The following is a 56,726-nucleotide window of genomic DNA, read 5'->3' as shown; positions in this document are numbered from 1 at the left end:
GGCCCGCGCGGTCTCCGGCTTCTACACCGCGGCCGTGGTCGACGCCGACCCGCGCGCCGCCGTGCCCTGGCTGGCCACCGCCTACGTCCCCGCGCCCTCGCTCGAAGAGATAGTGAACGAGTGCGGACCGCTCCCGGCCCAGGCCGTGCGCTGGCTCGCGGCCGGGGTGGCGGAGGCCCTCCAGTCCATCCACGGCGCCGGGCTGGTCCACCGCGACCTCAAGCCGTCCAACGTGCTCGTGGTCGAGGACGGCCCCCGGGTGATCGACTTCGGTATCGCCTCCGGAGTGTCGAACACCCGTCTGACGATGACGAACGTCGCCGTCGGCACCCCCGCCTACATGTCCCCGGAGCAGGCCAAGGACTCCCGCAGCGTCACCGGCGCCAGCGACGTCTTCTCGCTCGGCTCCATGCTGGTCTTCGCGGCCACCGGCCACCCGCCCTTCCACGGCGCCAACCCGGTCGAGACCGTGTTCATGCTGCTCCGGGAGGGCCCGGACCTCACCGGCCTGCCGGACGAGCTGCGCCCGCTCATCGAGGTCTGCATGCAGATGGAGGCCACCGCCCGCCCCACCCCGGCCGACCTCCAGGCCCAGCTCGCCCCGCACCTCTTCGGCTCCGGCTCCGACGACAGCGGCACCGCCTCCGCCTGGCTGCCGGAGAAGGCGGTCGCCCTCATCGAGTCCCGCCGCGGCGGACGCCCCGCCGTCAAGCCCGCCCCGGCCCCGGCCGGCGGCCCGCGCAGCGGCGGCCGGCAGGCCGTGCCCCCGCCCCCGCCGTACGACCCGCCGGTCCCGGCGCCCGCGAGCGCCGCGGTCCCCGTCCCGGCCGGCGCCCCCGACACCGGCCCGGTCCGGCTGGCCGGCGCCGCGGTGCCCATCGGCCCCGGCCCCCGGGTCGCCGACGCCCGCGCCGCCGCCGTCAAGGCGCCCCCGCCCGAGGCCGGCCTGGTGGCCGGCTGGTCCCGGCCCCGCCCCGGTGTGGCGGGCGCCGACCCCGCCGTACCGCCCGTGCCGCCGCAGCCCCCGGAGACGGCGGCGGGCTGGCGCCCCTGGCGGTTCCGCATGTCCAACGACGTGTGGGGCACCCCCTCCGTCGACGGGGACCTCGTCTACGTCACCTCCTTCGAGGTGCACGCCCTGGACGTGGCCACCGGCCGCCGCCGCTTCAAGACCCGGGACGTCGCCTGGTCCATGGCGGTCGCGGACGGCCGCATCCACGCCTCCGACGGCCCCACCCTGTTCGCCCTGGACGCCCGCGAGGGCACCGACCTGTGGCGGCTGTCCACGGACGCCTGGGTGTACTCCCTCAAGGCCGACCGCGGCACCGTCGTCACCGGCACCCGCGGCGGCGGCGTCCAGGCGTGGGAGGCGACGAGCGGGCAGAAGCTGTGGGAGATCACCGGCTGCCAGACCGACTTCGAGTCCCCGGAGGCGGGCGCGGTCGTGCACGACGGCACGGTCTACGTCTGGCAGGACGCCCGGCTGCGCGCCCTGGAGGCCCGCACCGGCGAGGAGCGCTGGTCGTACCCCATCGGTGACGCGGCCTCCTGCGGTGGCGTCCCGGTGCGGCTGACCCCGGCCCCCGACGGCTGCGTCTACGTCTCCGCGGGCACCCGCGTCCTCGCCGTCGAGGCGGTGAGCGGCCTGGTCCGCTGGCACTTCGAGGCCCCGGCGGTCTTCCTCAGCCCGCCGGCCTTCGCCCCCGGCCCGGCCGTCACCGGCGGCGGCGTCTACCTCGCCGACTACCTCGGCACGGTCTACGCCCTCGACGCCGCCGACGGCCGCGACCGCTGGCGCATCGCCACCGAGGCCCGCTCCTCCGTCGAGCCGGTCCTGGTGGCGGCGGGGCACGTGCACGTCGGCAGCGGCAAGGGCCTGTACACCCTGGACGCGGTCACCGGCACCCCCAAGTGGCGCTTCCAGGCGGGCGGCGACGTCGTGGGCGCGCCCGCGGTGGCGGAGGGCCGTATCCACTTCGGCTCCACCGACCACCTCCTCTACACCCTGAAGGCCGACGACGGACGCCTGCGCTGGAAGCTCGCGACCGGCGGCGAGATCACCGGCTCCCCGGTGGTCAAGGACGGCGTGGTGTACGCGTGCAGCAAGGACCGGTGCGTGTACGCGCTGGACGCGGAGAAGGGCACGGGCACCGCGCGGACCGCGTGAGCCGCGCGACGGCCGTCGTACCGGGTCTGCACGGAAGGGCTCCGGACGGCGGCCGCCCACGCCGACGCTACCTCCGGCGCCCGGCGGCCGCCATGCGGTGCGACCGGCGGCTAATCTGCTGGCATGCACATGCCTTCACGGACGCGCGCGCTCAGGTTCACGGCCGTACTGACCCTGGTGGTGCTCAGCCTGACCGGTTTCTCGTCCGGCCGGCACCACGGCAGCCGGGGGCACGGAGGCGGCGGGGGCGGGTGCAGCAGCTCGCACCAGGACCACGACGCTTCGTCGTCCACCTCGGGCGGCGGATCGTACGGCTCGGACGACGACGGCTACGGCCGCACGGGCGGCGGTTCCTACCGGCGCACCCACCGCCCCACCTCCACGCCGTCCGGCAGCGGCGGCAGCAGCACCCCGCTGAAGGACGGGACGGCCAGGCTGGTCGCCTGCGCGAGCGCCGGGAAGCCGTACGCCACGGTCGAGGTCGCCAACCCCAACGGCCGCAAGGCGACCTTCGCGGTCGAGGTGCTCTTCCTGCCGGAGACCCCGCCCGCCATCGACTCGGGCCGCGCGAAGGTCTCCGTACCCGCCCGCGGCACCAGGACGGTCCGGGTTCCGTTCACGCGGAAGGCCCACCTCGACCTGCTCGACCACTGCGAGGTGGACGGGACGGCGCGTCTCGCGCCCTGACCACTGCCGCGGTAGGCGTACGGGTGCGGTCAGCCCTTCAGGGAGCCGAGGAAGGCACTCCAGGCGAGGGGACGGAAGAGGAGTACGGGGCCGTCCTGGGGCTTCTTGGAGTCGCGGACGGGCACGAGGCCGGGGTGTGCGTCGGCCACTTCGACGCAATCGCCGCCGCTGCCGTTGCTGTAGCTGCTCTTGCGCCACACGGCGGCGCTCAGGTCAGTCCCGGTGCTTGCCATCTCGATAGTCCTCCGCCGCTCGTTCGACCATGGCCAGGGACGCCTCTGGCGGTAGTGCCGTGGCCCTGAGCAGATCGTACGACCTGCGGTAGTCCTTCACGAGCGCCGGATAGTCGATGAGTTGGCCATTGTGGAGCCCCTCGGTGTAGGCCACCGGCGGGGCGTCCGGGAAGGTCATCACCTTCATCATGCCCATCATGAACGGGTGGGCCTGCGCCGTTTCCGGGAGGATCTGCAGAACGCCCTGCGTGGAGCGGATCACCTGGGCGATGTGCTCCAACTGCTCCGCCATCTCCGCCGGGGGCAGCAGGGGCTTGCGGACGAGGGACTCGTGCAGCACCGCCCAGAACGACGGCCGCTCCTCCCGGTCCCAGATCTTCGCGCGCTCCAGCCGGGCCCGTACCTGCTTGTCGACGGTCGGCGGCGGCAGCCAGGGCAGCGACGTGTGGACGACGGCCTCCGCGTAGGCCTGCGTCTGCAGCAGGCCCGGCACGAGCATCGGAGCCCATTCCTCGATCGTCTCCGCATGCTGCTCCATCTCCGCGACATCCGCGAAGTACTCGGCATGCCCCGACTGCCGTGCCCGGCGCGCGTCTTCACACCGCCGCTCGAAGAACCCGTCCGTCCCCAGCACCTTGTCGACGTGCCGGGCCAGATCCACCGGCATCCGCCGCTCCCCCCGCTCGATCTGGCTCAGGAACGGCACGCCCCGGAAGCTTCCCTCCGCCAACTGCTCCAAGGTGAGCCCCGCCAGCTCACGTCGATAACGCAACTCGGCGCCGTAGAAGGAGGGGACGTTCGCCGATGCGTCCGGGTCTTTGCGTGGGGGCATAACTCGTCACCGCCGTTTGCCAGATGTGCTTGCGCAGCCGAAACCTCTTCAAAAGGTACCGGTGTGGGCATCACTCTGTGACTGCTTCATCACAGTACGCACAGGAAGGTCCGCGCAATCGTGTCGTCCTCGAATCCCCCCTCCGCCCGGCGCGTCAACTCCGTCTACGACACCACCCTCTGCGTGGACGACCTGCGCGAGGCGCTGTCCGCACGCGGCATCACCCTGCCCTCACTGCGGGTGGACCTGCCGAGCTTCGCGGGCACGTACCAGCCCCCGGCCGGCCTGGTCGCGCTCGGCAACTGCAACACGGCGACGGCACGCAAACTGGCGCGGGCGCTGCGGGGTGAGGAACGCGCGCCGAACCGGCCGCCGCTGGACGTCGAGGTGGTCGCCGTACCGAAGGCACTGCAAGGGCTGCGCCGTACCGTTCACCGCTACCTGGACGCGCCCTGCGCCGACGTCCAGCTCTGCGTCACCGAACTCGTCGGGAACGTCATCCGGCATGTGGGGGAGGGGGTGTGTGTCCGCGTACGGGTGGCCCGGACGGACGGCGGGCGCATCCGCGTCGAGGTCACCGACCCGGAGGCGGAAGCCGTGCCCGTGCTCCTGGCCGCCACGGACGACGACGAGGCGGGTCGCGGTCTCGCCCTGATCGACGCGGTGACCCTCCGGTGGGGTGTGGAGCAGGGGGTGGAGAAGACCGTGTGGTGTGAGCTGGCGGAGGGAGAGTGACCGGTCCGCCCGGCGGGGCACACGGCAAGGGGCCGAGCATCCGCCCGGCCCCTCGGAGGTGTGCTGCCGTGTCACGGCATCTGGCTGGATCTTGCCCCCACACACCTCGGCCGCGGCGGCTCCCCCTCCGCGCCGCCGCGGCCGATCCCCGTCGGGATGGAGGTCTTCGGGACTTACTTGCCGTCCAGCCCCAGGGCGGGCGGGACGGGCGAGTGGTTGTCCATGGTGGTGATCGCGTCGTCGATCGGCGGGACAGGCGAGTGGTTGTCCATGGTGGTGATCGCGTCGTCGATCGCCGGGACCGGCGAGTGGTTGTCCAGCGCGATGATGTCCTCGGACTTCTTCTTGGCCTCGGCCATGTGCACGGCTCCCCTGAAGATGATTTGGATCTGAGCGGTCCCTGCCCGGCAACTCCCCCGAGTGCTCCCGAGCAGGGACCTGACAGGACTCTCGCATACCTGGTGAGTCCCTCGGCCCGCCTGCCCCCCGACGCGACGGGCCGATGGGTTGAGCATGCCAGCGAGGCATAAACAATCGATGAACGCTGCCGCCGCTCGTCAGGCTGTGGAGACCGGTGACAGCAGCGCCCGGACGGCGTCGGCCTCCGGAGAGCCGGACTGCTCATAGAGAGGCAGCGCCTCGAGCCAGCAGACCCGTGCGCGGTCGACCTGGCCCAGACCGGACAACGACCGCCCCAGGGTGGTGAGGACGCCGGCACGCACGCGGTCACCGCCGATGCAGCCGATGGCCAGTGCTTGTTCTGCGTGTTTGGCGGACAACGTGTGCTGCCGCCCCACGAGGTGAGCCTGCGCGATACGGAAGTGAGTCGTCCCCTCCCACAGACGCTGCCGGTTCGTCTGGAACGTGCCCAGGGCGTCCGCGAGCTGGTCGAGGGCCTCGGACGGACGCCCGGCCTCGGTCAGCGCGAGCCCCAGGGCGTACCGGGCGTTCGCCAGACGGACGGTGGCTCCCAGGCGGTCGTACAGGTCGATCCCCTGCTGGGCGAGCGTTATCGCGTGACCGGTGCGTCCCATGGCCAGGTGAACGCGCGACAAGTTGCACAGAGCGCTCGCTTCGCCTGCGAGGTTGCCGTCCTGACGCGATGCCTCGATGGCGCGCATGAGGTGTCGTTCGGCGTCCGCGTAACGGCCCTGATTGAGGCCGATGATTCCCCGGTCGTTGCTCGTCCAGAAGACCGGCGTGGGATCTCCGGCCGTGTCCGCGAGCAGGCCGCCCAGTCGGGCTTCCTCGTCGGCCTCGCTGTAACGACCCGCCACGAGGTGGACGTTCGTCAGCACGGTACGCGCGCGGCCTTCAGCGTGCGCGTCGCCCGCAGCCTGGGCGGCGTCCGTGGCGGTGAGCGCGACAGACTCGTACTGCTTGGAGTTGGCCCCTGACTCCCCCAGGTCCTTGGCGGCCCACAGAAGGTCCACGCCCCGGCGGATTCTGAGGCCCCCCAGGGCCTGACGAGCCGATGCCAACAAGCAGTTGGCTTCGGAGTACAGCCAGTCCAGTGCCTCTTGGCGATGGGTGAAGCCCAACCCCGGATACTCGGTCGGTTGCAGGTGCTCCACCAACCGGTCCCCCGGCCGCTCCATCGCATAAACCCGGGCCGCCGTGGCCAGATAGAAGTCCAGCACCCGCGACATCGCCGCCTCCCGCTCCCGCGGTGGCCACTCGTCCCTCTCCGCGCAGGCTCGCGCGTACAGGCGGACCAGGTCGTGGAAGCGGTAGCGGCCAGGGGCCGCCGATTCCAGCAACGACGTGTCCACCAGGGACTCCAGGAGGTCCTCCGTGTCCTCCGGGGGGAGGTCCAGGACCGCTGCCGCCGCGGCGAGGGAGATGTCCGGGCCGTCGGCGAGGCCCAGCAGGCGGAACGCGCGGGCCTGGGGCGGTTCCAGCTGGCCGTAGCCCAGTTCGAAGGTGGCCTTCACCGCGAGGTCGCCGGCCTGGAGCTCGTCCAGCCGGCGGCGTTCGTCCGCCAGCTTGGCCGCCAGGACGGACACCGTCCAGGTGCGGCGGGCCGCCAGCCGGGACGCCGCGATGCGGATCGCCAGCGGGAGGAAGCCGCAGGCCGCGACCACGTCCAGCGCGGCCTCGCGTTCCGCCGCCACCCGTTCCTCGCCCACGATCTTCGTGAAGAGGGCCAGCGCCTCGTCGGGGGACATGACGTCGAGGTCGACCAGGTGGGCGCCGGCGAGGTCGAGCATGCGGACGCGGGAGGTGACCAGGGCCGCGCAGCCCTCGGTGCCGGGGAGCAGGGGCCGTACCTGGGCCGCGTCCTTCGCGTTGTCCAGCAGCACCAAAACCCGGCGGCCGTCCAGGACCGAGCGGTACAGCGCCGAGCGTTCCTCCAGGGAGTCGGGGATCGCGGTGTCGGGCGTGCCCAGGGCCCGCAGGAAGGAGCCCAGGACCGTCTCCGGTTCCGCCGAGCGGGGGCCCGCGCCCTGGAGGTCCACGTACAGCTGGCCGTCGGGGAAGGCCGGGCGGGCCCGGTGCGCCACGTGGACCGCGAGGGTCGTCTTCCCCACGCCGCCGATGCCGGCCAGGGCCGAGACCGCCATCACCCGGCCCTCCGCCTCGGACGCCGAGGACAGCACCTCGGTCAGTTCCGACACGAAGGAGGAGCGGCCGGTGAAGTCGGGTACGGAGGCGGGCAGCTGGGCCGGGCGCACCGGGGTCGCCGTCGGCTCCGTCACGGGGGCGGACGGCTCCGCGAGGGCCGGGTCCGCCTGGAGGATGCGCTGCTGGAGTTCGCTGAGGCCGGGGCGGGGATCGACGCCGAGCTCCTCGGCGAGCAGGCGGCGGGTGTCGGCGTAGACCGCGAGGGCCTCCGCCTGGCGGCCGCTGCGGTACAGCGCCAGCATCAGCAGTTCGCGCAGGCGCTCCCGGAGCGGATGCGCCGCCGTCAGCGCCGTCAGTTCCGAGACCGCCTCCGCGTGGCAGCCCTGTTCCAGGTCCAGGTCCAGGCGGGTCTCCAGCAGGCCGAGCCGCCACTCCTCCAGGCGGGCCCGCTGCGCCTCGGCGTACGGACCGGGGACGCCGGCCAGGACTTCGCCGTCCCACAGGTCGAGGGCCTGGTTCAGCAGGGCCCGCGCCCGGCCCAGCTCGGCGGTGCCCCGCGCCTTCTCCGCCTCCGCCGCCAGGTCCTGCGCGACCGCGAGGTCCAGGGCGCCCTCGCGCAGGCCCCGGATCGCGTACCCGCCGGACTCGCTGATCAGGACGCCGGGGCTCAGCACCTTGCGCAGCCGGGAGGCGTACGTGCGGACCGCCGCCAGCGCCTGGGACGGCGGCTCGGGCCCCCACAGGGCGTCGATCAGCTCCGCCGCCGTGGCCGTACGGCCCTCGCGCAGCAGCAGGGCGGCCAGCAGGGCGCGCTGCTGGGGGGAGCCCGTGCTGAGCGCGTCCTCGCCGTGCCAGGCCCGCACCGGACCGAGCACGCCGAAGCGCAGCGGGCCGGGCTCCGCGACGGGCGCGGAGCCGGCACGCCGCTGCTCGGGTACTCGCGGCCCACCGTCCATGCGTTCGTCCCCCTCGGCATCACGAACAACCCCGTCAGTTTGCCTTGTTCCGGGCGGTTGCGTCAGCCGTGGGAGACGCCGATCACAGCGGGCCGCACCTGGGTGCACAGAGCCCTCACAACCTCTCCGCATGCCGGCGGCCCGGCACCGGGAGTCACGGACGCTCAGTCGGCCAGGTCCACCCGTACGGTCAGCAGGTCCGTGCCGAACGCCCGTACCGCCGTGCTGTTCAGGCGGGGCAGGGTGCGCAGCCGGGCCACCGGGTCGTCGTCGGGGAGCAGGTGGGCGGTGCCGTGGTGCCAGCGGCCTGCGATACGGACCCGGACGCGGGAGTCGGCCTGGATGTTGCGCACGTACTGCGACTTCAGGCCGAACTCGGAGACCAGCCAGAAGGAGTCGCCGACCCGGCGCCCGCCGACCGGGGTCCGCCGGGGCAGGCCGGACGTCCGGCCGGTGGTCTCCAGCAGGGTCTGGAACGGCAGGCGCCGGTTGAGCGGGTTGGCGACGTACCGCTGGAGGCGGGTCACGAGGCGGTGCTTGCGGTCTGCGCGGCCTGACACGGTTCCGGCTCCCCTGCTCTCTCCCGGCACGAGGATGCCAGCCTCCACCGGCTGGGGGCCCGAACGCAACGGGGGCACGGACCGGCACACCTCAGGTTCCCAGGAAGACCGGGTTGGTGAGGGCGGCCATCGCTCCCGGCACCGGGCCGAACGCCGTCTCGTGGCGTAGCTCGGCGCGCACATAGGCCGCGCGGTCCGGGGTCGTGCGCCACTCCAGGGTGCCCGTGCCGGACACCGGCAGCGGTCCGCCGCTGCACAGCACGCCCTGGTCGGTGACGAACCGCACCGAGCAGCGCGGCGCCCCGGACACCTCCAGCCGCACGGTCACCGGGGTGTCGTGCCCGACCGCCAGCCGCTCCCCGATCCCGGCCCGTTCACCCCCCTCGGCCGTCACGGAGAAGGCCAGCGAGACGTGCCGCGACTCGGCCACGTACGACCGTCCCGCCCGCAGCCCCTCCTGGATCGCCTCCCGGGTCAGGCCGTCGGCGAGGACGACCGTCTGGGGCAGCCCGACGACGTCCGGGGCGCGGTGGGCGTCGCTGTTGCCCATCGCCGGCAGCCACGCCCGCCCGCCCCGCGCCGACGCCACCAGCCCCGCGTCCCAGGCCGCCAGCGCCAGCTCGTCGTCGGGTGTCCAGGGCCCGTTCCACACCTCCACGGCGTCCGCGTGCGCGCACCCGAACTTCCAGGCGCAGCCCACGCAGTCGGCGTGCGGATGGGCCGGGACGACCAGGCCGCCGGCCCGCCGGATCTCCCGCGCGAACCGCGCCCAGTGGCCGTCCCTGGCCCGGTAGCGCCAGTCGACGAAGGTGCCCGGCTCGGTGCCGATCGCCAGCACGTGCCCGTTCCTGGTGGTGACCTCCTCGCCGAGCAGCACCAGAAGGTCGTCGCCGGCCGCGTCGGCCCAGTGGGCGTGCGAGGCGTGCGTGTTGTGGTCGGAGCTGTTGACGAAGTCCAGCCCGGCCGCGCGCGCCAGGTCCGCGATCCCGGCCGGGGTGCGCCGCCCGTCGGAGTGCCAGGAGTGCAGGTGGCAGTCGCCCCGGTACCAGTCCCGGCCCCGCCCCCGGGCCCGGTCCGGCGGGTACACCGGCTCGGGCGCCTTCCCGGCCGCGCCCTCCGTCAGCGTGACGGTCACCTCGTACGGCAGCCCCTGCGGCGCCACGGTGTACGGCCCGAGCGCGACGTACCAGGTCCCGGGCGTCAGCGGCCCCGGAAGGTACCCCGGCGTGGCCTCGTCGGCCCGTACGAAGAACTCGCTCCGCGCACCCCCCGACCATCCCCGGAACCCCCGCCCGCCCAGCTCGGTTCCGCGCGGGTCGAACAGCCCGATGTCGAGGGCGTTGCCGGGGGCGCCGGGCGGGACGGGGGGTGTGCCGTAGGTGTAGGCGACCTTCACCTCACGGGTCCCGGGCGGCACTTCGAACGGCAGGTACACATAGTCCGGTGAGCCCGGTGCCAAGGTGCCGCGCAAGGTCGTCACGGGGCCCACGGTAACCACGAACGGCCCACGGTAACCACGAACGGCCCGCGGTGGCCACGAACGGTCCGCGGTGGCCACGAACGGTCCGCGCGCGCCCCCCTGACGGGCGACCGACCAGTCGGTACGATGCCCCATGCGCATCTCCGTCACGATCTTCCTCACCGACGAGACCATCACCCCCGTCCGGCTGGCGCAGGAGCTGGAAGCGCGCCGCTTCTCCGGCCTCTACCTCCCGGAACACACCCACATCCCGGTCGACCGCACCACCCCGTACCCCGCCGGCGGCGACCTCCCCCGCGAGTACGGCCGCACCCTCGACCCCTTCGTCGCCCTGGCCCAGGCCGCGGCCGTGACCCGGCGGCTGGCGCTCGGTACCGGCATCACGCTCGTCGCCCAGCACGACCCCATCGACCTCGCCAAGCAGATCGCCTCGCTCGACCACCTGTCCGGCGGCCGTTTCACCCTCGGCCTCGGCTACGGCTGGAACGTGGAGGAGGCCGCCGACCACGGCGTGACCTGGCGGACCCGCCGGGCCCTCGTCCGGGACCGGATGGCGCTGATGCGCGCACTGTGGAGCGAGGAGCCGACCGCGTACGAGGGGGAGTTCGGCGCCGTACGGGCCAGCCTCGCCCACCCCAAGCCCGTGCAGAAGCCGCGCGGCCCGGTCGTCGGCCCCCGCACGCTCGTCGGCGGGGCCGCCGGGCCCAGGCTGTTCGCGCACATCGCCGAGTACGCCGACGGCTGGCTGCCGATCGGCGGGCGCGGGCTGTCCGAGTCGCTGCCCGTGCTGCGCTCGGTGTGGGCGGACGCGGGCCGCGACCCGGACGCCCTCCAGGTCGTCCCCTACGCCGTCCGGCCCACCCCCGGCAAACTCGCCCACTACGCCGAACTGGGCATCGAGGAGGTCGTGGTGCAGTTGCCGCCCGCCCGGGAGGCGGAGGTGCTGCGGGCACTCGACGCGCACGGCTCCCTCCTGCCGGACAGTGCCCCGCAACAGTGATCAAACGCGAACGTATGCTCAAGGAATGACGACTTCCGCGACCTCCGGAACCGGCCCCACCGAGAACTCCATGCGTCGCGCCCTCAAACGCGCCCGGGACGGCGTCGCCCTCGACGTCGCCGAGACGGCGGTGCTGCTCCAGGCACGGGGTGAGGACCTGACCGCCCTCGCCGCCTCCGCCGCCCGGGTGCGGGACGCGGGCCTGGAGGCGGCGGGCAGGCCCGGCGTCATCACGTACTCGAAGAGCGTCTTCATCCCCCTCACCCGGCTGTGCCGGGACAAGTGCCACTACTGCACGTTCGTCACCGTGCCCGGCAAGCTGCGCCGCGCCGGGCACGGCATGTTCATGTCCCCCGACGAGGTGCTGGACATCGCCCGCAAGGGCGCCGCCCTCGGCTGCAAGGAAGCCCTGATCACCCTCGGCGACAAGCCCGAGGACCGCTGGCCGGAAGCGCGCGAGTGGCTCGACGCGCACGGCTACGACGACACCATCGCCTACGTCCGCGCCGTCTCCATCCGCATCCTGGAGGAGACGGGACTGCTTCCCCACCTCAACCCGGGCGTGCTGACGTGGACCGACTTCCAGCGGCTGAAGCCCGTCGCGCCCAGCATGGGCATGATGCTGGAGACCACCGCGACCCGCCTGTGGTCCGAGCCGGGCGGCCCGCACCACGGCTCCCCGGACAAGGAACCGGCCGTCCGCCTCCGCGTTCTGGAGGACGCCGGCCGCTCCTCCGTCCCCTTCACCTCCGGCCTGCTCATCGGCATCGGCGAGACCTACGAGGAGCGCGCGGAGTCCCTGTTCGCGCTCCGGAAGGTCTCCCGGGCCTACCACGGCATCCAGGAACTGATCATCCAGAACTTCCGCGCCAAGCCGGACACGGCCATGCGCGGCATGCCGGACGCCGAACTGGACGACCTGGTCGCCACGGTGGCCGTCGCCCGGCACATCATGGGCCCCTCGGCCAACCTCCAGGCCCCGCCGAACCTGGTCGACGCCGAGTACGAGCGGCTGATCGGCGCCGGCATCGACGACTGGGGCGGGGTCTCCCCGCTGACCATCGACCACGTCAACCCCGAGCGGCCCTGGCCGCAGATCGAGGAACTCACCGAACGCTCCCGCGCGGCCGGCTTCGAGCTGCGCGAACGCCTCTGCGTCTACCCGGAGTTCGTCCGCCGCGGCGAACCCTGGCTGGACCCGCGGCTGCGCCCGCACGTGTCCGCCCTCGCCGACCCGGAGACGGGCCTCGCCCTGCCGGACGCGCCGGTCACGGGCCGGCCCTGGCAGGAGCCGGAGGAGGTGTTCACCGCCACCGGCCGCACCGACCTGCACTCCTCCATCGACACCGAGGGGCGCACCGGCGACCGGCGCGCCGACTTCGACGAGGTGTACGGCGACTGGGAGGCCCTGCGGGAGGCGGCCGCCCCCGGCATGGCTCCCGAGCGCATCGACGCCGACGTCCGCGAGGCGCTGCGCACGGCGGCCGACGACCCCACCCGGCTGACCGACGCCGAGGCCCTCGCCCTGCTGCACGCGGACGGCCCGGCGCTGGACGCGCTGTGCCGGGTCGCGGACGACGTGCGCAGGTCGGCGGTCGGCGACGACGTCACCTACATCGTCACCCGCAACATCAACTTCACCAACGTCTGCTACACCGGCTGCCGGTTCTGCGCCTTCGCGCAGCGCCGCACGGACGCGGACGCGTACACGCTCTCGCTGGAGCAGGTCGCCGACCGCGCCCAGCAGGCGTGGGAGGTGGGCGCGGTCGAGGTGTGCATGCAGGGCGGCATCCACCCGGACCTGCCGGGCACCGCGTACTTCGACATCGCGAAGGCGGTGAAGGAGCGCGTCCCGGGCATGCACGTGCACGCCTTCTCCCCGATGGAGGTGGTCAACGGCGCGACCCGGACGGGCCTGTCGGTCCGCGAGTGGCTCACCGCCGCCAAGGAGGCGGGCCTGGACTCCATCCCGGGTACCGCGGCGGAGATCCTGGACGACGAGGTCCGCTGGGTGCTGACCAAGGGCAAGCTGCCCACGGCCACCTGGATCGAGGTCGTCACGACCGCGCACGAGCTGGGCATCCGCTCGTCGTCCACGATGATGTACGGGCACGTGGACCAGCCCCGGCACTGGCTCGGCCACCTGCGCACGCTGGCCGGGATCCAGCGCGAGACCGGCGGCTTCACGGAGTTCGTCACGCTCCCGTTCATCCACACCAACGCGCCGGTGTACCTGGCCGGCATCGCCCGCCCCGGCCCGACGCTGCGGGACAACCGGGCAGTGACGGCGATGGCCCGCCTGCTGCTGCACCCCTGGATCCCCAACATCCAGACGAGCTGGGTCAAACTGGGCACCGAGGGGGCGGCGGAGATGCTCCGCTCCGGCGCGAACGACCTCGGCGGGACGCTGATGGAGGAGACGATCTCCCGCATGGCGGGTTCCTCGTACGGCTCGTACAAGTCCGTCCGCGACCTGGTCGCGGTGGCGGAGGCGGCCGGCCGGCCCGCGAAGCCGCGCACCACCCTCTACGGCGAGGTGCCGGAGGAACGCCGGCGGGCGGCCGAGGCGTCCGACGGCCACCTGCCGGAGCTGCTCCCGGTCCTGGACTGAGCGGCCTCCCGGCCGATCCCCCTCCGCGGACTGAGTACGATGATCCGACCCCTGTGCCGAGAAGGGGACCCGTAGCGGAGGAGATGCGTCCCGTGGCTGCCCGACTGCCCTCGTGGGCCTGGGTCACCGGTCTGACGGCGGGGGCGACCGCGGCCGTCGTCGCCCTCGCCGTCCAGGCGGACCACGGGCCGCATCCCACGGCCGCGGTGACCAGGCCCAGCGCGTCGGCGACGGCGAGCCCCCACGCGACGCTGACACCGAGGACACCGTCCGCCCCCGCCCTGCCGGACGAGTCCGGCGAGGGCCGCCGGATCGTGTACTCGCTCGGTGAGAAGCGGCTCTGGCTGGTCGACGCGACCGGCAAGGCGTCCCGCACGTTCACGGTGTGGCCGGGCACGGTGAGCCCGCAGCCCGGCCGCTACTCGATCACCCTGCGCACCCAGTCCCTCAAGGGCTCGGACGGCGTCCAGATCGAGCACGTCATGTACTTCACCAAGGTGTCCGGCGTGAACGTCGCCTTCTCCAACGCCCTCGACGGCTCCTCGCCCCCGCCCGCGAACGGCCAGAAACTGGGCGGCATCCGCCTCCACAAGGACGACGGGGCCGCCCTGTGGGCCTTCGGCGACCAGGGCACCCGGGTCGCGGTGGTCAAGTAGCGTCCCGGCCGCCCGGGGGCAGCTGGTTGACGATCAGCGCGACGCCGCTGAGCAGGAACACGCGGGTCGCCGCGTCCAGGCCGTTCCACGTCTTCGACTGCCACATCGCGAACCACTCACCGCCGATCGCGATGAACCCGGCGCCGAAGAGCAGCAGGAGCATCAGCAGACCGTAGGTGGACCAGCGCCGGGCGAGGTCGTCCCTGCGCCGCGCCCACAGGTACGTCCCCCGGACCAGCAGCAGGGCCGCCACGGTCTCCCACACGATGACGAGGACGTACGCGGTGTCCTGAAGTGCCGTACTGGTGACGGCCCGCCACATCAGATCGTCGTCCTTGAACGTCGTGTCCATCGCCAGTACGTGCCGCACGAACTGCTGGTTGGTCCCGAAGTCGGTGATGTTCCCGAGCGCGACCAGGGCGATGTAGAGGGCGAGTATGCCGGTGAGCACACCGGCGGCGAGTCTGAGGCCGGTGTGACGGGTGGGGGTGGTGGTCATGGCTGGATTCTTCCCGGTGGCCGCCCCGGTCCGCCGTACGCATTGCGCCAGAATCCGGCCGGGCGGCACTCAACGGACCGTTCCCGGTCGATTACAGTGCTGGGCGTCGTACAGGCGGACGGTGCCAGGGGAGGTCTGGTGGGGGCGACAGCCGGTGCCGTCTGGGGGCGTGCCGAACAGCAGGACTTCCGGAGCCGGGTGCGGGGCACGCTGCTCGGGACCGCGGTGGGCGACGCGCTGGGCGGGCCCGCCGACCCCCTGTCCCTGGCGGAGATCCGGGCCGCGTACGGCGGTGAGGGGCTGCTCGACCTGGCCTTCGGGCACGGGCGGCGCGGCACGGTCACCCACCACACCCAGCTGACCCTGTTCACCGTGGACGGGCTGATACGCGCCCAGGTGCGCCGCGACACCGGCGCCTGGCACCCGCCGACCGATCTGCACCGGGCCTATCTGCGCTGGGCGGCCACCCAGCGGGACTGGGGTCCCGACGAGCGCCGCAAGGACGACGGCTGGCTGGCCCGCGAGGAGTGGCTGTACGCCCGCCGGGACCCCTCCCGCGCGCTGCTGATCGGGTTCGGCGACGACACCATGGGCACGCTGGAGTCCCCGAAGAACCCGGGGGAGCTGGGGCCGGAGGCGGTCGCCCGCTCGGCGCCCTTCGGCCTGCTCGTCGGCTGGGAACCCCAACTGGTCGTCCAGCTGGCCGTGGAGTGCGCGGCCCAGACCCACGGCCACCCCATCGCCTACCTGTCGGCGGGCGCGTACGCCGTGATCGTGCACGCGCTCGCCCGGGGCGACAGCCTGGACGGCGCCGTGCAGCGGGCCCTGGCCCTGCTCGCCGTCCGCCCCGGCCACCAGCCGGTCTCCGACGCCCTCCAGCACGCCCTCGGGGCGGTGCGGCAGGGCATGCCGGCCCCGGCCCGGGTCGAGGAACTGGCCGGCGACGGCACGGCGGACGGGCTGCTGGCCGCCTCCGTGTACTGCGCGCTGGTGGGGGAGGACGTACGGCACGGGCTGTGCCTGGCGGTGAACCAGAGCGGCCCCTCCGCCGCCGCGGGCGCCCTCACCGGCGGCCTCCTCGGCGCCCTGCACGGCGAGACGGCCCTCCCGCCGGCCTGGCTGGCCGAGCTGGAGGGCCGCCCCACGATCCTGGAACTGGCCGACGACTTCGCGATGGAGATGACCCAGGGCCCGGCGCTGCACGGCCCGGCCGGTTCGTCACCGGGGTGGCTGGCGAGGTACCCGCGGGCGTGAGCGCGGTTCCGGAGGGTGGCCCCTACGGCGCCCCGACCACGTCGTCGCCCGCCGTGGCCGGCACCGGTACCGCCGCCACCGCGTCGCCGTCCGTGTTGACCTTCTCGATGACGGCCAGCCGGGCCGGGGTGTCCTCCGGCTTTAGGTAGCCGATGAGGACGTAGAGGACCAGGGAGACCGCGAGCGGGATGGAGACCTGGTACTGGAGCGGGACGCCGCCGTCGACTTCCCAGTTGATGGGGTAGTTGACCAGCCAGAAGGCCAGCAGGCCCGCCGCCCAGCTGGTGAGCGCCGCCGTCGGGCCGGAGCGGCGGAAGGCGCGGAGCAGGCCGAGCATCATCGGGATCGCGATCGGGCCCATCAGACCGGCCACCCACTTGATGACGACGGTGATGATGTCCTTGAAGGCGGGGGAGTTGACCTGGGTCGCGACCGCCATGGACAGGCCGAGGAAGACGACCGTCGTGACGCGGGCCGCGATCAGTCCCGACCGCTCGCCCCAGCCCCGTGCCCTGGCCGACAGCACCGGCGCCACGTCCCGGGTGAACACGGCGGAGATGGCGTTGGCGTCGGAGGAGCACATCGCCATGGTGTGGGAGAAGAACCCGACGATGACGAGGCCCAGCAGGCCGTGCGGCAGCAGCTGTTCGGTCATCAGGGCGTAGGAGTCGGAGCCGTCCGGCTTCTGCGCGTGGACCAGCAGCGGCGACATCCACATCGGGAAGAACAGCACCACCGGCCAGACCAGCCACAGCACCGCCGACAGCCGGGCCGAGCGCTCGGCCTCGTAGGCGCTGCCGGTGGCCATGTAGCGCTGGGCCTGGTTGAGCATGCCGCCGTTGTACTCGAAGAGCTTGATGAAGAGGAACGCCAGGAGGAACACCGTGCCGTAGGGGCCGACCAGCGGCTTGCCGTGGCCGTGCAGGGCCGGCTCGTCCCAGGCGCCGAGGAAGCCGATGTGCTTGTCGTTCAGCTTCAGCACGACCGCCACGAACATCGCGACACCGGCGAGTAACTGGATGACGAACTGGCCGAGTTCGGTCAGCGCGTCCGCCCACAGGCCGCCGATCGTGCAGTACACCGCGGTGATCGCGCCGGTGATGAGGATGCCCTGGTTCAGCGAGACGCCGGTGAAGACGGACAGCAGGGTGGCGATGGCCGCCCACTTGGCGCCCACGTCCACGATCTTCAGGAGCATGCCGGACCAGGCGAGTGCCTGCTGGGTGTGCAGGTTGTAGCGGTTCTTCAGGTACTCCAGCGGGGAGGCCACGTGGAGCCGGGAACGCAGTCGGTTGATGCGGGGCGCGAACAGCTTCGACCCGATGGCGATGCCGAGCGCGATGGGGAAGGACCAGGTGATGAAGGAGGTGACGCCGTAGGTGTAGGCGATGCCGGCGTATCCGGTGAACATCACGGCGCTGTAGCCCGACATGTGGTGCGAGATGCCGGAGAGCCACCAGGGCATCTTGCCGCCGGCCGTGAAGAAGTCGGAAACGTTGTCCACGCGCTTGTGCGACCAGACGCCGATCGCGACCATCACACCGAAGTAGCCGATGAGCACGGCCCAGTCGAGACTGTTCATGTGCCCGATCGTGGGTCCGCCCACATGAACACGACAAGCAAGCGTAAGGTCAAGTCAGAGTAAAATTGTTCGCCTTGCTGATCCCTGTTCATCAGTGTGAACACTCAGAAGTCGTCGAGGAGTCGGGTCAGCGCCTCCTTCGAGGGGTTACCGGAGGAAGCCGGCCGTCAGGGCTTCCTCAGCTCGTCGGGGCACGGCGTACCCCGCGGGAGCTGGTACGGCGCGGCCAGCCGGTACGTGCCCGGCTTCGGCGCGACCAGCGTGGTCCACTTGTCCCCGTCGACGTCCTCCGGCGTGGCCATCAGGCACGCCCTGGCCTTCTCGTAGGGCTGGCTCTTGCCGTGCTCGTCGACGATGCTCAGCCACGGCGAGTAAGGGATCCGGATCAGGATCCGCCCGGCCTTGCTCACCCGCAGCGTCATCTCGCCCTGCTCGGCCCGGTCCACCACCGCGTTCGGCTCGGCGAGCGGCGCCGGATCGGTCACCTTGAACAGCTGCCAGTTGGTGTCGCCCCAGACCTGCTTCAGGTACGGCATCCCGCGCCGCAGCAGCTGCCGCTCGCGCTGGCCGCCGTCACCGTCCGGGTTGTCCTTGGGCAGCACCACGTAGTGCACGGCCCACCGCTGGAGCCACTCGTGGTAGTTCGCCGAGTTGAGCGTGTCGTCGTAGAAGAGCGGGTTGCGCTCCATGTCGGCCTGCCGGTTCCAGCCGCGGGCCAGGTTGACGTACGGCGCGAGCGCGGACGCCTCGCGGTGCGAGCGGGCCGGGACCACCTCCACCCGGCCCTTCTCGGCGCCGGCCTTCTGGAGCTCGTTGACCAGCGGGGCGAGTTCCCGCGCCCAGGAGGCGGCCGGGGTGGTGTGGAGGATGTCGTCCACCGACTTGAAGCCGATCCAGCCGACGAAGCCGAGGAAGGCCAGCACGGTCACGTACCACTTGCGGGACTTCGGCACGGTGTACGGCAGGGCCGCGATCAGGGTCGCGCCCGCGAACAGCATCGGCAGCCGCGAGATGTTGGACCCGATCTGCGAGCTGATCAGCCACACCAGGACGACGGCGACGCTGTAGACGGCGGCCGTCAGCCGGACCGTCACCCACTCCTTCGGCACCAGGAACAGGCACAGCAGGCCGTACGACAGCGGCATGATCACCGAGCCGAACCCCATGGGCTGGGTGCCGGAGAACGGGAACAGCCAGGCCGACACCGCGACCACCGCCGCCGGCGCGAGCCCCAGCGCCCACGCGCCCGGCCGCCGCTTCTGCAGGAACAGGGCGACCGCGACCAGGCCCACGAACAGCCCCGCGACCGGCGAGGCCATCGTGGCGAGCGCCGCCAGCGGGGCGGCGACCAGGGCCTTCGCCCAGCGTTTGAACCGCCACCGGTACGGCCAGCAGAACACCGCCGCGACCGAGCCGAGCGCGAACGCCGTGCCGAGCCCGAAGGTCACCCGGCCGGAGATCGCGTTGCACAGGAACGCGAAGACCCCGGCGAGCGAGGCCCACAGCGGGTTCCGCACCGCCCGGCTGCGGATCAGCACCGTCGTCAGCAGACCGGCCGAGACCGTCCCGGCGATCATCATCGTCGTCCGCACACCGAGGACCGACATCAGATACGGCGACACCACGCTGTACGACACCGGGTGCATACCGCCGTACCAGGCGAGGTTGTACGCCGAGTCCGGGTGCCGGCCGACGAACTCCGCCCACGCGTCCTGCGCCGCGAGATCGCCGCCGCTGTTCGCGAACGTGAAGAACCAGATGATGTGCAGGACACCCGAGAGCGCCGTCATCGACAGCGCGGGGTGGCGTAGCAGCCGCTGCCGCAGCGGTTCCAGGGCGGCCAGCAGACGGGCGCGCCGGCCGGGGCGCACCCCGGCGCCGGGCTCGGCCGCGCGCCGGTCCGGATCAGTCGCGGACGGACGTATTCGCGGGCCGGACCCCGGGCCCGGATCCGCGTCGTCGGCGTGTGTCGGCTCCGCTGTGGCCACCTGAAGGCACTCCCCGTGTCCCGTCTTGTTCCCGGCCGCTTCCCTCGGAGTACCCGGCCGCGTTCCGTCCAGTTCGCGGCCCTGTCCCGGGACCGGCGACCTGCCCCGTTTCGTGACGCTAGCACGCACCCCGCCACAGGGCTCCCGGGTGGGGGCTCCATGACGGGGTGCGCGGGGGTCCGGGCGCGGGACGGGCCGGGGTCCTGCGGCCCGCCCGCCGGTCAGCCCAGCCGGGTCAGCTTGGCGCCGATACCGGGCTCGGCCAGGTCCTTCTGGAGGGCCACCGGGACCTTCACCGCACCGGCCGTACCGTCACCCACGGTGAGCGTTCCGACCCGGGTGCCGGCCTTCGCGGTGTGCGGCACGGTGCCGGACGCGAAGGACAGCTTCACCTTCATCCCGGCCCAGCCGGCCGCCGTGACGTCCTTCGTCACCACCACCGGGGTACGGCCGCCGAGCCGGTCGTCCACGTACCCGACGACGTCCCCCTTCTTCACGATCTTCGCCGAGGTCAGCGCGGACTGGGCGGCGAGCAGCGCCGTCTTGCTGACCGCGTTGACCGTCTCGAGGATCTTCGGCTTGTGCTGGCCGAGGATCGCGCCGACGATCGTCACCGTCTGCCCGCCGACCTGCTTGCGGGAGGCGAACAGCAGGTTGCCGCCGGCCGCGGTGGTGCTGCCGGTCTTGATGCCGATCGCGCCGATGCGGTACGGCAGCTCGTTGTAGTTGGGCCAGAACTTCCCGGACGGGTCCGTCCAGCTCGCCGCGCTGCTGATCGCGACCAGGGCCGGGACCTTCACGAACGCGCGGCCCAGCTTCACCTGGTCCTCGGCCGTGGAGACGGTGGTCTCCTTCAGCCCCGAGGGGTCCGTGTACGTCGTGCGGGTCATCCCCAGCTCCTTGGCGGTGGCGTTCATCTTCTTCACGAACGCCGCCTCCGAGCCCGCGTCCCAGCGCGCGAGCAGCCGCGCGATGTTGTTGGCGGAGGGGATCAGGACGGCCGACAGGGCCTGCTTCTCGGTGAGGGGGTCACCGGCCTTGACGGTGTCGAGCGTCGACTCGCCGGCCTTGTTGTAGCCGCCCTCCTTCTCCGCCGTCGCGTCCACCTTGATCTTCGGGCCCTCCTGGCCCGGCTTCAGCGGGTGGTCCCTGAGGATGATGTACGCCGTCATGGTCTTGGCGACCGAACCGATGGCCACGGGGGTCTGCTTGCCGAAGTGCCCCATCGTGCCGACGCCGTCCACGTCCATCCAGCCCTGGCCCTCGCCGGGCCAGGGCAGCTGCGTGCGGTCCCCGGCGAAGGTGTAGCTGTCCTTGCCGGTGAGAGCGAGGGTGGGCGCCGGCAGCGGGCGCACGGCCTGTACGACCGCAAAGATGATCGCCAGGAGCAGGACCAGGGGGGTCCAGATCTTGATCCGGCGCACGAGCGTGCGGACCGGGGTCTCCGGGGGCGGGGGCGTGTTCGTCAGCTCCGCCAGCAGGTCCAGCGGGGGCTTGGGCGGCAGCGGCTGCTGGGTGGTGCGCTCGGGGCCGACCTGGGGGACGGGGGTGGTGGCGTCCGGCGCCTTGGCCTGGGCGGCCGGCTTGCGCAGGTCGTCCTTCAGCGCGACGAACTTGCTGGTGCGCTCGGGGTCGGCCTCGGGGGTCCGGGGCTTGGCTCCCGGCTTGTCCTCGGGCTTGCCCTCCGGCTTGCCGCCGAGCTTGAGCATGGTGGTCGGCTGGTCGACGGGGGGTGCCCCGGGGCGGACGGCCTTGAAGACGGTGGTGGGCTGGTCGACGCCGGCGTCCTTGGCAGCGGGGTCCGTGCGGGGCCCGTCACCATCCGCACCGGGTGCCTGCGACGGCTGGGGGCGCGGGTCCGCCTCGGCTTCGCCTTCGCCGTCCTCGTTCCCACCCGCACCACCCGTGCGGGTCTCGTCGTCGGCCGCGGGTGGCCCCTGTGGGGCGTCCTCGCCATCGGCGGCCTCCGCCTCGTCCTCGGTGGCCGTCTTGGCGTCTGCCGTGGTCTCCGCGCCCGAGTCCGCGTCAGCGACCACGTCGGTGTCCGCGTCCGCGTCGGCCTCGCCCTTCGCGTCCGCGTCGGCCTTCGCGTCCGCGTCGGCCTTCGCGTCAGCCTCGCCCTTCGCGTCAGCCTCGCCCTTCGCGTCAGCCTCGCCCTTCGCGTCCGCGTCGGCCTTCGCGTCGGCGTCGCCCTTGGCGTCCGCGTCAGCGTCCTCGTCCCCGGGCGGCTCGGTGTCGGCGGTGTCCTTCGTCTCCGCCTTCGGGCGGGAGTCGGACGGGGCGTCAGCCTCGGCCTTCACGTCAGCGGCATCCTCCGCCTCGGTCTCCCCCTCCGCGCCCGCGCCCGCGTCCCCGTCCCCGTCGGACGGCTCCTCAAGCTCGGCCTTCGCGGGAGACGAGGCGTCAGCCCCCGTCTTCGGGGCCTCCTCGGCGCTGTCGTCGGCGTTCGCGGACGCGTCCGGGCTCGGCTCCCGCACCCAGGCCGACACCGCCGCCTGGAGGTCGGTGTCCTCGGAGTCGGCCGACTGCTCCCGGGCGGCCGGGGTTTCGGGCCGTACCGTCAGGACCTTCGTCGCCGTGTCGCGGCCCGAGGACTTCCGTTCGCGGGACACCGCGAGACGCGGATCACGCGCCTCGGGAACCGAACCCGCACTCCCCGACGTCGGTTCCGCCGACGACTCGCGCTGCTTCGACCTGTCGGGGGACTCGCCCGCCACCGATGCCTCCTCCATGCGCCGCACGCCTGGGCGCGCGCCCTGTCCGAACCATGTACCAGTGTCCTGTGTGAGGGCTTGGCCCCTGCGGTAGACGAGAACGACATACCTACCGGTTCCCTCACGAACCGGTCACGCGCCCTCGACAGACCAATGTGAGAGGGGTCACCCTGTCATTCATCCACGCGGGGAGGCATGGATGGGCAGGAGCCGCAGAACACTTCCGGAGGAGCTTCTGTTGCTCGCACTGGACCCGGCCACGGGTACCACTGCGCAGCCGCAGTCGCTCGACCTCGGTCTGGCCGGTGCACAGCTAGTGGAGCTGGCGCTGGCCGGACGGATAGCCCCAGACGGGGATCGTATCGCCGTGGTGGTGCCACGGCCGACAGGAGATCCGACTCTGGACTGCGCGTTGGAGTTGCTGCGAAGGCGTGGCGCTCCCGTGCGTGCCGTCCACTGGATCGGCGGGCCCCGGCTGGGGCTCAGGCAGACCTACCTCTCGCATCTGGAGCGGTGCGGCATGGTCGCCGCCGTGGCCGGTCAGATGTGCGGGGTGCTGCCGACCACGCGTTACCAGGCGACGGACACCGCCATCAGCCGGGAGATCCGTTCCCGGCTGGACTCCGCGATCCGCACCGGCGTGCCGCCGGACCCGCGGACCGCGGCGCTCGCCGCCCTGGCGCACGCCGTCGGGCTCGGCAAGCACCTGTACCCGGGGAACGAGGGCCGCTCGTCCCGGTCCCGGTTGCGGGATCTGATCCGGCACGACCCCATGGGCGGGCTCGTCGCCCACGCCGTCATGGACGTGCAGAACGGCGCGGTCGCACAGCCGCGCCGCGGTCAGGCCCCGGCCGGCCGGCAGCCCGCGCCCGGCGCCAGGCCCGCGCCGGAACCCGCCCGCGGGGTGCCGATGCAGCCGCGACGCGGGTCCATGGCGCGCGCCGTGGCCCACTGAGCCGTAACCCCGGTCCCCACAGACCCGGTTCGGGAGCCGCAGGTCCGAGCGGGGCGGTGAGATCTCTGGTCTCGCCGCCCCGCTCGGACGCGTCCCCGGCCGCATATCCACGGTTTCCCAGCGGTGGAAAGCGCCTTGGTGGCAATCTGCTCAACAGCAGATACACAAAGTGTCAAGCAACAGGCAGGCAGCCGGAGGTGCGCGTCCCGTGGCGTCCAATGTCAATCCCACCGTCAGGCGGCGCCGGCTGGGCCAGGAGCTGCGCAGGCTCCGTGAGCTCAAGGGCATGACGGCCGAAGAGGTGGCGGAGCGGCTGCTGGTGTCGCAGTCGAAGATCAGCAGGCTGGAGAACGGCCGTAGAAGCATCAGCCAGCGCGATGTGCGCGATCTGTGCGGGGTGTACGAGGTCGAGGACCAGCGGATCGTCGACTCGCTGATGGAGATGGCCCGGGATTCCCGGCAGCAGGGCTGGTGGCACACCTTCGGTGACATCCCGTACAGCGTGTACATCGGTCTGGAGACGGACGCCGAGTCGCTGCGGGTCTACGAACCCCAGCTGGTGACCGGGCTGTTGCAGACCCGGGCCTACGCCGAGGCGCTGGTGCAGGGCGCGTTGCCGGAGACGTCGACCGCGGAGATCGAGAAGCGTGTCCAGGTGCGGATGCGCCGACAGGAACGTATCACCGCCCAGGCCAACCCGCTCCGGCTGTGGGTGGTGCTGGACGAGGCCGCGCTGAAACGGGTCGTGGGCAGCCGCCTGGTGATGCGGGAACAGCTGGAGCACCTGATCGAGATGTCGCAGCTGCCGCACGTCACCGTGCAGGTGCTGCCGTTCGACGTGGGCGCGCACCCGGGGCTCAACGGCCAGTACGCGATCCTGGAGTTCGCCGACGCGGCCGACTCCAGCGTGGTGTACCTGGAGGGCGTGACCAGCGACCTGTACCTGGAGAAGGCGCAGGACGTGCAGAAGTACGCCGTGATGTACGAGCACCTGCGGGCGCAGTCCCTCAATGTGGAGGCGTCCCGGAAATTCATCGCGGACGTGGCGAAGCAGTACGCCGACTGATGCGGGACCGCCCAGGGCGCGGGATCGTACACCGGAGGTCCACTCCAATGGAAGGCTCACCTGGAATATGCCATCCGGTTGAGTGAACGACTCCTCCGGGGGCCGCAGTTGCCCGGTAGCGTCGATCACGCCAGTCAGACCACATGGTTGGCGCGAACCGCACTACCGCAACTCGCAACTCGCAACTCGCAACTCGCAACAGGAGTGGACATGGCACTGATTCAGGGCGCTTCGGAGACGTGGATGAAGTCTTCCTATTCCGCGGGCAACGGCGCTTGCGTCGAGGTCAAGTCGCCCACCGCCGCCGAACTCGCCGTACGCGACTCCAAGACGCCCGAGGGGCCGATCCTGGCCTTCCCCGCCGACGCCTGGAACGCGTTCGTGTCCTCGGTCAAGGCGTGAGGGGTTCTCCCTGACCCTGGTCCGGACGACAACTGCATACGCACCGCCAGGAGAGCCCTCTCGACCAGTCGCCGTCCTTGCCGAGAGGGCTCACCGCGTTCCACCGGGCCACCCGGGAGGCCCGGGCCGCGCTCAGCCGAGCTGGGCCTCGATCGCGGAGACGACCTCGGCCGACTCCGGCTCCGTCTGCGGCGAGAACCGCGCGACGACCCGACCGTCCCGGCCGATCAGGAACTTCTCGAAGTTCCAGCGGATGTCCCCGCTGTGCCCCTCCGCGTCGGCGAAGCCCACCAGCCGCTCGTACAGCGGGTGCCGGCCCGTGCCGTTCACCTCCACCTTCTCCGTCAGCGGGAAGGTCACGCCGTAGGTCGCCGAGCAGAACTCCGTGATCTCCTCGGCGGTGCCGGGCTCCTGCCCGAGGAACTGGTTGCAGGGCACGCCCAGCACGGTGAAGCCCCGCTCGGCGTACCGCTCCTGGAGCTTCTCCAGCCCGGTGTACTGCGGGGTCAGCCCGCACTTGGAGGCCACGTTCACGATGAGGACGGCCTGGCCCGCGAACCGTGACAGATCAGCGGAGCCACCCTGGAGGGCCCCGATCTCGACGTCCAGCGGGGAGCCGTTGTGCTCGGTAGTCGTCATGCCCGGATGCTAGCCCCGCCGGATCCCGCACCCCTGCCCGGCCTCGCCCGGAGGCCCTCGCCCGGCCTCGCCAGGACGCGACCGGCCCCCTGTGTCATCGGCCGCCTCCCCCCGCCTCGACCAGGACGTCGCCCGCCGCCGTCCGTACGTACAGCACCGACCGCCCGGCCCGGCGCCGCGTCACCAGCCCCGCCTCCCGGAGCACCCTCAGGTGCCGGCCCACCGAGCCCAGCCCCTGCCCGGTCACGGCGGTCAGCTGGGTGGTGCTCAGCGGGGAGCCGAGGAGCACCAGCACCGCGGCCCGGCCCGGTCCGAGCAGCGCGCTCAGCCCGGCGGGCGCCACCCGGTCGGCGTCCCCGGCCAGGACACCGGCACAGGGGTAGACCACGGCGTACCGCGCATGGTCCTCCCAGGCGACCCAGCCCGTGCGCTGCGCCGTCACCGGCACGAACAGCAGCTCGGCGCCGGAGATCTCGCGCGGCGGATACTCGTGCAGATTGATCTGGAACCGGTTGTCCCCGAGCCACCGCGTGCCGCCCGGCCGCAGGGAGTCCAGCACGCTCGCCCAGCCGCCCCGGCTCGCCTGCGCGGTCCGTGCCACCACATCCGCCTCCAGCACCCGCCGGCGCCGCCCCCAGTACGGTCGTACCGTCTCCTCCCACACCCACTCCAGCAGTACGGCCGCCCGCTCGGGCAGGTCGTCCCGGTCCAGCCCGGCGGGCAGCGGTCCGGCGAGGGAGAGCCGCAGGTGCGCGCGGGCGTCCGTCGGCCGGGTGGCGCGGACCCGGGCGATCGCGTCCCGGAAGCTCTCGCCGTCGCGGGGCGTGGGCGTGAGGAAGTCGGCGATCCACTCCCGCCCCAGCCCCGCCAGCACCAGCCGGGCCGTCACCGGGTCGGCCGCGAGCCTGTCCCGGTAGGCGGGCAGGTGGGTGCCCAGCCAGGAGTGCTCACCGGGATGCGCCCCCTGCCCGGCGTGCAGCAGCTTCAGCCCGGCGAAGGTCTCGGCGAACGGCGAGATCACGAAGCGGCTCCGTGCCAGGGTGTCCGCGTTGAGCTGCCACCACCCCACGAGCGCCTCCTCGTACGGACCTTTCGCACGGACCTTCGACCTTTCGCACGGACCTTTTGCACGACGGCGAAACAGTAACGAGTCCGCCGCGGCCGGCCCGAGACTCCGGAACATGCCCAGCTACCGATCCCTGTTCCGCACCCCCGAGTTCACCCCCCTCTTCCTCGGCGCCGCCGCCCAGACCGCCGCCGGGACCGCCGGCGGCCTCGCCCTCGGCACACTCGTGTACCGGACGACCGGCTCGCCCCTGCTGTCGGCGCTGAGCATGTTCGGCCCGTCCCTCGCCCAGGTGCTCGGCGCGACCCTCCTGCTGTCCGGCGCCGACCGGCTGCCCCCGCGTACGACCCTCACCGCCATCTCGCTGGCCTTCGCCGCGGGTACGGCGGTACAGGCGCTGCCCGGCCTGCCGCTCGGCGCGCTGTTCACCGTCGTCCTGGTCCTGGGTCTGGTCGCCTCCCTCGGGGGCGGGGTCCGCTGGGGCCTGCTGAACGAGATCCTCGCCGAGGACGGCTATCTGCCCGGGCGTTCGCTGTTCAACATGATGAGCGGGCTCATGCAGATCGCCGGGTTCGCCGCCGGCGGCGCCCTGCTCGCCGCCCTCTCCCCGCGGGCCTGTCTGCTGCTGGCCGTGGCCCTGTACCTGACGGCCGCGCTCGTCCTGCGCCTCGGACTGACCGCCCGCCCGCCCCGGGCCACGGGCCGCCCCTCGCCGTCGGCGACCTGGCGCGCCAACGCAGAGCTGTGGTCGTCCCGCCCGCGCCGCCTCACCTACCTGGGCCTGTGGCTGCCCAACGGCCTGATCGTCGGCTGCGAGTCCCTGTACGTGTCGTACGCCCCGCACGCGGCCGGCACCCTGTTCGCGTGTGCCGCGCTCGGCATGTTCGCCGGGGACGCGACGGTGGGCCGTCTGCTGCCGCCCGCGACCCGGCGCCGGCTGGCCACCCCGCTCCTGCTGTTGCTGGCGGCGCCGTACCTGCTCTTCTCCGCGCACCCGCCGGTGCCGGTGGCAGCGGTGTGCGTGACCGTGGCCTCCGCCGGTTTCGGCGCGAGCCTGGTCCAGCAGGAGCGGCTGATGAGCCTGACCCCCGGCGACCTGGCCGGCCAGGCGCTGGGACTGCACTCGGCCGGCATGCTGACCTTCCAGGGCGTGAGCGCGGCGCTGGCCGGTGCGGTGGCCCAGTTCACGTCGCCGGCGACGGCGATGACAGTGATGGCCACGGGTTCGCTCTGCGTCACGCTGGCGCTGACCACGGCCGCTCGCCGGACCCCGGCCCGCCGTTCCGCCGAGCCCGCGCGGGAGGGGGCTCCGTCCTGACGCCGACGCGGCCGACCGGGCCCCACGCACGGGCGCCCGCCGGCCCCGCCGCCACCTCCGGCAGCCACGGCGTCGGCCACCGTCCGGCAGGCGCCGACGGGCGCGTGCGCGCTCGGCACCGAGGTGCGGGGCTACGGCGTCAGGCACCTCGTCCGAGGTTGCGAGCGTGTCGAGACGGTTTGCCGGGAACACCCTTGCTAACGTCCGCTCCGCGTAAATCGTCCATGAAGGACCGATTTGCACCTATGGGTGGGTGAGAGGACAGGGACCATGAACGACTTCTCCCGTCGCGGACTGCTCAAGACGACGGCCGTCGCAGGTGCCGGCGCGGTCGTCGCGCCGGCCGTCGCGGCGATCGAAGCGCCCGGTGCGAGTGCGGTGACCGAGGCCGCCGTGAGCGAGGGCTACGGGGCACGGTGCGCGCCGGCGAAGCTGACCGGCCGCATCGTCCGCCCCCACGACCCCGGGTACACGGACGCGCGCCTCGGCTGGGATCAGCTCTTCTCCCACTATCCGCTGGTCATCGTCTTCGCTCAGAACACCCAGGACGTGGTCAACGCCCTGACGTGGGCGCGGCAGAACGACGTCGCGCTGCGCGTGAGGAGCGGCCGCCACAGCCTCGAAGGCTGGTCGAACGTCGACAACGGCCTCGTGATCGACATCAGCGAGCTGAAGTCGGTCCACATCGACGCCGGCGCCCGTGTCGCGACGGTCGGCGCCGGACTCAACCAGCTCGAAGCGGTGACCACGCTCGCGAAGCGGAACTTCGCGGTGACGACCGGTACCGAAGGCAGCGTGGGCCTGGCCGGCGCGACGCTCGGCGGCGGCTTGGGCTTCCTCACTCGCTGGATCGGCATGGCCTGCGACAGCCTGATCGGCGCCGAGATCGTCGTGGCGGACGGCGACGAGTGCGCCAAGGTGCTCAAGGTCGACCTGCATCACCACTCCGACCTGCTCTGGGCGCTGCGCGGAGCGGGCAACGGCAACTTCGGGATCGTCACCTCGCTCACCTACAAGCTGGCCCCGCTGAAGAGCGTCACCTATCTGACGGCCACGTGGGACGGAATCGGCGACCTGCGCAGGGTCTTCAAGGCCTACCAGCGCACGATGCCGTTCACCGACCACCGCCTCGGCACCCAGCTCGAAGTTCACCCGAACCAGATCCTGCTGTTCGCGGTCCTCGCCGAAGGCACGCCCGCGGAGGCGAAGAAACTGCTGGCCCCGCTCCTGTCGATCGACAGCCCCAAGGTGACGACGGAGGTGGGGAACTGGGGCGACGTCTACGCGGGATTCCAGACTCCCGTCACGACCGAACCCGCGAACTGGAAGTTCCACTCGCAGTTCGCCAAGAAGCCGTTCCCGACCAAGGCGATCGACGTGATCGCCTCGTTCATCAAGAAAGCCCCCACGGACGACAGCAACTACTTCGTCCAGGCGTTCGGGGGCGAGGTCAGGAAGAGCCCCCGCGGCGGCACGGCGTTCCCGCACCGCGACGCCCTCTTCTACGCCGAGCCCGGCGCCGGCTGGGGCGAGCGCAGTGACCAGCCGGGCGTCTGCGACCCGCTCACCCCGAAGGCCCAGGCCTGGATCGCCGAATTCAGCCAGGCCCTGCGGCCCTACGTGGACGGCGCCTACGTCAACGTGCCGAACATCGGCATGCAGGAATGGGAGACCGCCTACTGGGGGTCCAACTACAACCGCCTGCGCCGCATCAAGGCGGAGTACGACCCCCGCAACGTCTTCCAGTACGAACAGAGCATCCCGCCCGCGTCCCACTGACCGAGCACGACCTGAGCCCCCTCCTGCCTGGCAGCGCGGAGGGGGCTCAGTCATGACCTGCCCGTCGTGCACGTGTGGCCCGCCAGAGAGGTCGAATGCCCCGGACCAAGATTGCTTTGGAGCCTTTTCCCTTGTGCCCCGGCAGAATTCGAACCTGCGGGACCCGGTTTAGGAGTGCGGTCTGTGCCCGCTCCGGCTCCGGCTACGGTCGTCGGCTGGTGCGCGAGTCGGACGGAGACGCTGGTGTACGTCCCCGTCCGGCGTCGTTGGTGTCAAGCGTAGATGTCAGCAGCCCTCGTCCTGACTGTCTCGCAGGTCGATCGGTGTACCGGGACAGATGGACAGAAGTGAAGGGCTGGTCCACCCTTCACTTCTATGACCGCCCCTCATCGTGAGGCTGCCACGCGATCGCGGCTGCCTGAAGCCATTTGTGTCGTAGCCGAGGAGATAGCCAGGTTGCTCCGGTCGTGTACAGATGCCACGGTGCCCATACCTGGTGCTGAGTGGACGGTTGGAGAATCTGCGGCGCACCTGGTCCTGGCCAACGAGTTGATGGCTGCCCTTGCCGCAGGGCATGAGCAGGTATATGGCGACGGCACACCAGGGGGACTTGCGGCGGCCAACGCCGCCTCGCTGGTTTCCTTCCCCGAACGCGACACCTCCGTCCTGGCGGACGGCATCGTCCGGCATGCGCGGGCATTCACCGAGGCGGCCGGCCTGCGGTCGGCGGACACACCGACGGTGACACCGCTGGGGCCCATGGACTTGGGAACCCTTAGCTCCTACCTGCTGACCCACATGCTTGGGCACGGCTATGACATCGCAGCGGCACTTGGCCAACCACACATGATCGACCGTGACAGGGTCGATTTGGCGATGCCGTTTCTGATCACTGCGATGCCCCGTGTCGTCGATGTACGAGCGGCTGACGGGCACAGTGCCTGTTACGAGCTAAGGGTGCGCGGCCTCTCTCGGCTCACAGTGACGTTCACCAACGGCACGGTGGCCGTGCACGCCAAGCCCCCGCGCCGTCCCGACTGCACGATCATGATCGAACCGATCACGTTCTTCCTGCTCGCACTGGGCAGGCGCAGTGCCACCGGTGCCATCGCCCGCGGCAAGGTCCTCGCCTGGGGGCGCAAGCCCTGGCTCGCGCCGAGTTTCCCCGCATTGTTCACCGCACCATGACGGACGCTTGCCTGCTCCCGCCCAGAAAGCACATTGAGCTTCCTCGAGATGCGAACAGCGATGCTGGCGCCGCGCATTTACACGCTGGACCCGATGGCGCGATGATCGAGCGCGACGGCCTGTAGTTCAGCTCGCCAAATCCGGCTTGCGGCGCTTCCCGACGATCTGCCCCCTCCTCGGGGTGAGGCAAATTCCCCGTGGTTCCCCGCCCTGTCTGGTGCGGCTGTGGTGCACGGGTGTTGTCAGTGGCTGCCCGCACGCTGCGGAACAGTGGGTCGGTCTACTGTCTCGGTAAGAAGAGCGCGCGACCAAGAGGGGTAGCTCAGAAGAGATCCCCGAGCCATGTCGGTCCGGGAGCTCGTGAAGCTTCGACATCACCCCCCTCTGAATATCTGGCAGGGCTGTGGCACGGCACTAAATGGCACCTATTGCGGCAATCTGCCCGTGGGCCGCTATTCGGTAGTGATCCACTTGATTGCGTGGGAGGACGAACCGGGCAGCGTCAACGCCGACGGCACCTCGTCCGAGACTGCTCTCTCCGACTTCGTCGTCCTCATCAACGCCGCCGTGTCGGAACAGGACACCTTTCGCTCCGCAGTGGAGACCTTCGACCCGATGGAACACTGACTGCCGGGCGGCGCTGTCCTCCGCCTGCCGCGAAGAACTGATCACGCGCAACGTTGCCAAGCTGGTCGCCTCCGTTGGTCGGACGTCGACTTGGACAGCCGCGTCCTCTACGTCCGCCACCAGGTCCACCGTCGCCGTGGGGTCCTGTACGACGACGACCCGAAGAGCCGCCGTCGCCGTGCCATCCCGCTGCCCGCCCTCTGCATTGCGCCCCTGCGCTGGCACCGGATGCGGCAGGAAGCTGCGCGCGCCAAGGCGGGGGAGGGGTGGCACGATTCGGACTACGTCTTCGCCACCCGGACCGGGCGGCCCGTCGAGCCGCGCAACCTCTACGGCTCCTTCACCCGCGTCGCCCAGTCCGCCGGCCTCCGCGTCATCCGGCTGCACGACGCCCGGCACGGGTGCGCCACGCTGCTCACCGCTGCCGGGGTTGCTCCTCGCGTCGTGATGGAGATCCTGGGGCACAGCCAGATCAGCATCACTATGGACGTGTACACGCACGTCGTGCAGGACACTCAGCGGGAGGCCATCAGCCACATGGATCGGCTGCTCAAGAGGCGGCCGGCCGTGAGTGACCGCCCTCGTTGATGTCAGCAGTGGATGTCACTCACCTAGGAACGTTCCTAGGTGAGTGACGAAGGCCAGCTAGGAGCATGCTCCTAGCTGGCCTTTTCCCATGTGCCCCCGGCAGGATTCGAACCTGCGACACCCGCTTTAGGAGAGCGGTGCTCTATCCCCTGAGCTACGAAGGCGTGGGTGGGCGTCCTGGTGGGCGCTTGGTCCACAGGGTACCGGATCAGGACGGGGGGACGTGGGTGAAGCGGGATGCGGTGTGGAGGTCCTGCTGGATGTGGGCCGCCGTCGCGTGCAGGGCGGGCAGGAGATCGGCGACGACGTCCCGCAGGGTGCGGCGGGCCGCGTGGGTGGAGACGTTCAGGGCGGCCACCGTCCGGCCCGTGCGGTCCCGTACCGGCACGGCGATGGACCGCAGGCCCGATTCCAGTTCCTCGTCGACCAGGGCGTAGCCCTGCGAGCGGACTTCGGTGAGCGTGGAGGACAGGGGGTCGGCGGTGTCCGCCAGGAGGACGCGGCCCAGGGAGGTCGCGGGCGCCGGCAGCCGTGTGCCCACGGTGATCCGTACGGTCAGGACACGGCTCGTGCCCGCCCCGGCCGTGTACTGGATCTCCTTGCCGTCGTTCGTCAGTACCGCCAGTGCCGTCGGTTCCCGTACCGCGTCCGCCAGGGCCCGCAGGTGCGGTTCGGCCAGGCGGGGCAGTGTCGTCCGGGACAGGGCCGGGAAGCCGAGGTCCAGGACGCGCGGGGTGAGGGTGAACGTGCGGTCGGGGTGTGCGGCCACCAGGCCCAGGTGCTCGTGGGTGAGCAGGGCCCGGCGTGCGGTGGCCCGGGACAGGCCGGTCGCGCGGGCCACCTCCGTCAGGGACAGCGCCGAGCGGCCCTCGCCGAACGCCGTCAGCACCGTCAGGCCCCGGGCCAGCGACTCCACGAAGTCCCGGCCGAGTTCGTGCTTGGACGCCGTGGTCCAGGTCGCCAGGCCGGCCGGTGCCGGACCCGGCTCTGGTGCGGGCGCGCCGCGCAGGTCCGTCTCCATCGCCGTCACCGCCGTACGCAGCCGGGGCAGCAGGCTGGTGCGCAGGTCGGCCGCGGAGTGCCGGCTGGTGTGGCTGACCACGCTCGCCACGCAGGCCACCCGGCCGGTGCCGGGGTCCCGTACCGGTACGGACACCGCGACCAGGCCCGGCTCGATCAGCTGGTCGTCCACGGCCCAGCCGTCCCGGCGCGCCCCCTCCACCCGCTCCGCGAAGGAGTCCGAGGAGGGGTCCGAGGAGGAGTCCGAGGAGGGAGGTGGGGGGGAGGGGGCGGCCGTAAGGTCCGCCCTGGGCGGTACCGCGGGGAAGGACGCGTCCCGTGTGTCCTCCGCCCGGCGTTCCCGCCAGCGGGTCCAGTCCGCTTCGGTCCACTCGGTCGCGAACAGCGCGCCCGGCGCGGTCCGTTCGGCCGGCAGCAGGTCGCCGATGCGGAAGCTCACGGACAGCGCGCGGCGGCGGGTGGCCTGGTGGATGAAGCGGATGCCGTCGAGGTCGGGGACCGCGAGCGACACCGACTCGTCCAGTTCGTCGGCGAGGGCGTCGGCGCGCGCGTCGAGCAGGGCGGGCAGGCGCAGGGCGGCCAGGTAGGCGTTGCCCAGCTCCATCACGCGGGGGGTGAGGACGACGTCCCGGCCGTCGAGGCGGACGTAGCCCATGCGGCCGAGGGTGCCGGTGATCCGGTCCACCGTGGAGCGGGCGAGGCCGGTGGCCCGTTCCAGCGCGCTCGGGCTCAGCGTGCCGCCCGCCTCGGTGAGCCGTCGTAGCACCGTGACGCCCCGCAGCAGCGGTCCCACCGCTTCCGCCGGCGTCCCGGTCCCGGCGCGGGCGTCGGCATCCACTGCGGTCATCGCGGGCATCGTCTCTCCGGTACGGCATCCCATCGGGGCACGCCTACGGTAAACCCCTGCCGGCCGGCCGTGAGCCGGTCCCGTGGCCGCCCGGCGTCAGCCGCCTCGCGGCCTGCCTGGGAGGCAGCGATGCCTGGGACGCATCGATCGTCAGCCCCCGGCCGTCCCCTCATGCCCCAGCCCCGGCCGTCCCCTACGCCCCGACCCCCGCCCCCGCCCCCCTCGTGATCCGTATTCGGTAGTTGGCCTCCTTGTCCGTGCTCAGGACCTGGACGGTGATGCCGTGGCCGGGGTCCTTGAACGTCTCGCCGGGGGTGAACGGCGCGTCGGAGAGTTCGGCCTGGACGTTGGGGCTGCGGGTGCAGCCGCCGCTCTGGCGGTGGCTGTCGTAGACGGTGACCGGGCCGCGGCCGGTGTCGACGGCGCCGTCGACCTTGTAGATGAGCACTCCCGGGCAGCACACCGCCTCGTCGTTGCCGCCCTGCGCGCGCACCTCCAGCGCATAGGTGCTGCGCGCGGTGACCGGCACCAGGACGAGCTTTCCGCCGCCCGGCCTGTACAACGGGGACAGGGTGTACTCGGTGCTGCCCCGGGCCGCCGCGCAGCCGACCTGGTCGCCGTCCAGCCAGCCCAGCTTCCACTTGTGCCAGCCGAGCAGGTCGTTGTTGGCGCCCCAGTCCTCGCTCATGATGTCCCAGTGCCCGACCGCGCCCCCGCCCTCCTGGGTGTACAGGTCGGGCAGGCCGAAGGTGTGGCCGTTCTCGTGCGGCAGCACCCGGTAGCCGGTGCGGGAGTAGGAGCCGGAGCCGTCGTCCTGGCGGGAGTAGACGAAGGAGGCGTTGGAGATGCGGACGCCGTCGGCGACCGGGGCGTCGTCGTTCCCGGCGAAGGTCACGGACAGCACGGTGTCCAGGGCGGAGGGGCCGGCGTTCGGGGTGATGAGCACGTTCAGCAGGTCGTAGTCGCGGAAGTCCACGGCCGGGTCGGCGGCGGTCACGATGTCCTGGACCAGGTTGCGGTAGCCGGGGTCGAAGGGCGCGCCGCGCTCTATGCCGTACGCCTGGAAGGTTTTCGGCATGCGCAGCCAGGTGGTGACGGGGGTCTCGGCGCGGTAGTCGAGACGGCCGTACGACGCGGTGCGGAACCACTCCTGGGTCTGCGGGAAGAACTCGTGGAAGCGGTCCATCGCGCTGCCCGGTCCGGTGGCGTCGGGGAAGTCGACCATCAGGGTCAGGGCGCGGACGGTGCCGGTGGCGCGGGAGTAGCCGGACGGAGTGGGCAGGCCCTCGGTCATCTGCACGTCCAGGCCGCCACGGATCATGCAGGGAACGAGCGCGGAGTTGCGGGCCAGGTTGTCGGGCCCGGCGGCGGAGGGGGGCGCCGTGAGGTTCCCGGTCCCGGCCGAGGTGCTGACCGCGAGGGTCAGTGCGGTCACCATCGACAGGGCGGCAACCCGGCGCGGGCGTATGCGGGGGCGGGGCTGCGGCTGCGGCTGCATGCAGGGACCTTTCGCGCCACGGCAGCCGCCGGTCTCCGGCTGCACCCTTGCGCTCACCCTGTGGCGGCGGGGCGGCGGGCGCGCGCTGGAGGAGACCGATCGTGGGAAAGCGGGGCGGCGGCGGGGTGAATCCCGGCGCGTGGTGATTGTGTCTCAGGTCACATCACTTCTTTCGGCGGGCGGGAAATAACCGGGGATGGTTTCCCCGTTTAGCCCTGTGCCCGACGGAAACGGGGACCGGCTCCCCGGATCCCGCCGGACGCGCGAACGCTCAGCGTCGAGCGGCCGCCGCCGAGTCACCGAGCCACCGGATGCGCCACGGCGCACCACCGCTCAACATCACGACCGACCCGAGGAGTTCACCGTGCACGCCACGACCGCCCCCTCCGTGCGCAAGGCGCCCCGGCCGCGCGCCGACGCCCTGCGCAACCGGGAGCGGATCATCACCGCCGCCCGGGAGATGTTCGTCGAGCACGGCCCGGACGTGCCGCTGGACGAGATCGCCCGCCGGGCCGGCGTCGGCAACGCCACGGTGTACCGCAACTTCCCCGACCGCGACGCCCTCGTCCGCGAGGTCGTCTGCTCCGTCATGGACCGGACGGCCGAGGCGGCCGAGCTGGCCCTCGCGGAGACCGGGGACGCCTTCGCCGCCCTGGAGCGCTTCGTGCACACCGCCGCCGACGAGCGGATCAGTGCGCTGTGTCCCATGGTGTCCAGCACCTTCGACCAGCACCACCCCGACCTGGAGGCCTCCCGCGAGCGCGTCGAGCAGCTGGTCGAGGAGGTCATGGGCCGGGCCAAGGCGGCCGGGCAGCTCCGGGCGGACGTCGGCGTCGGCGATCTGATGATCGTCGTGGCCCAGCTGAGCCGGCCCCCGGCCGGCACGGACTGCATGCGCGGCGACCGCTTCGTCCACCGCCACCTTCAGCTGTTCCTCGACGGTCTGCGGGCCCCCGCCCGCTCCGCCCTGCCGGGCCGGGCCGTGAACATCAAGGAGCTGCGCGACTGCTGACCGACGACTGACCGATCAGTTCAGCTCCCGCACCCGGTCCACCCTCCGTGGAACGGCCGGTCCGCCTTCCCCCAGTCCGCCTTCCCTCCTCTCGTCCTTCCCTCCTCTCGTCCTTCCGTCCTTTCGTCCTTCTGCAGCACGGCCCTTCAGAAGCACGGCCTCTTCATCTTTCCGTCGTACTCCGTTTTCTCGTCATTTTTCCGTCACGCCTTTCGTCACCGTCTCCTTCACGAAGATCCGGTCCTCTCCGTCACGAAGGCCCGGTCTTCTCCGTCACGAAGTCCCGAAGTGGGTATCTCCATGTCCGAAGCAGCCCTCAAGGCTCCCGGCGCCGCCGCTGCGAGCGGTGACGCCAACCGCTGGAAAGCGCTCGTGTTCATCGCGCTCGCCCAGCTGATGGTCGTCCTCGACGCCACCATCGTGAACATCGCCCTTCCCTCCGCCCAGACCGACCTCGGCATATCCGACGGCAACCGGCAGTGGGTCGTCACGGCCTACGCCCTCGCCTTCGGTGGCCTGCTGCTCTTCGGCGGCCGCATCGCCGACCTGTGGGGCCGCAAGCGCGCCTTCGTGCTCGGCCTCGCCGGTTTCGCCGCCGCCTCCGCGCTCGGCGGTGCCGCCACCACCGGCTCGATGATGTTCGGCGCCCGCGCCCTCCAGGGCGTCTTCGGCGCGCTGCTCGCCCCGGCCGCGCTGTCCCTGCTCGCGGTGATGTTCACTGACGCCAAGGAGCGCGCCAAGGCGTTCGGCATCTACGGCGCCATCGCGGGCGGTGGCGGTGCCGTCGGCCTGATCCTCGGCGGCTTCCTCACCGAGTACCTGGACTGGCGCTGGACCTTCTTCGTGAACGTCCCGTTCGCCGTGGTCGCCGCGGCCGGCGCCTACTTCGTCATCCGTGAGCCGGAGGGCGGCCGCAACCGCAACCCGCTCGACATCCCGGGCGTCCTGCTGTCCACCCTCGGCCTGGTCGCGCTCGTCTACGGCTTCACCCGCGCCGAGTCCGACGGCTGGGGCGACGCGGTGACCGTGTCGATGTTCGTCGCGTCCGTGGTGCTGCTGGTCGCGTTCGCGCTCGTGGAGTCCAGGGTCAAGGCCCCGCTGCTGCCGCTGCGCGTGGTGACCGACCGCAACCGCGGCGGCATCTACCTGTCCCTCGGCCTGGCGATCATCGGCATGTTCGGCCTGTTCCTCTTCCTGACCTACTACCTCCAGGTCGTGAAGGGCTACTCGCCGGTCAAGACCGGCTTCGCCTTCCTGCCGATGGTGGCCGGCATGATCACCGGCTCCACCCAGATCGGCACCCGGCTGATGACCCGCGTCCCGGCCCGCCTGCTGATGGGCCCGGGCTTCCTGGTCGCCGCGATCGGCATGCTGCTGCTGACCCAGCTGGAGATCGACTCCTCCTACGCCGCCCTGCTGCTGCCCGCGATGGTGCTGCTGGGCCTCGGCATGGGTACGGCCTTCATGCCGGCGATGTCCCTGGCCACCCAGGGCGTCGAGCCCCGGGACGCGGGTGTCGCCTCCGCGATGGTCAACACCTCGCAGCAGGTGGGCGGCGCGATCGGCACCGCCCTGCTGAACACCATCGCCGCCTCGGCGACCGCCTCGTACATCAAGGACCACATCGCCGGTGCCGCCTCCAGGCCGCAGCAGCAGCTGGTGGCGCTCCAGGGCCAGGTGCACGGCTACAGCACCGCGATCTGGTTCGCCGTCGGCATCCTGGCCGCCGCCGCGCTGATCGCCTTCACCTTCGTCAACGCCGGCCGTCCCGGTTCCACCCCGGTGGCCTCGGGCGAGGGCGTCGAGGACGAGCTCCCGGTGCCGGTGGTGGCCCACTGACCGGCCGTACGGCCCGGCCCGCCCGGCACTGACCGACTAGCGGAGCCAGGGCAGGTCCGCACCCGCTTCGTTGGGCTGGAGGCCCTCGGCGACGATCTCCATGATCTCGCCGAGGGCCTTCTGCTGTTCCGGGCTCAGCCGGTCGAACAGCGCCTGGCGTACGGCGGTGACGTGGCCGGGCGCGGTGCGCCGCAGTACCTCGTGGCCCGCGTCGGTGAGGACGGCGAACTGACCGCGCTTGTCGCTGGGGCAGTCCTCGCGGCGTACCCAGCCGTTCTTCTCCAGCCGTGCGACGGCGTGCGACAGCCGGGAGCGGGTGATCTTGGCCTTCATCGCCAGCTCGGTCATCCGCAGCCGGCGGCGCGGCGCCTCGGCGAGGCTGACGAGGAGGCCGTAGTAGATGTGCGGCATGCCCGCGTCGCGCTGGAGCTGCCGGTCGAGGTGGTCCTCCAGCAGGGTGGTGGCGTGCAGGTAGGCGCGCCAGATGCGCTGTTCCTCGTCGGTGAGCCAGCGGTGCCGCGCGGCGGCGGGGTCCGGTGCCGTGTTCATATCCCCCACTGTACGAGGCAGCTCCTTGAAACTTGAACAAGTCGGGCGTAGAGTTGCTGAGAACTTGAGACTTAAAGCAACTGGATCACCGGAGCCGCCGCGATGTCCGCCACCGCCCAGGAGCGCATGCCCGCCCTGTACCTCAGCCACGGCGCCCCGCCGCTCGCCGACGACCCCGTCTGGCCCGGCCAGCTCGCCGCCTGGTCCGCCTCCCTGCCCCGGCCCAAGGCGATCCTCATGGTCTCCGCGCACTGGGAGGAGGCCCCGCTCGCCCTAGGCGCGGTCGAGACCGTGCCGCTCGTCTACGACTTCTGGGGCTTCCCCGAGCACTACTACCGGGTCCGGTACGCCGCCCCCGGCGCCCCCGCGCTCGCCGAGTCCGTCCGCAAGCTGCTGCGCGCCCCCGGCATCCCCGTCCAGGACATCCCCGGCCGGGGCCTGGACCACGGTGCGTACGTCCCCCTCGTCGAGATGTTCCCGGACGCCGACATCCCCGTCCTGCAGATCTCCCTGCCCACCCTCGACCCGGTGCGCCTGATGGACATCGGCCGCAAGCTCGCCCCCCTGCGCGACGAGGGCGTGCTGATCGTCGGCTCCGGCTTCTTCACCCACAACCTCGCCGCCCTGCGGTACGCCGGCCCGGGCGTGCCGAGCTGGTCGTCCGAGTTCGACGACTGGGGGCGGCGGGCCCTGGAGACCCGCGACTGGGACGCGCTGCTCGACTTCCTGGACAAGGCCCCGGCCGGCCGCTACGCCCATCCGCGCACCGAGCACTTCGCCCCGCTGTTCGTGACCATGGGCGCGGCGGAGGCGGGCGGCGAGCTGGACGCGCAGAAGTCCGTCATCGACGGGTTCTGGATGGGAATGGCCAAGCGGTCGGTGCAGTTCGGATGAGGTGAGGAGTCCGGGCGGGCCACGGCGGTCCGGCCGGGCCGACGGTCCGGCGGGTCTAGAGGGACTTTTCGTACCAGGCGACGTCCCAGTAGCGGCCGAACTTGCGCCCCACCTCGCGGTACGTGCCGACGTGCGTGAAGCCGAAGCGCTCGTGGAGGCGCGTGGAGGCCTCGTTCGGCTGGGCGATGCCCGCGTAGGCGCGGTGCACGTCCTCCCCGGCCAAGGCGTCGAACAGGGCGCGGTAGAGCAGCGTGCCGATCCCGCGGCGGCCGCCGGCGCCCCCTCTCGCGCAGTCCGGGGCGACGTACACCGAGGTCTCCACGGACGTCGCGTACGCCGGCTTCGGCCGGTAAGGGCTGGATGTGGCGTACCCCAGAATCTCCTGTGAGCGCGCGTCCGTGGCAACCATCAGCCGGTGCGGGCCGTCTTCCGGGTGGGAGAGCAGCCAAGGGCGGCGCTCTTCCGGAGCGAAGATCGCGGTATCGAATGTGACGGCCGTCTCACGCACATAGTGGTTGTAGATCGCCGTGAGGGCTTCGAGGTCCGCCTCGACTCCCGGTCTGACCTGCGCCTCAGTAGGTTCCGTCGGCATCTCGCCTCCCAGCGTGGCGGACAGGGTACTGCATGATCAGAAAAATCGGAGGGCGGGTTGGGAATTCTGTCCGGATTCCAGTCGTTGTTTCCTTCGGATGCAGGGCACTCGGAGAGAGTCTCGGAGCGAGAGCGAGTGAGCGAGTCCAGGTGACTCCCCCGTCAGTGCCGAGCGTTCGCCAGGACCACCCGCCAGCCCACCATCGCAAGGGAGCACGCATGGCAACCCGTGCCGTCGCCCGTCGTCAGTCCGCCACCGGCGAGACGGCCGACTCGGCAAGCAGTGTTCGCGCTCATGGCGGCGAGATCGCAGACCGCGACCTGGTCGGCATGTACCTCGACGAGATCGCGCGTACGCCGCTGCTCGACGCCGCCAAGGAGGTCGAGCTGTCCCAGACCATCGAGGCGGGTGTCTTCGCGCGGCAGGTCCTCGACGGCGAGGAGGAGTCCACGACGGACGCCACCCGCGAGGAGCTGGAGGCCCTGGCCGCCGCCGGCGAGCGGGCCAAGGACGTCTTCATCCGCTCCAACCTCCGTCTGGTCGTCGCGGTCGCCCGGCGCTACCCGCGCAGCGGTCTGCCGCTGCTCGACCTGATCCAGGAGGGCAACGCCGGCCTGGTGCGCGCCGTCGAGAAGTTCGACTACCGCAAGGGCTTCAAGTTCTCGACGTACGCCACCTGGTGGATCCGGCAGGCCATCACCCGCTCCATCGCCGACCAGTCCCGCACGATCCGGCTCCCCGTCCACCTGGTGGAGGAGCTGGGCCGCATCCGCCGCGTGCAGCGCGAGTTCAACCGCGAGCACGGCCGCGAGCCGGAGCCGGCCGAGATCGCCGCGGAGCTGGGTTCGACGCCGGAGCGCGTCACGGACGTCCTCGACTGGTCCCGCGACCCGGTGTCGCTGAACATGTCGGTGGACGACGAGGGCGAGACCCAGTTCGGCGACCTGCTGGAGGACACCTCGGCGGTCTCCCCCGAGCAGTCCGTCATGACCCTGCTGCGCAGCGAGGAACTGGACGACCTGATCGGCCGCCTGGACCAGCGCACGGCCTCCATCATCAAGATGCGGTACGGCATCGAGGACGGCCGCGAGCGCACCCTGACCGAGGTCGGCAAGGAGCACGGGCTCACTCGCGAGCGGATTCGGCAGATCGAGAAGCACGCGCTGCTGGAGCTGAAGAAGCTGGCCCGCCAGACCGGTTTCGACGCTGCCGCGTGACGCAGGGGGCGCACGGGGCGCACGCCCGGTGGCGAAAGACGGCGCAAACACGGCGCTGCCGCCTCGCTTCAACCGCTGGGCCCGAGGGAACAACCCTTCCGGGCCCAGGAGCGGGCCCCGGGAACCGCACTCCCCACGCACCGCACAACCCGGCCGACCCCACACGGCCGGCCCACGTGAACCACGTGTCCCGTCGCAATCCCCCCGGCGCCGGGACCTTCCCGAGCCGGACTTCGGCGCCCATCCCCCCCGGGCGCCGGAGTCCGGCTTCTTCTCGTGAGGGGGCGCGGGGTCAGGGGAGCCGCAGGGTCAGGCGGCCACCGGGCGTGCCGGGCGCCGACCCGGCCCGACCTGCTGGAAGACGGCCCACCCCGTACCTGAACCCCGGGGTGGACCGCCGGATGGCAGATTGTGCCACACCGGCATAGCCTGCCGGGATGAGCACCACCCCCGGCCCCGCCCACCAGCCGTTTTCCGCCTCCGCACCGGTGTCCCTCACCGAACGCAGGAAGGCAGAGACCCGGATGGAGATCGCCCGGGCGGCGGCGGCCCTCTTCGTCCAGCGCGGTCTGCGGGCCACCCGCGCCGAGGACATCGCCCAGGCCGCGGGCGTCGCACCGCGCACCTTCTACCGCTATTTCGCCACCAAGGAAGAAGCGGTGTCCCCCCTCTACGCGGCCGGCGCCCAGCGCTGGACCGAGGCGGTCCGTACGGCCCCGGCGCACCTGACCCTCCCCGAGGCGCTGGAGCACGCCGTCCACCACACCCTCACCCCCGGCCTCGGCGTCTCGGCCGCCTCCTGGGAATGGCTCCGCGCCCTGGTCCGCCTCGCCGACACCAGCCCGGCCCTGCGCAAGGTGTGGGCGGAGGTGTGCCAGATGGCGGAGGGCGCGCTGGCGGAGATCCTGGTGAGGCGGGCCGAGGCGACGGGCGGACCGGCCCCGCTCACCCCGCACCTGCGATTCGCCGCGGCCGTGGCCGGTGCCGCCGTGCGCGTGGCCGTGGAGTCCTGGGCCGCCTCGACGACCCCGCCCACCGGCCCGGACGGCCCGGCGGCCCTGGCCCTCGACCACCTGCGCGCCCTCCGGTCCTTCGACTGGGGCGAGAGCCGGAGTCCGGGCGGGGCAGGGTGAAAGGCCCCGGCGGGACCGGTGGAGCCGGTGGGGCGGGCGGACCCGCGGCTCCCCGGCACCAGCGAGGCCCCGCACCGGCGCGAGACGGCCCTACGCCCTACGCCCTGCCGCCGACGCCGGCCGCCCGGCTCAACCGCCCCCCCAATTCCCGCACGCACTCCACCAGTTCCCCGGGCCCGCGCACCGCGAACTCGCAGCCTGCCATCACCAGCCGCACCGCGAGCCACTCCAGGGGATCGCCGGTGGTGCCCCGCAGGACGCAGCCGCCCGCGCCGTCGTCCTCGGGCACCCCGAGCCACGCCGGCAGGCGCTCGGACACCCGGTGGGCCGGTGCGGCGAACCGCACCTCGAACGCGTACGTCTCCTGCCGCCCGTGGAGCGACTGCCGCAGGAACTCGGCGGCGCTCCCCGTCGGCAACTCCCGGGCCGCGAACCGGACCCCGGTCGCGAACGGCTCGCTCACCCGGTCGACCCGGAAGGTGCGCCAGTCCGCCCGGTCGAGGTCGTACGCGACCAGGTACCAGCGCCGGCCCGTGGACACCAGCCGGTGCGGCTCGGTCAGCCGCCGGGAGGCGCTGCCGTCCTTGTCGCGGTAGGCGAACCGCAGCCGCTCCCGTCCGGCCACGGTCGACGCCATCACGGTCAGCGTCTCCGGGGCGATGCTCGGCCCGTCCCCGTGGGTCAGCGCCGTGGTCGCGGCCTGGAGCGTGGACACCCGGTGGCGCAGCCGGGAGGGCAGCACCTGTTCCAGCTTGGCCAGGGCCCGTACGGACGCCTCGTCCACTCCTTCCACGGCGTGCCCGGCGCCGGCCCGCAGACCCACCGCGATGGCGACCGCCTCCTCGTCGTCCAGCACCAGCGGCGGCATCGCCTTGCCCGCCACCAGCCGGTACCCGCCGTCCGCGCCCTTCGTCGCCTGCACCGGATACCCCAGCTCCCGCAGCCGGTCGACGTCCCGCCGCACGGTCCGCCGGGACACCCCGAGCCGCTCGGCCAGCTCACCGCCGGGCCACTCACGGGGCGTCTGGAGGAGCGAGAGGAGTTGCAGCAGCCGGGCCGGAGTATCGGTCGTCATGCGTCCGAGCATGCCGGAGAAGTAGGACACGATCTGTCCTAGTGCGGCCCTACGGTCGCTCCATGACCCCGAACGACAGCACCACCGCACACACCACCGCACAGGGGCGCGGAGAACTGCGCGCACCGACCGCCGACCGCAGCCGCTGGCTCGCTCTGGCCATCGTCATGACCGCGGCCTTCATGGACCTGGTGGACGTGACGATCGTCAACATCGCCATCCCGTCCATCCAGCGCAGCGCGGGCGCTTCGGTCAGCCAGATCCAGTGGATAACCGCCGGCTACGCCCTCGCCTTCGCCGCAGGTCTGATCACCGGCGGGCGGCTCGGCGACATCCACGGCCGCAAGCGGCTCTTCCTGGTCGGTATCGGCGGCTTCACGCTCGCCTCGGCCCTGTGCGGCTTCGCCGCCAACCCGGAGATGCTGGTCGCCTCCCGCATCCTCCAGGGCGGTATGGCGGCGCTGATGGTGCCGCAGGTGCTGTCGATCGTGCACGCCACCTTCCCGGCCCACGAACGCGGCAAGGTCTTCGGTCTGTTCGGCGCGATCGTCGGCCTCGGCGCCGTCTCCGGCCCGCTGCTCGGCGCACTGCTGACGGAGTGGGACCTGTTCGGCCTCGAATGGCGGCCCATCTTCCTCATCAACCTCCCTGTCGGCGTCCTGGCCTGGCTGCTGGGCCGCCGTTTCATCACCGAGTCCAAGGCCCCCAAGGCGCTGAAGCTGGATCTCGTCGGCGTCGCCCTGGTCACGCTGGGCCTGCTGATGCTGCTCTATCCGCTCACCCGCGGACGCGAGCTGGGCTGGCCGCTGTGGGGGTACCTCTGCATGGCCGGCGCGCTCGCCGTCTTCGCGGCGCTGGTGTCGTACGAGAAACGCAAGGCCGCCACGGACGGTTCCCCGCTCGTCGAACTGTCCCTCTTCCGGGTGAAGAGCTTCGCCGCGGGCATCGCCGTGCAGACCGTCTTCGGGGTCGCGCTCGGCATCTTCTTCCTGGTCTGGACGCTGTACATGCAGATCGGCCTGGGCTGGAGCCCGCTGCGGGCCGGGCTGACCGGCGTTCCGTTCTCCATCGCCGTCTCCACTGCGGCCGGCCTGTCGGTGCAGCAACTGGTCCCGCGGTTCGGGCGGAAGGTGCTCCAGGCGGGCGCGCTGGTCATGGGCGCGGGCGTGCTGCTGTACCTGGCGGAGGCCCGCCACTACGGCCTCGCCATCGCCTCCTGGCAGATGGCCCTGCCGCTGGTCGTGATGGGCACCGGCATGGGCCTGATCGTCGCCCCGCTGACCGACGCGGTCCTCTCGGAGGTTCCGCGCGAGCACGCCGGCTCCGCCTCCGGGCTCATCAACACCGTGCAGCAGATGGGCAACGCGCTGGGGCTGGGGCTGGTGTCGGTGGTCTTCTTCGGGCGGATCGGCGACCGGCTGACCCCGGCCCAGGTCGGCCCGGCCTTCACACACGCCTTCCAGTACGCCCTGTGGTGGGTCGCCGGGATCATGGGCGTGATCTTCCTGCTGATGTCCGCCCTGCCGAAGCGTCCGGCCCAGCACGTGGAGGGCGGGGCCGAGGAGGCGCCGGCGGTGGAGGGGGAACCCGCGCTGGCGCACTGACCAGGCAGGACGAGGGGCCCGGTACCGGTTCGGTACCGGGCCCTTGCGCTGCCTGAAGCCGTCTTAGGCCGTCCGGAGACCGTCCGGGGGCGTTTGGAAGTCCGATCATGCCCGGCCTGGGCCCGAATCTGTTTACTTTCCGGAAATCCGGGCGTAGCCTCCCAGTGAAACCACACGTTCGGGCATGGACCCGGAAGAGACCGGACATCGGTCGGACCCTGAGGCGGAGGCGACGGACATGTACGCACCGGAACGGCAGCAGGAGATCCTCCGGCTCGCCCGTGACGGCGGCCGGGTGGACGTGCTGTCGCTGGCCGAGGAGTTCCAGGTCACCGCGGAGACGATCCGCCGCGATCTGAAGGCCCTCGACCGGGCCGGTCTGCTCCGCCGGGTGCACGGCGGCGCCATCCCGGCCGGGCGCCTCGACTTCGAGCCGGACCTGGCCGAGCGCGAGACCACCGCGGCCGACGAGAAGGACCGCATCGCCAAGGCCGCTCTGTCCGAGCTGCCGGCCGAGGGCACGATGATCCTCGACGCCGGTACGACAGTGGCCCGCGTCGCCGCCGCCCTCCCGCTGGAGGCGCGGCTCACGGTCGTCACCCACTCCCTGCCGATCGCCGCCCGGCTCGCCGACCACCCGGGCATCCAGCTCCATCTGATCGGGGGGCGCGTACGGCACCGCACGCGCGCCGCCGTGGACGCGTGGGCCCTCCGCGCGTACGGCGAGATCCGCGCCGACGTGCTGTTCGTCGCCGCCAACGGCTTCTCCGCCGAGCACGGACTGACCACCCCCGACCTCGCCGAGGCCGCGGTCAAGCGGGCCGCCGTCGCCGCCGCCCGGCGTGTCGTGCTGCTGGCCGACTCCTCCAAGCACGGCCAGGAGCACTTCGCCCGCTTCGGCGACCTGAGCGACGTGGACCTGCTGATCACCGACAGCGGGCTGAGCCCCGAAGACACCGCCGCGATCGAGCGCGGCGGCACGGAAGTAGTGCGCGCATGATCCTCACCGTCACCCCCAACCCGTCCCTCGACCGCACCTACGAGGTCCAGGCCCTCAAGCGCGGCGAGGTCATCCGCGCCGAGACCGAGCGCATGGACCCCGGTGGCAAGGGCGTGAACGTCTCGCGCGCGGTCGCCGCCGCCGGCCGGCGCACGGTCGCGGTTCTGCCCCTGGGCGGTGCGCCGGGGGCGCTCGTCGCCGAACTGCTCCACGCGCAGGGCATCGAGGTCGCGCCGGTCCCGGTCGTCGGGGCCACCCGCTCCAACATCGCGCTCGCGGAGGCCGACGGCGTCCTCACGAAGATCAACGCGCCGGGCCCGGAGCTGTCGGGGTCCGAGCAGGAACTCCTCCTGGACACCGTCCGGTCGCAGTCCCACGACGCCGACTGGATCGCCTGCTGCGGCAGCCTGCCCCGGGGGCTCGCGCCCTCCTGGTACGCCGATGTCGTCACGCGGGCGCACGCAGGGGGCGCCCGGATCGCACTGGACACCTCGGGGCGTGCGCTCCTGGAGGCGCTGCGCGCGCGGCCCGACGTCGTCAAGCCGAACGCCGAGGAGCTGGCGGAAGCCGTCGGGCGGCCCCTGACGACCGTGGGCGACGCGCTCAAGGCGGCGGAGGAGGTGCGCTCGATGGGCGCCCGCGTCGTGCTGGCGAGCCTGGGCGCCGACGGCCAGCTGCTGGTGTCGGACGCCGGTGCCTGGTTCGGCAGCGCGCGCGTGTCCGCGGTCCGCAGCAACGTCGGCGCCGGTGACGCCTCCCTGGCCGGTTTCCTCATCGCCGGCGGCACCGGCCCCGACGCCCTCGCCTCCGCCGTCGCCCACGGCGCCGCCGCCGTCCAGCTGCCCGGCAGCGTGATGCCGACCCCGGCCGACCTGGACCCGGCGGCGGTGACCGTCACCACCGACGTCCCCGTGGACCGCGAACTGAGGGAGCCGGCGTCATGACCGCCCGGCGGGCGCGTGCCTCGGCCGCCCCGGTGGTGCACGGTGTGCGTGCTCAGGTGGCGGACTCGGCGCCCGGCACCGCGGCCGACCGGGGGCGGCCGGACGCAACGGACGTACCTCGGACCACCGGAGCGGACGTCACCGGGCCGGCGTCCACCACCCGGCCCGAGTCCGCCCCCGCCGGCCGCCGCGGGAGGAGTCTCCCGCGGGCCCCGTACCGCCGCACCGCTCCCCACCTGCCGCCCCCCGCACCCGGTACGACCGCCCCGCCCCGCTCACCTCACCGCGGTGTCCCGTCGGTCCCCGTCCGCCCCACCGCCCCCCACGAGACCCCCGTCCCCACCCCCGCCCACCCCTCCCCCCGGGCGATACGCGAGCAGAGGAGCCCGCGATGAGCGACATGATCACCGCGGACCTGGTCGATCTCGACCTGTCCGTCGACACGAAGGAAGCGGCGGCCCGTGCCCTCGCCGAGCGCATGGTGAGCCAGGGCCGGGTGACCGACCTGGAGGGCTTCCTCGCCGACGTGGCCGCCCGGGAGGCCCAGATGCCCACCGGCCTGGACGGCGGTATCGGCATCCCGCACTGCCGTAGCGCCCATGTCACCGAACCGACCCTCGCGTTCGGCCGCAGCGCCGCCGGGATCGACTTCGGCGCGGCGGACGGCCCGGCCGACCTGATCTTCCTGATCGCGGCGCCCGCCGGTGCCGACGACGCCCACCTGACGATCCTCTCCTCCCTCGCCCGCCAGCTGATGAACGCCGAGTTCACCTCCGCGCTGCGGGCGGTGGGCGACCCGGAGACGGCGGCGGCGCTGATCCAGGGCGACGAGGCACCCTCGGCCCAGAGCGCCGAGGACGCCCCCGAAGACACCGCTGCGGCCCCGGTGGCGGCCTCCACCGGCGCCGCAGCGGCCAGGACGGCCCCCACGCCGGGCGCGGACGCGGGCGCCGGGGGCGCGGGCTCGGCGGGCATCCCCGCCGCGGACACCGCACCACCCGCCGCGGAGCCCGCCGGCTCTGGTGAACGTCCCTTCCGTGTCGTCGCCGTCACCTCCTGTCCGACCGGCATCGCCCACACCTACATGGCGGCCGAGTCCCTGGAGAACGCCGGCCGCGAGGCGGGCTTCGAGGTGGTCGTCGAGACGCAGGGCTCGGCCGGCTTCGACCGGCTGGACCCGGCGGTGATCGCGGCGGCGGACGGCGTGGTCTTCGCGCACGACGTCCCGGTGCGCGACAAGGACCGCTTCGCGGGCAAGCCCACCGTGGACGTCGGCGTGAAGGCGGGCATCAACCGCCCCGCCGAACTCCTCGCGGAGGTCCGCGAGAAGGCGGCGCGCGGCGAGGTGAGCGCCCCCGCGCACGCCGCGTCCGGTACGCCGGTCGAGCGCGCGGGCGACTCCACCGAGGGCTACGGCACCAAGCTCCGCAAGTGGCTGATGTCCGGCGTCAGCTACATGGTCCCGTTCGTCGCCGCGGGCGGTCTCCTCATCGCCCTGGGCTTCGCGATCGGCGGCTGGCAGGTCAACAAGGCCCCCTCGGTCATGGACCACTTCGTGTGGACGCAGACCGGCAGCTGGGGCGCGCTGCTGTTCCAGATCGGCGGCGTGGCCTTCAACTTCCTCGTCCCGGTGCTGGCCGGATACATCGCCTACGGCATGGCCGACCGGCCGGGTCTCGTGCCCGGCTTCGTCGGCGGCGCCATCGCCTTCGACATCAACGCCGGCTTCCTCGGCGGTCTGGCGGCCGGTCTGATCGCCGGTGGCGTGGTGATGGCGATCCAGAAGGTGAGGATCCCGGCGGCGATGCGCGGCATCATGCCGGTGGTGGTGATCCCGCTGATCTCCTCGGCGATCGTCGGGTTCCTGATGTTCGTCGTGATCGGCAAGCCCATCGCCTCCGCGCAGAAGGGCCTGACCGACTGGCTGGGCGGCCTCACCGGCACCAACGCCGTCCTGCTGGGCGCCCTGCTCGGCCTGATGATGTGCTTCGACCTCGGCGGCCCGGTCAACAAGGTCGCCTACACCTTCGCCACCGCCGGCATCGCCGTGGCCAACCCCAGCGACTCCGCCATGGAGATCATGGCCGCGGTGATGGCGGCCGGTATGGTCCCGCCGCTGGCGATGGCCCTGGCGACCACCGTGCGCGGCAGGCTGTTCACGCAGACCGAGCGGGAGAACGGCAAGGCCGCCTGGGTGCTGGGCGCGTCCTTCATCTCCGAGGGCGCGATCCCGTTCGCCGCGGGCGACCCGCTGCGGGTCATCCCGTCCTCGATGGTGGGCGGTGCCCTCACCGGCGCCCTGTCGATGGCCTTCGGCGCCACCCTGCGCGCCCCGCACGGCGGCATCTTCGTGGTCCCGCTGATCGGCAACCCGTTCCTGTACCTGGTGGCCATCGCGGCCGGCGTCTGCGTCACCACGGCCCTGGTGGTCCTCCTGAAGGGGCTGCGCAAGCCGGCCCCCGGGGCCGCGGCCACCGATCCCGCCGCGCCGGCGGCCACCGCGCCGAAGGAGACCAAGCAGCCGATAGCGGCCTGAGCGCCGCACCGCCGTCCACGGCGCCGCGCCGCACCCCTCCTGCCCCCTTGTCCCTTTGGTTCGCTGTGAGTTGTTCACGGCACCTGCGAGATACGTCACGGTCCGGGACCAAAGTCTCGGACCGTGGTGTGTACTGGGAGGCATGCCTGAGCACGCAACGACCCTCCAGTTGATCGGCCTGGCCGTTCTCGGCGCGGCGGCCGTCGTCTGGGCCGTCGTTCTGCTGCGTCTGCTGCGCCGTGCCGGCCGCCGGACCGTCGTCCGGCGCTCCACCGCGCCGCTCCCGGCCCTGCCGAGTCAGACGCGGGTCGGCCCCTCCCGGGAGTCCGTCGAGCTGACCCCCGCCGAACAGGACGCGTTCGCGGGCCTGGTACGGCACCTCGCCAACGGCTGACCCTCAGCCCTGCCGCGCCGCGCGCCGCTCCATCGCGTCCCGGGCCGCGTCCTCCGACAGGTAGACCTCGCACATGTGCCGTCCGTCGGGCGTCGCCGTGTGCTCCACCTCCCACAGGGAGATCTCGGTGCCGTCCGGCAGCAGGAAGGCGTGCTCGTACAGCGCGTAGCTCAGCCCGCTGCGTCCGGCCCGCCCCGGCCGGCCGAACGCCTGGGTGATCTCGTGCGCGGTCGCCGTCGCCAGCAGTGCCGCCGTCCGTTCGCCGGGCCGGTCGGGGTTCTCCGCGCGGCGCAGCAGCCGGCGCGCGTGGTCCGCGGAGTCGTCGGAGGCGAACATGTGCCGGGGCTCGGGCACGGGCCACAGCCGCATCAGCGCGGGCAGCTCGAAGTCCCGTGTGTCCGGGGGCAGACCGAGCCGCGCCGTGGCGGTCTGCACCTCCTCCTCGTCGACGTACACCTCGTGCTCCGGCGCGCTGCCCGGCGTCGGGTTGTACACCAGCTCCCACAGCGTGACCGCCGAGCCGTCGGCGAGCAGCCAGGTGTGCCGGTACGTCTCCCGGTGCAGCCCCGCGCTGTGGTACGCGGAGTGCAGCGAACTGTCGTGCGCCAGCGCGCAGTCGAGCTGCCTTATCACCTCGTCGGGCAACTCGAAGGAGTTCAGGGCACGGCCGAGGAGCCGCGCGAGATGCTCCTCAGGAGACTCGGGCGACTCGGCTGGTTCGTACGCTGCCGTCTCGTACGGAACGCTCAAGGCTTCTCCCGGCGTTGCTGCATGTCACCTTGTGGGTGCATACCGTAGCCCCTCGGTCGGACATCGTGTCCGGGAACCGAGAAAACGTACGCCTGGAAAACGCGCGGGCCGCGCGAAAAGTTCCCGCGCGGCCCGCCGTCCTGTCAAAACCCGCCGCTCAGACGGCGCTTCCCGCGGTCCAGGCGTTCCACGCCATGTTCCAGCCGTTGAGGCCGTTGTCCGGGGCGACCGTCGTGTCGGGGGAGTTCTTCACGATCACCAGGTCACCGACGAGTGAGTTGTCGTAGAACCACTTGGCCGGCGTGGCGCCCTGCGCCCCCTGCACGTCCGCGAGGCCGACGCAGCCGTGGCTGGTGCCCTCCCGCCCGAACGGCGGGTTGCCCTTGCTGTACCAGAAGTTTCCGTGGATGAACGTCCCGGACGACGTCAGCCGCATCGCGTGCGGCACGTCCGGTATGTCGTACTCCCCGCCGAAGCCGACCGTCGAGCCGTTCATCCGGGTCTGCACGAACTTCTCGGAGATCACCATCTGCCCGTTGTACGTGGTGTGCTGCGGGCTGCCCGCCGAGATCGGCACCGTCTTGACGGTCCGGCCGTCCCGCACGACCGTCATGGTCTGCGTGCGGACGTCGACCGTGGAGACCTGCGACCGGCCGACGGTGAAGGAGACGGTCTTCTTCTGCACTCCGTAGACGCCCTGGGCGCCCTGGACCCCGTCCAGGTCGATGTCCATCGTGACCTTGGAGCCGGCCTTCCAGTACTCCTGCGGCCGGAAGTCGAGCCGCCGGTCACCGAACCAGTGCCCGACCACCTGCTGGCCGCTGGTGGTGTTGACCGTGATGTGCGACTGCACGGCCTTCTTGTCGGTGATCGACTTGTCGAAGGTGAACGACACCGGCATGCCCACCCCGACCGTCGCGCCGTCGTCCGGCGTGTAGGTGCCGATGAAGCTGTTCGCCGAGGAGACGGTGGTGAAGACGGAGTTGGCCGCCGCCGTACGCCCCCCGGCGTCCTTCGCGGTCGCGGATATCTGATACTTCGTCCCGCGCTCCAGCCGCTCCTTGGGCTTCCAGCTGCGGCCGTCGTCCGATATCGCCCCCGGCACGGTCTGTCCCGACCCCGCCACGGTCATCTTCACGTCGGTCAGCTTGCCGTCGCTGACCTTCACCCCGGTCGCGTTGATGGACGCCCCCGTCGAACCGTCCTTGGCCGAGATCGCTATCTTCGCCGTCGACGTCTTCGGAGAGTCCTTGCCCCCCTTGCCGTCGCCGTTGTCCGCCTTGGCGTTGCCCCCGCAGGCGGTCAGGGTGAGGGCGCCGACCATCAGGGCGGCACAGGCCCCGAGTACGCGCCGCGCTGCAATGTCCGGCGTTGTCACGGGCTGCTCCCAGTTCGTGTGATGTGCGTGATCCGTTCCAGTGCGTGAAGAAAGAGGGCGCCGACGCCGGGGAAGGTTCCCTCCGCTCCCTTCGAACGCCATCGCGTGACAGAACCGCGACAATCCACCCCGCCCCCGGGGCCGTACCGTTACCCGTCGCCGTACAACTCCCCGTACGACGGCCACACTCCACCCGGCCCGTCGACCGACTCGGCGGCGCGCACGGCCCGGACGATGGCGCGCGTCACCACGTCAGCGCCGGCGGCGAGGAGGCCGTTGAGCGCCAGGGGGTGTGTGTCCAGCGCGTGCGTGCCGGTCGCCAGCGCGAACACCGTGTCCCCGTCGTGCAGGAGGTGCACCGGCCGTACGGCCCGCGCGATCCCGTCGTGCGCCGTGCCCGCCAGCTTCTGCGCCTGCGCCTTGCAGAGGTCCGCGTCCGTCGCGACCACCGCCAGCGTCGTGTTGAGCGGTGCCGGGCCGTTCCCGGCGGCGGCCTCGTCCAGGCGCCGGCACGCGGCCTCGTGCACCCGCTCCGCGGGATACTCCACCCGTCCCTGGAACAACTCCCCGTACAGCACCCCCGTTTCCGGATCCAGCACCGACCCCGCGGCGTTCAGCACCACCAGCGCCCCCACCGTGATCCCCGAGTCGAGCACCGTGCTCGCGGTGCCCACGCCACCCTTGAGCCGCCCGGCGACGGCGCCCGTGCCCGCGCCGACGCACCCCTGCGCCACCCGGGCCCCCGGCACACCGGCCGCCGCGGCCTCCACCGCCGCGCGTCCCGTCCCCGCGTCCGGACGGGCCCGGAAGTCCCCGCCGCGCCCCAGGTCGAAGAGGCACGCGGCGGGCACCACCGGCACGACATGCGCCGGATCCGGCCCCACCCGCACGCCCCGCTCCCGCTCCTCCAGCCAGGCCATCACCCCGGAGGCCGCGTCGAGCCCGTACGCGCTGCCTCCGGTCAGCACGACGGCGTCGATCTTCCGCACCACGGTGCGCGGGTCGAGCGCGTCGGTCTCCTTGGTGCCGGGGCCGCCGCCGCGCACGTCCACGGCCGCGACGGCGCCGCCCACGGGGGCGAGGACGACCGTCGTGCCGGTGAGCCACCCGTCGCCGGTACGGGTGGCGTGCCCCACGCGCATCCCGGCGACGTCCGTCAAAGCGTCAGCTGTCATGGACGTCAGTCTGGCCCAGTGCGGCGCACCGCCCGGAAGGTCAGCCGGCCGCGGCGGTGGCGCGCGCCGCGCGCTCCCGGCCGGCCGCGCGCGCCGTCAGGACCACCCCGGCCGCCACCGAGGCCGCGGACACCAGCCCCGCCGCGAGCACCGCCCAGTCGCCCAGAAAGGTGCAGCAGATCACCAGCAGAGCCGTGACCGGCAGCACCAGCTGCTGGGCCAGGCCCGCCTTGAAGTGCCGGGCGTGCAGCGCCCACACGGTCAGCAGGTACAGCGCCGTCGGCAGGGTGACGGCGGCCGAGGCGGACAGGGTGGAGATGTGCGCCTTGCCGACCGCCTGCTCCACGGCGACCTCCAGGCCCGCGCCGATCGCCGCCGCCGAGGCGAAGACCAGGTAGTGACCGTAGCCCCAGACGAACGCCCGCCGGCTGGAGCGCAGATGGCCGTGGATCGGCACCACGAAGTAGATCCACCACGCGGAGAAGACGACCAGCAGTCCGCCCGCCGCGATGGGCAGCAGCTCGCCCAGGGCGCTGTGCTCGTCCGCCGCCGACTTCACCGCCACCGTGGCCGCGGCGATCGTCTCGCCGAGCACGATGATCGTGAACAGGCCGTACCGCTCGGCGATGTGGTGCGGATGCCAGGAGGTGTTGTGCGCCCTCTCGGCGTACAGCGGCACGCACAGTTCCGCGACCACCATCACCAGGAACACCCAGGCCCGGGCCGGCTCCGGGAGCACCACCAGTCCGAGCCAGCCGACCTGGCACAGCAGCACGCCGCACGCGTACCGGAGCGCCATGGTCCGTTCCGCGCCCGGCGCCGATCTCGCGGCTCTCAGCCACTGCCAGACCATCCCCAGCCGCATGATCACGTAACCGAGCCAGACCAGGAGGAAGTCGTGGTGTGCGGACGCCCGGGAGATACCCGCGGCCAGCACCAGGACGCCGGCGATCTGCACCAGGGTGACGACCCGGTAGAGGGCGTCGTCGTTGTCGTACGCCGAGGCGAACCAGCTGAAGTTCATCCACGCCCACCAGATGGCGAAGAACAGCATCGCGTAGTTGAGGATCCCCTCGCCCGCGTGGCCCGCCGCCACGGCGTGCACCAGCTGCACGCCCGCCTGCGCGACCGCCACGACGAAGCACAGATCGAAGAAGAGCTCCAGCGAGGAGGCGACGCGGTGCGACTCGCCGCGTTCGCGGGCGGTGAGCCGCCGCAGGGGGCCGGAGGGCTTCGGCGCGCCCGAGGGGGCGGGCGTGGCAGGGGAACTCGACGTCATGGTTCCCAGCACAGCAGAAAACCGGCGTGAAATCTTGTGAAGGCTTTCACAAGCGGGGGAGGGGGCCCCGCCCCGGCGGAAACCCCAGGCCGGGGGCCCCGGCCGGCGCCGTACCCTTGAGGCATGAGCACCGCCCGCGAACCCGAGACGCGTGAACCCGAGCCGCGCCACCCGAAGCCCGCGCTGGTCTTCGACGACCCGCTGGACCAGCAGACCTCGGACGACACCGACCGCGGGTGGGGCGAGCGCCCGGACGGCGACAGCGCCGCCGACCTGAGGCGCTTCCTGGACGAGAAGCCGCCCCACCACCTCTGAGCGGTCCGCGGGCGGCGGCGCCGCTAGCGCTCGCCGTGCCCGGCCCCGCGCTGCGCGAGCAGCGCGTCGCGGATCTCCTTGAGCACCTCCAGCTCGGTCACCTCGACCACTTCCTTCGTGCCCTCCCGGGCCGCCTTCCGGGCCGCCTGCCGGGCCAGGTACTTCGACATCGGCAGGACCATCAGGAAGTACACCACCGCCGCGGTGATCACGAAGCTGAGCGTGGCCCCGAGAACGGAGCCCCACATGATCGGCACGCCGCTCTTGACCGTGCCGTCCGCGCTCACCCGGCACGGGTCCTTCAGGCAGGAGCTGTAGTTGTCGAGGCTCTGCGTGCCGATCGCCCCGACCACCGGGTTGATGATCCCCTTCACGATCGAGTTGACGATGTTCGTGAAGGCCGTGCCGATGACCACCGCGACCGCCAGATCGACGACGTTGCCGCGCATCAGGAAGGCCTTGAAGCCCTGCCAGACGCTCGGTTCCTTCTTCGCGCTCACCTAGGGGACTCTCCTCGCGTGCACCGGGTGTGGAACGAAACGCTCCGCAACCTACGGCACGGGGCGGTCGTCGTGTCCACTCCCGTAACCGGAGCGAGACCCTCCCCGCCAGGCCGGCCACGGTACGGAGAAGGCGTACGAGCCGGTTCAGCACAGCGTCACCGCCAGGCGCGCGGTGGCGCTCGCGCCGACCAGCCGGGCCGCCGTGGGCCGCGGCACCGACAGCACGACCAGCGCACCGCTCTCGGTCGCGCCGGGCGGCGGTTCCGGCACCTCCGTCACCCGCGCACCGCGCGCCAGCACCCGGACGCCGGCCCCGGCCGACGCGTCCTCCGCGGCGATCACGTCGACACGGTCGCCGGAGTGCAGCAGGCGCACCGTGGCGGCGTCGGCGATCCGGACCGGTGCCGTCACCAGCTCGACCGGCGGGTGGGGCCGTGCGGGGTCCGCCACCGGGCGGCCGTGGGCCCGCTCGGCGCCGCGCGGTTCCGTCCCGGCGCCCTCGGTCCGGGGCCCCGCGGCCACGAGCGCCACCGCCGTCACCGCGAGCCCGGCCGCGACGGCCTGCCCGCGATGCCGTAGCAGCCGTTGCAGCCGGTACCGCCCGCCGCGCACCCGCACCGGATCGAACGGGGGCACCGCACGGGTCGGCGGGGCCTCGGTGCCCAGCGGCCGCGGCCGCGGCGGCAGCGACAGGGACGGTGGGGGCGGCAGGGGCGGTGGCGGTGGTTGGGGCGGGAACGAGAAGCCGGTGGGAGAGGGAAAGGGCGGGGGCGAGGGCGTGGGCGGGAGGGGGTGCGGGAGCGAGGGCATGGGGTCACCGCCTGCGACGAGGAGTTCGGCTTGTCATGCCACGATGACGCCTCGTGCCGGATCCCGCCGGGGCCCGTGGACCACGGGCGGATTGTGGATAACTCGCCCACCCGAACGAGGAATTCCGCCTGGCCACCGAGCCGCACGCAGCGCCCAGCGCACTGAGCCTCGCCCAGCGCACTAAGCCTCGCCCAGCGCCCGAACCGCACTCAGCG

The 56,726-nt window shown here is 72.3% G+C and carries 48 protein-coding genes, 1 tRNA gene and 1 pseudogene (1 of these 50 only partly in view); 26 read left to right on the top strand and 24 right to left on the bottom strand.

All coding sequences use genetic code 11. The features are described from left to right. Together AB0947_RS09955 and AB0947_RS09950 are read left to right on the top strand one after the other, a co-directional pair. A protein-coding gene (locus AB0947_RS09955; RefSeq protein ID WP_366749809.1) for a PQQ-binding-like beta-propeller repeat protein crosses the window boundary here: on the top strand, positions 1–2,167 show its 3' portion. Its footprint begins 197 nt before the window's first position; the window shows 2,167 of its 2,364 coding nt (coding positions 198–2,364); its start codon lies off the left edge, out of view; its stop codon occupies positions 2,165–2,167. Positions 2,168–2,290: 123 nt separating this feature from the next. Next, positions 2,291–2,854 carry a hypothetical protein gene (locus AB0947_RS09950; protein WP_366749808.1) on the top strand — a complete coding sequence of 188 codons (564 nt, stop codon included), beginning with the start codon at positions 2,291–2,293 and terminating at the stop codon, positions 2,852–2,854. A gap of 29 nt (positions 2,855–2,883) precedes the next feature. On the opposite strand, the gene AB0947_RS09945 is transcribed toward AB0947_RS09950, so the two are convergent. Next, the gene (locus tag AB0947_RS09945; protein ID WP_366749807.1) at positions 2,884–3,087 is read right to left on the bottom strand and encodes a DUF397 domain-containing protein; all 204 of its coding nucleotides are present in this window, start codon (positions 3,085–3,087) and stop codon (positions 2,884–2,886) included. Further along, positions 3,068–3,919, bottom strand: coding sequence for a helix-turn-helix transcriptional regulator (locus AB0947_RS09940; RefSeq protein ID WP_366749806.1), 852 nt, complete (start codon positions 3,917–3,919; stop codon positions 3,068–3,070). The genes AB0947_RS09945 and AB0947_RS09940 overlap by 20 nt, the downstream gene beginning before the upstream one ends. A gap of 120 nt (positions 3,920–4,039) precedes the next feature. Here AB0947_RS09940 and AB0947_RS09935 point away from each other — a divergent pair, with 120 nt between their 5' ends. After that, positions 4,040–4,654, top strand: coding sequence for an ATP-binding protein (locus tag AB0947_RS09935; protein WP_366749805.1), 615 nt, complete (start codon positions 4,040–4,042; stop codon positions 4,652–4,654). Between the two features lie 173 nt (positions 4,655–4,827). Here AB0947_RS09935 and AB0947_RS09930 read toward each other — a convergent pair whose 3' ends face one another. The 4 genes from AB0947_RS09930 to AB0947_RS09915 all read right to left on the bottom strand — a co-directional run bounded on the left by AB0947_RS09930 (position 4,828) and on the right by AB0947_RS09915 (position 10,215). Continuing rightward, complete coding sequence (locus tag AB0947_RS09930; RefSeq protein WP_366749804.1) at positions 4,828–5,013, bottom strand: hypothetical protein; 186 nt, start codon at positions 5,011–5,013, stop codon at positions 4,828–4,830. Positions 5,014–5,211: 198 nt separating this feature from the next. Then, positions 5,212–8,175 (bottom strand): BTAD domain-containing putative transcriptional regulator, encoded by a 2,964-nt coding sequence (locus AB0947_RS09925; protein WP_366749802.1) that lies wholly within the window; start codon positions 8,173–8,175, stop codon positions 5,212–5,214. A 164-nt stretch (positions 8,176–8,339) separates the two neighbouring features. Continuing rightward, entirely contained in the window at positions 8,340–8,735 is a 396-nt protein-coding gene (locus AB0947_RS09920) for a nitroreductase/quinone reductase family protein (protein WP_366749801.1), read from the bottom strand. 91 nt (positions 8,736–8,826) lie between these two features. Beyond that, entirely contained in the window at positions 8,827–10,215 is a 1,389-nt protein-coding gene (locus AB0947_RS09915; protein WP_366749800.1) for a CehA/McbA family metallohydrolase, read from the bottom strand. 133 nt (positions 10,216–10,348) lie between these two features. Between AB0947_RS09915 and AB0947_RS09910 the strand changes: the two genes are divergently transcribed. The 3 genes from AB0947_RS09910 (at position 10,349) to AB0947_RS09900 (ending at position 14,482) form a co-directional block, all read left to right on the top strand. After that, positions 10,349–11,215 carry an LLM class F420-dependent oxidoreductase gene (locus AB0947_RS09910; RefSeq protein WP_366749799.1) on the top strand — a complete coding sequence of 289 codons (867 nt, stop codon included), beginning with the start codon at positions 10,349–10,351 and terminating at the stop codon, positions 11,213–11,215. A 25-nt stretch (positions 11,216–11,240) separates the two neighbouring features. After that, the gene (locus AB0947_RS09905) at positions 11,241–13,826 is read left to right on the top strand and encodes a bifunctional FO biosynthesis protein CofGH (protein WP_366749798.1); all 2,586 of its coding nucleotides are present in this window, start codon (positions 11,241–11,243) and stop codon (positions 13,824–13,826) included. Positions 13,827–13,909: 83 nt separating this feature from the next. Continuing rightward, a complete protein-coding gene (locus AB0947_RS09900; RefSeq protein WP_366749796.1) occupies positions 13,910–14,482 on the top strand; it encodes a hypothetical protein in 573 nt (190 codons plus the stop codon). Here AB0947_RS09900 and AB0947_RS09895 read toward each other — a convergent pair. Further along, a complete protein-coding gene (locus AB0947_RS09895; protein WP_366749795.1) occupies positions 14,475–14,981 on the bottom strand; it encodes a DUF2165 domain-containing protein in 507 nt (168 codons plus the stop codon). The genes AB0947_RS09900 and AB0947_RS09895 overlap by 8 nt on opposite strands. Before the next feature lie 138 nt (positions 14,982–15,119). Here AB0947_RS09895 and AB0947_RS09890 point away from each other — a divergent pair, with 138 nt between their 5' ends. Continuing rightward, positions 15,120–16,235, top strand: coding sequence for an ADP-ribosylglycohydrolase family protein (locus AB0947_RS09890; protein WP_366749794.1), 1,116 nt, complete (start codon positions 15,120–15,122; stop codon positions 16,233–16,235). A gap of 22 nt (positions 16,236–16,257) precedes the next feature. On the opposite strand, the gene AB0947_RS09885 is transcribed toward AB0947_RS09890, so the two are convergent. The 3 genes from AB0947_RS09885 to AB0947_RS09875 all read right to left on the bottom strand — a co-directional run bounded on the left by AB0947_RS09885 (position 16,258) and on the right by AB0947_RS09875 (position 22,537). Beyond that, positions 16,258–17,817, bottom strand: a complete 1,560-nt coding sequence (locus AB0947_RS09885; protein ID WP_366749793.1) for a sodium:solute symporter family protein — start codon at positions 17,815–17,817, stop codon at positions 16,258–16,260. 167 nt (positions 17,818–17,984) lie between these two features. Next, positions 17,985–19,805, bottom strand: coding sequence for an MFS transporter (locus AB0947_RS09880; protein WP_366749792.1), 1,821 nt, complete (start codon positions 19,803–19,805; stop codon positions 17,985–17,987). A 221-nt stretch (positions 19,806–20,026) separates the two neighbouring features. Beyond that, positions 20,027–22,537 (bottom strand): D-alanyl-D-alanine carboxypeptidase, encoded by a 2,511-nt coding sequence (locus AB0947_RS09875; protein ID WP_366749791.1) that lies wholly within the window; start codon positions 22,535–22,537, stop codon positions 20,027–20,029. A 181-nt stretch (positions 22,538–22,718) separates the two neighbouring features. On the opposite strand from AB0947_RS09875, the gene AB0947_RS09870 reads away from it, so the two are divergent. The 3 genes from AB0947_RS09870 (at position 22,719) to AB0947_RS09860 (ending at position 24,942) form a co-directional block, all read left to right on the top strand. Then, positions 22,719–23,474 (top strand): GPP34 family phosphoprotein, encoded by a 756-nt coding sequence (locus tag AB0947_RS09870; RefSeq protein WP_366749790.1) that lies wholly within the window; start codon positions 22,719–22,721, stop codon positions 23,472–23,474. A gap of 208 nt (positions 23,475–23,682) precedes the next feature. Continuing rightward, entirely contained in the window at positions 23,683–24,540 is an 858-nt protein-coding gene (locus AB0947_RS09865) for a helix-turn-helix transcriptional regulator (RefSeq protein WP_366749789.1), read from the top strand. Between the two features lie 210 nt (positions 24,541–24,750). Then, the gene (locus AB0947_RS09860; protein WP_030642837.1) at positions 24,751–24,942 is read left to right on the top strand and encodes a DUF397 domain-containing protein; all 192 of its coding nucleotides are present in this window, start codon (positions 24,751–24,753) and stop codon (positions 24,940–24,942) included. A gap of 132 nt (positions 24,943–25,074) precedes the next feature. Here AB0947_RS09860 and AB0947_RS09855 read toward each other — a convergent pair whose 3' ends face one another. After that, complete coding sequence (locus AB0947_RS09855) at positions 25,075–25,581, bottom strand: glutathione peroxidase (protein WP_366749788.1); 507 nt, start codon at positions 25,579–25,581, stop codon at positions 25,075–25,077. Positions 25,582–25,675: 94 nt separating this feature from the next. Continuing rightward, on the bottom strand, positions 25,676–26,650 hold the full coding sequence (locus tag AB0947_RS09850) for a winged helix-turn-helix domain-containing protein (protein ID WP_366749787.1): 975 nt from the start codon (positions 26,648–26,650) through the stop codon (positions 25,676–25,678). A 112-nt stretch (positions 26,651–26,762) separates the two neighbouring features. Here AB0947_RS09850 and AB0947_RS09845 point away from each other — a divergent pair, with 112 nt between their 5' ends. From AB0947_RS09845 to AB0947_RS09825, 5 genes and pseudogenes are all read left to right on the top strand, one after another. Next, entirely contained in the window at positions 26,763–27,965 is a 1,203-nt protein-coding gene (locus AB0947_RS09845; protein WP_366749786.1) for an MFS transporter, read from the top strand. Between the two features lie 270 nt (positions 27,966–28,235). After that, the gene (locus AB0947_RS09840; protein ID WP_366749785.1) at positions 28,236–29,744 is read left to right on the top strand and encodes an FAD-binding oxidoreductase; all 1,509 of its coding nucleotides are present in this window, start codon (positions 28,236–28,238) and stop codon (positions 29,742–29,744) included. A 375-nt stretch (positions 29,745–30,119) separates the two neighbouring features. Further along, positions 30,120–30,932, top strand: a complete 813-nt coding sequence (locus AB0947_RS09835) for a maleylpyruvate isomerase family mycothiol-dependent enzyme (protein WP_366749784.1) — start codon at positions 30,120–30,122, stop codon at positions 30,930–30,932. Positions 30,933–31,274: 342 nt separating this feature from the next. Then, positions 31,275–31,559 (top strand): hypothetical protein, encoded by a 285-nt coding sequence (locus AB0947_RS09830; protein WP_366749963.1) that lies wholly within the window; start codon positions 31,275–31,277, stop codon positions 31,557–31,559. A 4-nt stretch (positions 31,560–31,563) separates the two neighbouring features. After that, positions 31,564–32,147: pseudogene (locus tag AB0947_RS09825) on the top strand (site-specific integrase); the annotation flags it as partial. Between the two features lie 91 nt (positions 32,148–32,238). Here the strand turns inward: AB0947_RS09825 and AB0947_RS09820 are convergent. The 3 genes from AB0947_RS09820 to AB0947_RS09810 all read right to left on the bottom strand — a co-directional run bounded on the left by AB0947_RS09820 (position 32,239) and on the right by AB0947_RS09810 (position 35,512). Then, positions 32,239–32,311: transfer RNA gene (locus tag AB0947_RS09820), tRNA-Arg, on the bottom strand. A 44-nt stretch (positions 32,312–32,355) separates the two neighbouring features. After that, positions 32,356–34,023 carry an IclR family transcriptional regulator C-terminal domain-containing protein gene (locus AB0947_RS09815; RefSeq protein WP_366749783.1) on the bottom strand — a complete coding sequence of 556 codons (1,668 nt, stop codon included), beginning with the start codon at positions 34,021–34,023 and terminating at the stop codon, positions 32,356–32,358. Positions 34,024–34,207: 184 nt separating this feature from the next. Further along, a complete protein-coding gene (locus AB0947_RS09810; protein ID WP_366749782.1) occupies positions 34,208–35,512 on the bottom strand; it encodes a M6 family metalloprotease domain-containing protein in 1,305 nt (434 codons plus the stop codon). Positions 35,513–35,876: 364 nt separating this feature from the next. On the opposite strand from AB0947_RS09810, the gene AB0947_RS09805 reads away from it, so the two are divergent. After that, entirely contained in the window at positions 35,877–36,524 is a 648-nt protein-coding gene (locus AB0947_RS09805) for a helix-turn-helix domain-containing protein (RefSeq protein ID WP_366749781.1), read from the top strand. A gap of 300 nt (positions 36,525–36,824) precedes the next feature. Next, complete coding sequence (locus AB0947_RS09800) at positions 36,825–38,363, top strand: MFS transporter (protein ID WP_366749780.1); 1,539 nt, start codon at positions 36,825–36,827, stop codon at positions 38,361–38,363. A 36-nt stretch (positions 38,364–38,399) separates the two neighbouring features. Here the strand turns inward: AB0947_RS09800 and AB0947_RS09795 are convergent, their stop codons facing one another. Next, positions 38,400–38,912 carry a MarR family transcriptional regulator gene (locus tag AB0947_RS09795; protein ID WP_366749779.1) on the bottom strand — a complete coding sequence of 171 codons (513 nt, stop codon included), beginning with the start codon at positions 38,910–38,912 and terminating at the stop codon, positions 38,400–38,402. 102 nt (positions 38,913–39,014) lie between these two features. Between AB0947_RS09795 and AB0947_RS09790 the strand changes: the two genes are divergently transcribed. After that, positions 39,015–39,806 carry a class III extradiol ring-cleavage dioxygenase gene (locus AB0947_RS09790; protein WP_366749778.1) on the top strand — a complete coding sequence of 264 codons (792 nt, stop codon included), beginning with the start codon at positions 39,015–39,017 and terminating at the stop codon, positions 39,804–39,806. 55 nt (positions 39,807–39,861) lie between these two features. Here the strand turns inward: AB0947_RS09790 and AB0947_RS09785 are convergent, their stop codons facing one another. After that, positions 39,862–40,398 carry an N-acetyltransferase family protein gene (locus AB0947_RS09785; protein WP_366749777.1) on the bottom strand — a complete coding sequence of 179 codons (537 nt, stop codon included), beginning with the start codon at positions 40,396–40,398 and terminating at the stop codon, positions 39,862–39,864. Positions 40,399–40,616: 218 nt separating this feature from the next. On the opposite strand from AB0947_RS09785, the gene AB0947_RS09780 reads away from it, so the two are divergent. Together AB0947_RS09780 and AB0947_RS09775 are read left to right on the top strand one after the other, a co-directional pair. Continuing rightward, a complete protein-coding gene (locus AB0947_RS09780; RefSeq protein ID WP_366749776.1) occupies positions 40,617–41,615 on the top strand; it encodes a sigma-70 family RNA polymerase sigma factor in 999 nt (332 codons plus the stop codon). A gap of 524 nt (positions 41,616–42,139) precedes the next feature. Beyond that, the gene (locus tag AB0947_RS09775; RefSeq protein WP_366749952.1) at positions 42,140–42,748 is read left to right on the top strand and encodes a TetR family transcriptional regulator; all 609 of its coding nucleotides are present in this window, start codon (positions 42,140–42,142) and stop codon (positions 42,746–42,748) included. Positions 42,749–42,845: 97 nt separating this feature from the next. Here the strand turns inward: AB0947_RS09775 and AB0947_RS09770 are convergent, their stop codons facing one another. After that, entirely contained in the window at positions 42,846–43,823 is a 978-nt protein-coding gene (locus AB0947_RS09770) for a WYL domain-containing protein (RefSeq protein WP_366749775.1), read from the bottom strand. 167 nt (positions 43,824–43,990) lie between these two features. Here AB0947_RS09770 and AB0947_RS09765 point away from each other — a divergent pair, with 167 nt between their 5' ends. The 5 genes from AB0947_RS09765 (at position 43,991) to AB0947_RS09745 (ending at position 50,301) form a co-directional block, all read left to right on the top strand. After that, positions 43,991–45,427: an MFS transporter gene (locus tag AB0947_RS09765; RefSeq protein WP_366749951.1), complete on the top strand. Its 1,437-nt coding sequence runs from the start codon at positions 43,991–43,993 to the stop codon at positions 45,425–45,427. A 238-nt stretch (positions 45,428–45,665) separates the two neighbouring features. Beyond that, positions 45,666–46,427, top strand: coding sequence for a DeoR/GlpR family DNA-binding transcription regulator (locus tag AB0947_RS09760; protein ID WP_366749774.1), 762 nt, complete (start codon positions 45,666–45,668; stop codon positions 46,425–46,427). Next, a complete protein-coding gene (gene pfkB, locus AB0947_RS09755) occupies positions 46,424–47,371 on the top strand; it encodes a 1-phosphofructokinase (RefSeq protein ID WP_366749773.1) in 948 nt (315 codons plus the stop codon). Before AB0947_RS09760 ends, pfkB begins: the two co-directional genes overlap by 4 nt. A gap of 391 nt (positions 47,372–47,762) precedes the next feature. Beyond that, positions 47,763–49,907 (top strand): fructose-specific PTS transporter subunit EIIC, encoded by a 2,145-nt coding sequence (locus tag AB0947_RS09750; protein WP_366749772.1) that lies wholly within the window; start codon positions 47,763–47,765, stop codon positions 49,905–49,907. Between the two features lie 142 nt (positions 49,908–50,049). Further along, positions 50,050–50,301 carry a hypothetical protein gene (locus AB0947_RS09745; RefSeq protein WP_366749771.1) on the top strand — a complete coding sequence of 84 codons (252 nt, stop codon included), beginning with the start codon at positions 50,050–50,052 and terminating at the stop codon, positions 50,299–50,301. A gap of 3 nt (positions 50,302–50,304) precedes the next feature. Here AB0947_RS09745 and AB0947_RS09740 read toward each other — a convergent pair whose 3' ends face one another. The 4 genes from AB0947_RS09740 to AB0947_RS09725 form a co-directional block, all read right to left on the bottom strand. Next, entirely contained in the window at positions 50,305–51,051 is a 747-nt protein-coding gene (locus AB0947_RS09740) for a DUF6227 family protein (RefSeq protein WP_366749770.1), read from the bottom strand. Between the two features lie 157 nt (positions 51,052–51,208). Next, the gene (locus AB0947_RS09735) at positions 51,209–52,429 is read right to left on the bottom strand and encodes an Ig-like domain-containing protein (protein WP_366749769.1); all 1,221 of its coding nucleotides are present in this window, start codon (positions 52,427–52,429) and stop codon (positions 51,209–51,211) included. Between the two features lie 149 nt (positions 52,430–52,578). Further along, a complete protein-coding gene (locus tag AB0947_RS09730; RefSeq protein ID WP_366749767.1) occupies positions 52,579–53,604 on the bottom strand; it encodes a P1 family peptidase in 1,026 nt (341 codons plus the stop codon). Between the two features lie 40 nt (positions 53,605–53,644). Next, a complete protein-coding gene (locus AB0947_RS09725) occupies positions 53,645–54,883 on the bottom strand; it encodes a low temperature requirement protein A (protein ID WP_366749766.1) in 1,239 nt (412 codons plus the stop codon). A 123-nt stretch (positions 54,884–55,006) separates the two neighbouring features. Between AB0947_RS09725 and AB0947_RS09720 the strand changes: the two genes are divergently transcribed. Next, positions 55,007–55,198 (top strand): hypothetical protein, encoded by a 192-nt coding sequence (locus AB0947_RS09720; RefSeq protein ID WP_366749765.1) that lies wholly within the window; start codon positions 55,007–55,009, stop codon positions 55,196–55,198. Between the two features lie 23 nt (positions 55,199–55,221). Here the strand turns inward: AB0947_RS09720 and mscL are convergent, their stop codons facing one another. Together mscL and AB0947_RS09710 are read right to left on the bottom strand one after the other, a co-directional pair. Further along, a complete protein-coding gene (gene mscL / locus AB0947_RS09715; protein ID WP_366749764.1) occupies positions 55,222–55,698 on the bottom strand; it encodes a large conductance mechanosensitive channel protein MscL in 477 nt (158 codons plus the stop codon). A gap of 147 nt (positions 55,699–55,845) precedes the next feature. After that, positions 55,846–56,394 (bottom strand): hypothetical protein, encoded by a 549-nt coding sequence (locus AB0947_RS09710; protein ID WP_366749950.1) that lies wholly within the window; start codon positions 56,392–56,394, stop codon positions 55,846–55,848. Between the last annotated feature and the right edge of the window lie 332 nt (positions 56,395–56,726).

Source organism: Streptomyces sp. NPDC047841 (assembly GCF_040704085.1).
GTDB classification, from domain to species: domain Bacteria; phylum Actinomycetota; class Actinomycetes; order Streptomycetales; family Streptomycetaceae; genus Streptomyces; species Streptomyces argyrophylli.
Note: the sequence above shows the minus strand (reverse complement) of the source record. Positions and strands in the feature narration are given on the sequence as shown.

Bases quoted from the DNA above. Each gene is read 5' to 3' on its own strand.
- AB0947_RS09950 (WP_366749808.1), top strand. From the start codon at position 2,291: ATGCACATGCCTTCACGGACGCGCGCGCTCAGGTTCACGGCCGTACTG.
- AB0947_RS09945 (WP_366749807.1), bottom strand. From the start codon at position 3,087: ATGGCAAGCACCGGGACTGACCTGAGCGCCGCCGTGTGGCGCAAGAGC.
- AB0947_RS09940 (WP_366749806.1), bottom strand. From the start codon at position 3,919: ATGCCCCCACGCAAAGACCCGGACGCATCGGCGAACGTCCCCTCCTTC.
- AB0947_RS09930 (WP_366749804.1), bottom strand. From the start codon at position 5,013: ATGGCCGAGGCCAAGAAGAAGTCCGAGGACATCATCGCGCTGGACAAC.
- AB0947_RS09925 (WP_366749802.1), bottom strand. From the start codon at position 8,175: ATGGACGGTGGGCCGCGAGTACCCGAGCAGCGGCGTGCCGGCTCCGCG.
- AB0947_RS09910 (WP_366749799.1), top strand. From the start codon at position 10,349: ATGCGCATCTCCGTCACGATCTTCCTCACCGACGAGACCATCACCCCC.
- AB0947_RS09905 (WP_366749798.1), top strand. From the start codon at position 11,241: ATGACGACTTCCGCGACCTCCGGAACCGGCCCCACCGAGAACTCCATG.
- AB0947_RS09900 (WP_366749796.1), top strand. From the start codon at position 13,910: ATGCGTCCCGTGGCTGCCCGACTGCCCTCGTGGGCCTGGGTCACCGGT.
- AB0947_RS09895 (WP_366749795.1), bottom strand. From the start codon at position 14,981: ATGACCACCACCCCCACCCGTCACACCGGCCTCAGACTCGCCGCCGGT.
- AB0947_RS09885 (WP_366749793.1), bottom strand. From the start codon at position 17,817: ATGAACAGTCTCGACTGGGCCGTGCTCATCGGCTACTTCGGTGTGATG.
- AB0947_RS09875 (WP_366749791.1), bottom strand. From the start codon at position 22,537: ATGGAGGAGGCATCGGTGGCGGGCGAGTCCCCCGACAGGTCGAAGCAG.
- AB0947_RS09870 (WP_366749790.1), top strand. From the start codon at position 22,719: ATGGGCAGGAGCCGCAGAACACTTCCGGAGGAGCTTCTGTTGCTCGCA.
- AB0947_RS09860 (WP_030642837.1), top strand. From the start codon at position 24,751: ATGGCACTGATTCAGGGCGCTTCGGAGACGTGGATGAAGTCTTCCTAT.
- AB0947_RS09855 (WP_366749788.1), bottom strand. From the start codon at position 25,581: ATGACGACTACCGAGCACAACGGCTCCCCGCTGGACGTCGAGATCGGG.
- AB0947_RS09845 (WP_366749786.1), top strand. From the start codon at position 26,763: ATGCCCAGCTACCGATCCCTGTTCCGCACCCCCGAGTTCACCCCCCTC.
- AB0947_RS09840 (WP_366749785.1), top strand. From the start codon at position 28,236: ATGAACGACTTCTCCCGTCGCGGACTGCTCAAGACGACGGCCGTCGCA.
- AB0947_RS09835 (WP_366749784.1), top strand. From the start codon at position 30,120: ATGACCGCCCCTCATCGTGAGGCTGCCACGCGATCGCGGCTGCCTGAA.
- AB0947_RS09830 (WP_366749963.1), top strand. From the start codon at position 31,275: ATGTCGGTCCGGGAGCTCGTGAAGCTTCGACATCACCCCCCTCTGAAT.
- AB0947_RS09815 (WP_366749783.1), bottom strand. From the start codon at position 34,023: ATGCCCGCGATGACCGCAGTGGATGCCGACGCCCGCGCCGGGACCGGG.
- AB0947_RS09810 (WP_366749782.1), bottom strand. From the start codon at position 35,512: ATGCAGCCGCAGCCGCAGCCCCGCCCCCGCATACGCCCGCGCCGGGTT.
- AB0947_RS09800 (WP_366749780.1), top strand. From the start codon at position 36,825: ATGTCCGAAGCAGCCCTCAAGGCTCCCGGCGCCGCCGCTGCGAGCGGT.
- AB0947_RS09795 (WP_366749779.1), bottom strand. From the start codon at position 38,912: ATGAACACGGCACCGGACCCCGCCGCCGCGCGGCACCGCTGGCTCACC.
- AB0947_RS09790 (WP_366749778.1), top strand. From the start codon at position 39,015: ATGTCCGCCACCGCCCAGGAGCGCATGCCCGCCCTGTACCTCAGCCAC.
- AB0947_RS09785 (WP_366749777.1), bottom strand. From the start codon at position 40,398: ATGCCGACGGAACCTACTGAGGCGCAGGTCAGACCGGGAGTCGAGGCG.
- AB0947_RS09780 (WP_366749776.1), top strand. From the start codon at position 40,617: ATGGCAACCCGTGCCGTCGCCCGTCGTCAGTCCGCCACCGGCGAGACG.
- AB0947_RS09775 (WP_366749952.1), top strand. From the start codon at position 42,140: ATGGAGATCGCCCGGGCGGCGGCGGCCCTCTTCGTCCAGCGCGGTCTG.
- AB0947_RS09770 (WP_366749775.1), bottom strand. From the start codon at position 43,823: ATGACGACCGATACTCCGGCCCGGCTGCTGCAACTCCTCTCGCTCCTC.
- AB0947_RS09765 (WP_366749951.1), top strand. From the start codon at position 43,991: ATGACCGCGGCCTTCATGGACCTGGTGGACGTGACGATCGTCAACATC.
- AB0947_RS09760 (WP_366749774.1), top strand. From the start codon at position 45,666: ATGTACGCACCGGAACGGCAGCAGGAGATCCTCCGGCTCGCCCGTGAC.
- pfkB (WP_366749773.1), top strand. From the start codon at position 46,424: ATGATCCTCACCGTCACCCCCAACCCGTCCCTCGACCGCACCTACGAG.
- AB0947_RS09750 (WP_366749772.1), top strand. From the start codon at position 47,763: ATGAGCGACATGATCACCGCGGACCTGGTCGATCTCGACCTGTCCGTC.
- AB0947_RS09745 (WP_366749771.1), top strand. From the start codon at position 50,050: ATGCCTGAGCACGCAACGACCCTCCAGTTGATCGGCCTGGCCGTTCTC.
- AB0947_RS09730 (WP_366749767.1), bottom strand. From the start codon at position 53,604: ATGACAGCTGACGCTTTGACGGACGTCGCCGGGATGCGCGTGGGGCAC.
- AB0947_RS09725 (WP_366749766.1), bottom strand. From the start codon at position 54,883: ATGACGTCGAGTTCCCCTGCCACGCCCGCCCCCTCGGGCGCGCCGAAG.
- AB0947_RS09720 (WP_366749765.1), top strand. From the start codon at position 55,007: ATGAGCACCGCCCGCGAACCCGAGACGCGTGAACCCGAGCCGCGCCAC.